General features: G+C 65.1%; 59 protein-coding genes and 1 pseudogene (1 of these 60 cut by a window edge). 30 read left to right on the top strand and 30 right to left on the bottom strand.

Translation table 11 applies throughout. The annotated features are described in order from the left end of the window. Positions 1–124: 124 nt before the first annotated feature. Together AB0P23_RS13800 and shbA are read right to left on the bottom strand one after the other, a co-directional pair. A complete protein-coding gene (locus AB0P23_RS13800; protein ID WP_363797890.1) occupies positions 125–1,771 on the bottom strand; it encodes a hypothetical protein in 1,647 nt (548 codons plus the stop codon). Between the two features lie 113 nt (positions 1,772–1,884). Further along, on the bottom strand, positions 1,885–2,466 hold the full coding sequence (gene shbA, locus AB0P23_RS13805; RefSeq protein ID WP_027495956.1) for an RNA polymerase sigma factor ShbA: 582 nt from the start codon (positions 2,464–2,466) through the stop codon (positions 1,885–1,887). A gap of 196 nt (positions 2,467–2,662) precedes the next feature. Here shbA and AB0P23_RS13810 point away from each other — a divergent pair, with 196 nt between their 5' ends. Continuing rightward, the gene (locus tag AB0P23_RS13810; RefSeq protein ID WP_363797891.1) at positions 2,663–3,610 is read left to right on the top strand and encodes an alpha/beta hydrolase; all 948 of its coding nucleotides are present in this window, start codon (positions 2,663–2,665) and stop codon (positions 3,608–3,610) included. Positions 3,611–3,677: 67 nt separating this feature from the next. Here AB0P23_RS13810 and AB0P23_RS13815 read toward each other — a convergent pair whose 3' ends face one another. The 3 genes from AB0P23_RS13815 to AB0P23_RS13825 all read right to left on the bottom strand — a co-directional run bounded on the left by AB0P23_RS13815 (position 3,678) and on the right by AB0P23_RS13825 (position 6,607). Further along, positions 3,678–4,352: a hypothetical protein gene (locus AB0P23_RS13815; RefSeq protein ID WP_027495954.1), complete on the bottom strand. Its 675-nt coding sequence runs from the start codon at positions 4,350–4,352 to the stop codon at positions 3,678–3,680. A gap of 192 nt (positions 4,353–4,544) precedes the next feature. Beyond that, entirely contained in the window at positions 4,545–5,879 is a 1,335-nt protein-coding gene (locus AB0P23_RS13820) for an ammonium transporter (protein WP_032399863.1), read from the bottom strand. Then, the gene (locus AB0P23_RS13825; protein WP_032399864.1) at positions 5,876–6,607 is read right to left on the bottom strand and encodes an enoyl-CoA hydratase; all 732 of its coding nucleotides are present in this window, start codon (positions 6,605–6,607) and stop codon (positions 5,876–5,878) included. The genes AB0P23_RS13820 and AB0P23_RS13825 overlap by 4 nt, the downstream gene beginning before the upstream one ends. Before the next feature lie 55 nt (positions 6,608–6,662). Between AB0P23_RS13825 and AB0P23_RS13830 the strand changes: the two genes are divergently transcribed. Further along, positions 6,663–7,736, top strand: coding sequence for an NAD(P)-binding domain-containing protein (locus tag AB0P23_RS13830; protein ID WP_032399906.1), 1,074 nt, complete (start codon positions 6,663–6,665; stop codon positions 7,734–7,736). Here the strand turns inward: AB0P23_RS13830 and AB0P23_RS13835 are convergent. Further along, on the bottom strand, positions 7,733–8,554 hold the full coding sequence (locus AB0P23_RS13835) for a uroporphyrinogen-III synthase (protein WP_032399865.1): 822 nt from the start codon (positions 8,552–8,554) through the stop codon (positions 7,733–7,735). The two genes, AB0P23_RS13830 and AB0P23_RS13835, sit on opposite strands and share 4 nt — an antisense overlap. A gap of 69 nt (positions 8,555–8,623) precedes the next feature. Beyond that, the gene (locus tag AB0P23_RS13840) at positions 8,624–9,472 is read right to left on the bottom strand and encodes an aldo/keto reductase (RefSeq protein ID WP_063216894.1); all 849 of its coding nucleotides are present in this window, start codon (positions 9,470–9,472) and stop codon (positions 8,624–8,626) included. Positions 9,473–9,529: 57 nt separating this feature from the next. On the opposite strand from AB0P23_RS13840, the gene AB0P23_RS13845 reads away from it, so the two are divergent. After that, the gene (locus AB0P23_RS13845) at positions 9,530–11,161 is read left to right on the top strand and encodes an ABC-F family ATP-binding cassette domain-containing protein (protein WP_363797894.1); all 1,632 of its coding nucleotides are present in this window, start codon (positions 9,530–9,532) and stop codon (positions 11,159–11,161) included. Positions 11,162–11,225: 64 nt separating this feature from the next. On the opposite strand, the gene AB0P23_RS13850 is transcribed toward AB0P23_RS13845, so the two are convergent. Continuing rightward, positions 11,226–12,068, bottom strand: coding sequence for an alpha/beta fold hydrolase (locus AB0P23_RS13850; RefSeq protein ID WP_206498752.1), 843 nt, complete (start codon positions 12,066–12,068; stop codon positions 11,226–11,228). Positions 12,069–12,136: 68 nt separating this feature from the next. Between AB0P23_RS13850 and AB0P23_RS13855 the strand changes: the two genes are divergently transcribed. From AB0P23_RS13855 to AB0P23_RS13880, 6 genes are all read left to right on the top strand, one after another. Then, positions 12,137–12,592 carry a MarR family transcriptional regulator gene (locus AB0P23_RS13855; RefSeq protein WP_032371565.1) on the top strand — a complete coding sequence of 152 codons (456 nt, stop codon included), beginning with the start codon at positions 12,137–12,139 and terminating at the stop codon, positions 12,590–12,592. A gap of 64 nt (positions 12,593–12,656) precedes the next feature. Beyond that, on the top strand, positions 12,657–12,929 hold the full coding sequence (locus tag AB0P23_RS13860) for a helix-turn-helix transcriptional regulator (RefSeq protein ID WP_363797895.1): 273 nt from the start codon (positions 12,657–12,659) through the stop codon (positions 12,927–12,929). Continuing rightward, a complete protein-coding gene (locus tag AB0P23_RS13865) occupies positions 12,926–13,480 on the top strand; it encodes a hypothetical protein (protein WP_363797897.1) in 555 nt (184 codons plus the stop codon). The genes AB0P23_RS13860 and AB0P23_RS13865 overlap by 4 nt, the downstream gene beginning before the upstream one ends. Before the next feature lie 16 nt (positions 13,481–13,496). Next, complete coding sequence (locus AB0P23_RS13870) at positions 13,497–14,390, top strand: ATP-binding cassette domain-containing protein (RefSeq protein ID WP_032365903.1); 894 nt, start codon at positions 13,497–13,499, stop codon at positions 14,388–14,390. Then, positions 14,387–15,586 (top strand): ABC transporter permease, encoded by a 1,200-nt coding sequence (locus tag AB0P23_RS13875; protein WP_363797898.1) that lies wholly within the window; start codon positions 14,387–14,389, stop codon positions 15,584–15,586. The genes AB0P23_RS13870 and AB0P23_RS13875 overlap by 4 nt, the downstream gene beginning before the upstream one ends. Positions 15,587–15,596: 10 nt before the next feature. After that, positions 15,597–17,090: a carboxyl transferase domain-containing protein gene (locus tag AB0P23_RS13880; RefSeq protein ID WP_363797899.1), complete on the top strand. Its 1,494-nt coding sequence runs from the start codon at positions 15,597–15,599 to the stop codon at positions 17,088–17,090. Between the two features lie 294 nt (positions 17,091–17,384). Here AB0P23_RS13880 and AB0P23_RS13885 read toward each other — a convergent pair. Continuing rightward, positions 17,385–17,540: pseudogene (locus AB0P23_RS13885) on the bottom strand (diaminopimelate decarboxylase); the annotation flags it as partial. Positions 17,541–17,732: 192 nt separating this feature from the next. On the opposite strand from AB0P23_RS13885, the gene AB0P23_RS13890 reads away from it, so the two are divergent. Then, complete coding sequence (locus tag AB0P23_RS13890) at positions 17,733–19,589, top strand: propionyl-CoA synthetase (protein ID WP_363797901.1); 1,857 nt, start codon at positions 17,733–17,735, stop codon at positions 19,587–19,589. Positions 19,590–19,659: 70 nt separating this feature from the next. Next, entirely contained in the window at positions 19,660–20,562 is a 903-nt protein-coding gene (locus AB0P23_RS13895) for a DMT family transporter (protein WP_032372942.1), read from the top strand. A gap of 6 nt (positions 20,563–20,568) precedes the next feature. Here the strand turns inward: AB0P23_RS13895 and AB0P23_RS13900 are convergent, their stop codons facing one another. Further along, a complete protein-coding gene (locus tag AB0P23_RS13900; protein ID WP_206498746.1) occupies positions 20,569–21,897 on the bottom strand; it encodes a deoxyribodipyrimidine photo-lyase in 1,329 nt (442 codons plus the stop codon). 151 nt (positions 21,898–22,048) lie between these two features. Between AB0P23_RS13900 and AB0P23_RS13905 the strand changes: the two genes are divergently transcribed. The 3 genes from AB0P23_RS13905 to AB0P23_RS13915 are packed head-to-tail and all read left to right on the top strand — an operon-like array spanning position 22,049 to position 24,291. Further along, on the top strand, positions 22,049–22,255 hold the full coding sequence (locus AB0P23_RS13905; protein WP_032365896.1) for a hypothetical protein: 207 nt from the start codon (positions 22,049–22,051) through the stop codon (positions 22,253–22,255). A gap of 9 nt (positions 22,256–22,264) precedes the next feature. Continuing rightward, positions 22,265–22,993 (top strand): response regulator transcription factor, encoded by a 729-nt coding sequence (locus AB0P23_RS13910; protein WP_032388603.1) that lies wholly within the window; start codon positions 22,265–22,267, stop codon positions 22,991–22,993. Beyond that, entirely contained in the window at positions 22,990–24,291 is a 1,302-nt protein-coding gene (locus AB0P23_RS13915) for a HAMP domain-containing sensor histidine kinase (protein WP_027495933.1), read from the top strand. Before AB0P23_RS13910 ends, AB0P23_RS13915 begins: the two co-directional genes overlap by 4 nt. Positions 24,292–24,302: 11 nt before the next feature. Here the strand turns inward: AB0P23_RS13915 and AB0P23_RS13920 are convergent, their stop codons facing one another. Further along, the gene (locus tag AB0P23_RS13920; protein ID WP_027495932.1) at positions 24,303–24,662 is read right to left on the bottom strand and encodes an FKBP-type peptidyl-prolyl cis-trans isomerase; all 360 of its coding nucleotides are present in this window, start codon (positions 24,660–24,662) and stop codon (positions 24,303–24,305) included. 84 nt (positions 24,663–24,746) lie between these two features. Beyond that, complete coding sequence (locus tag AB0P23_RS13925; protein WP_094666158.1) at positions 24,747–25,421, bottom strand: DUF2848 domain-containing protein; 675 nt, start codon at positions 25,419–25,421, stop codon at positions 24,747–24,749. A gap of 130 nt (positions 25,422–25,551) precedes the next feature. Between AB0P23_RS13925 and AB0P23_RS13930 the strand changes: the two genes are divergently transcribed. Next, positions 25,552–26,901: an MFS transporter gene (locus AB0P23_RS13930; protein ID WP_032372947.1), complete on the top strand. Its 1,350-nt coding sequence runs from the start codon at positions 25,552–25,554 to the stop codon at positions 26,899–26,901. On the opposite strand, the gene AB0P23_RS13935 is transcribed toward AB0P23_RS13930, so the two are convergent. Then, positions 26,873–27,514, bottom strand: a complete 642-nt coding sequence (locus tag AB0P23_RS13935; RefSeq protein WP_032365894.1) for a GntR family transcriptional regulator — start codon at positions 27,512–27,514, stop codon at positions 26,873–26,875. The two genes, AB0P23_RS13930 and AB0P23_RS13935, sit on opposite strands and share 29 nt — an antisense overlap. A gap of 46 nt (positions 27,515–27,560) precedes the next feature. Between AB0P23_RS13935 and AB0P23_RS13940 the strand changes: the two genes are divergently transcribed. After that, the gene (locus AB0P23_RS13940) at positions 27,561–28,361 is read left to right on the top strand and encodes a carbon-nitrogen hydrolase family protein (protein ID WP_027495928.1); all 801 of its coding nucleotides are present in this window, start codon (positions 27,561–27,563) and stop codon (positions 28,359–28,361) included. 61 nt (positions 28,362–28,422) lie between these two features. Here AB0P23_RS13940 and AB0P23_RS13945 read toward each other — a convergent pair whose 3' ends face one another. After that, entirely contained in the window at positions 28,423–29,259 is an 837-nt protein-coding gene (locus tag AB0P23_RS13945) for an alpha/beta hydrolase (RefSeq protein ID WP_363797905.1), read from the bottom strand. Between the two features lie 38 nt (positions 29,260–29,297). Between AB0P23_RS13945 and AB0P23_RS13950 the strand changes: the two genes are divergently transcribed. Then, positions 29,298–29,915: a TetR/AcrR family transcriptional regulator gene (locus tag AB0P23_RS13950; RefSeq protein ID WP_032372949.1), complete on the top strand. Its 618-nt coding sequence runs from the start codon at positions 29,298–29,300 to the stop codon at positions 29,913–29,915. 198 nt (positions 29,916–30,113) lie between these two features. Here AB0P23_RS13950 and AB0P23_RS13955 read toward each other — a convergent pair whose 3' ends face one another. The 5 genes from AB0P23_RS13955 to pdxH all read right to left on the bottom strand — a co-directional run bounded on the left by AB0P23_RS13955 (position 30,114) and on the right by pdxH (position 35,309). Further along, entirely contained in the window at positions 30,114–31,412 is a 1,299-nt protein-coding gene (locus AB0P23_RS13955; protein WP_027495925.1) for a citrate synthase, read from the bottom strand. A gap of 70 nt (positions 31,413–31,482) precedes the next feature. Continuing rightward, positions 31,483–32,454 carry a carbohydrate kinase gene (locus tag AB0P23_RS13960; protein WP_283550801.1) on the bottom strand — a complete coding sequence of 324 codons (972 nt, stop codon included), beginning with the start codon at positions 32,452–32,454 and terminating at the stop codon, positions 31,483–31,485. Continuing rightward, a complete protein-coding gene (locus tag AB0P23_RS13965) occupies positions 32,451–33,380 on the bottom strand; it encodes an aldose 1-epimerase family protein (protein ID WP_032385849.1) in 930 nt (309 codons plus the stop codon). The genes AB0P23_RS13960 and AB0P23_RS13965 overlap by 4 nt, the downstream gene beginning before the upstream one ends. Next, positions 33,364–34,686 (bottom strand): MFS transporter, encoded by a 1,323-nt coding sequence (locus AB0P23_RS13970; RefSeq protein ID WP_052053171.1) that lies wholly within the window; start codon positions 34,684–34,686, stop codon positions 33,364–33,366. Before AB0P23_RS13970 ends, AB0P23_RS13965 begins: the two co-directional genes overlap by 17 nt. A gap of 5 nt (positions 34,687–34,691) precedes the next feature. Continuing rightward, complete coding sequence (gene pdxH / locus AB0P23_RS13975) at positions 34,692–35,309, bottom strand: pyridoxamine 5'-phosphate oxidase (RefSeq protein WP_206498865.1); 618 nt, start codon at positions 35,307–35,309, stop codon at positions 34,692–34,694. Positions 35,310–35,443: 134 nt separating this feature from the next. Between pdxH and AB0P23_RS13980 the strand changes: the two genes are divergently transcribed. The 5 genes from AB0P23_RS13980 to AB0P23_RS14000 all read left to right on the top strand — a co-directional run bounded on the left by AB0P23_RS13980 (position 35,444) and on the right by AB0P23_RS14000 (position 40,358). Then, complete coding sequence (locus AB0P23_RS13980; protein WP_027495921.1) at positions 35,444–36,562, top strand: citrate synthase 2; 1,119 nt, start codon at positions 35,444–35,446, stop codon at positions 36,560–36,562. Between the two features lie 69 nt (positions 36,563–36,631). Further along, entirely contained in the window at positions 36,632–37,753 is a 1,122-nt protein-coding gene (gene serC / locus AB0P23_RS13985; RefSeq protein WP_094650599.1) for a phosphoserine transaminase, read from the top strand. Between the two features lie 91 nt (positions 37,754–37,844). Continuing rightward, entirely contained in the window at positions 37,845–38,516 is a 672-nt protein-coding gene (locus AB0P23_RS13990; protein ID WP_283550802.1) for a rhomboid-like protein, read from the top strand. A 111-nt stretch (positions 38,517–38,627) separates the two neighbouring features. After that, a complete protein-coding gene (sepH, locus tag AB0P23_RS13995; RefSeq protein ID WP_032399886.1) occupies positions 38,628–39,527 on the top strand; it encodes a septation protein SepH in 900 nt (299 codons plus the stop codon). 63 nt (positions 39,528–39,590) lie between these two features. After that, on the top strand, positions 39,591–40,358 hold the full coding sequence (locus AB0P23_RS14000; RefSeq protein WP_206498742.1) for a hypothetical protein: 768 nt from the start codon (positions 39,591–39,593) through the stop codon (positions 40,356–40,358). A gap of 92 nt (positions 40,359–40,450) precedes the next feature. Here the strand turns inward: AB0P23_RS14000 and AB0P23_RS14005 are convergent, their stop codons facing one another. Further along, positions 40,451–40,714, bottom strand: coding sequence for a DUF2537 domain-containing protein (locus AB0P23_RS14005; RefSeq protein WP_206498741.1), 264 nt, complete (start codon positions 40,712–40,714; stop codon positions 40,451–40,453). Beyond that, complete coding sequence (locus AB0P23_RS14010) at positions 40,711–41,514, bottom strand: RNA methyltransferase (RefSeq protein ID WP_032372954.1); 804 nt, start codon at positions 41,512–41,514, stop codon at positions 40,711–40,713. The genes AB0P23_RS14005 and AB0P23_RS14010 overlap by 4 nt, the downstream gene beginning before the upstream one ends. Positions 41,515–41,589: 75 nt before the next feature. On the opposite strand from AB0P23_RS14010, the gene AB0P23_RS14015 reads away from it, so the two are divergent. Further along, positions 41,590–42,789, top strand: a complete 1,200-nt coding sequence (locus AB0P23_RS14015; protein ID WP_032365886.1) for a GNAT family N-acetyltransferase — start codon at positions 41,590–41,592, stop codon at positions 42,787–42,789. Between the two features lie 5 nt (positions 42,790–42,794). Here AB0P23_RS14015 and AB0P23_RS14020 read toward each other — a convergent pair whose 3' ends face one another. From AB0P23_RS14020 to AB0P23_RS14030, 3 genes are read right to left on the bottom strand one after another with little or no spacing between them, the layout of a single operon-like run. Continuing rightward, complete coding sequence (locus AB0P23_RS14020; RefSeq protein ID WP_206498740.1) at positions 42,795–43,442, bottom strand: response regulator transcription factor; 648 nt, start codon at positions 43,440–43,442, stop codon at positions 42,795–42,797. 21 nt (positions 43,443–43,463) lie between these two features. Continuing rightward, positions 43,464–44,582: a histidine kinase gene (locus AB0P23_RS14025; RefSeq protein WP_206498739.1), complete on the bottom strand. Its 1,119-nt coding sequence runs from the start codon at positions 44,580–44,582 to the stop codon at positions 43,464–43,466. Continuing rightward, the gene (locus AB0P23_RS14030) at positions 44,579–45,133 is read right to left on the bottom strand and encodes a CcdC protein domain-containing protein (protein ID WP_027495911.1); all 555 of its coding nucleotides are present in this window, start codon (positions 45,131–45,133) and stop codon (positions 44,579–44,581) included. The genes AB0P23_RS14025 and AB0P23_RS14030 overlap by 4 nt, the downstream gene beginning before the upstream one ends. 167 nt (positions 45,134–45,300) lie before the next feature. Here AB0P23_RS14030 and AB0P23_RS14035 point away from each other — a divergent pair, with 167 nt between their 5' ends. From AB0P23_RS14035 to AB0P23_RS14055, 5 genes are read left to right on the top strand one after another with little or no spacing between them, the layout of a single operon-like run. Beyond that, positions 45,301–45,528: a hypothetical protein gene (locus AB0P23_RS14035; protein WP_206498738.1), complete on the top strand. Its 228-nt coding sequence runs from the start codon at positions 45,301–45,303 to the stop codon at positions 45,526–45,528. Beyond that, a complete protein-coding gene (locus tag AB0P23_RS14040; protein WP_032372957.1) occupies positions 45,525–46,475 on the top strand; it encodes an ABC transporter ATP-binding protein in 951 nt (316 codons plus the stop codon). The genes AB0P23_RS14035 and AB0P23_RS14040 overlap by 4 nt, the downstream gene beginning before the upstream one ends. Next, entirely contained in the window at positions 46,472–47,245 is a 774-nt protein-coding gene (locus tag AB0P23_RS14045) for an ABC transporter permease (protein ID WP_032372958.1), read from the top strand. Before AB0P23_RS14040 ends, AB0P23_RS14045 begins: the two co-directional genes overlap by 4 nt. 36 nt (positions 47,246–47,281) lie before the next feature. Continuing rightward, on the top strand, positions 47,282–48,418 hold the full coding sequence (locus tag AB0P23_RS14050) for a histidine kinase (protein WP_045842048.1): 1,137 nt from the start codon (positions 47,282–47,284) through the stop codon (positions 48,416–48,418). Next, a complete protein-coding gene (locus tag AB0P23_RS14055; protein WP_027495906.1) occupies positions 48,415–49,020 on the top strand; it encodes a response regulator transcription factor in 606 nt (201 codons plus the stop codon). The genes AB0P23_RS14050 and AB0P23_RS14055 overlap by 4 nt, the downstream gene beginning before the upstream one ends. A gap of 6 nt (positions 49,021–49,026) precedes the next feature. Here the strand turns inward: AB0P23_RS14055 and AB0P23_RS14060 are convergent, their stop codons facing one another. The 3 genes from AB0P23_RS14060 to AB0P23_RS14070 are packed head-to-tail and all read right to left on the bottom strand — an operon-like array spanning position 49,027 to position 52,288. Continuing rightward, positions 49,027–50,298 (bottom strand): MFS transporter, encoded by a 1,272-nt coding sequence (locus AB0P23_RS14060; protein ID WP_032365881.1) that lies wholly within the window; start codon positions 50,296–50,298, stop codon positions 49,027–49,029. Positions 50,299–50,355: 57 nt separating this feature from the next. Further along, positions 50,356–50,784, bottom strand: a complete 429-nt coding sequence (locus tag AB0P23_RS14065) for a MarR family transcriptional regulator (protein WP_027495905.1) — start codon at positions 50,782–50,784, stop codon at positions 50,356–50,358. A 52-nt stretch (positions 50,785–50,836) separates the two neighbouring features. Continuing rightward, positions 50,837–52,288 (bottom strand): NCS2 family permease, encoded by a 1,452-nt coding sequence (locus tag AB0P23_RS14070; protein ID WP_027495904.1) that lies wholly within the window; start codon positions 52,286–52,288, stop codon positions 50,837–50,839. 59 nt (positions 52,289–52,347) lie between these two features. On the opposite strand from AB0P23_RS14070, the gene AB0P23_RS14075 reads away from it, so the two are divergent. Beyond that, positions 52,348–52,587, top strand: a complete 240-nt coding sequence (locus AB0P23_RS14075) for a DUF2530 domain-containing protein (RefSeq protein ID WP_027495903.1) — start codon at positions 52,348–52,350, stop codon at positions 52,585–52,587. A 141-nt stretch (positions 52,588–52,728) separates the two neighbouring features. Next, positions 52,729–52,872 carry a hypothetical protein gene (locus tag AB0P23_RS14080; protein WP_167327272.1) on the top strand — a complete coding sequence of 48 codons (144 nt, stop codon included), beginning with the start codon at positions 52,729–52,731 and terminating at the stop codon, positions 52,870–52,872. Here AB0P23_RS14080 and AB0P23_RS14085 read toward each other — a convergent pair. The 3 genes in view from AB0P23_RS14085 to AB0P23_RS14095 are tightly spaced (each overlapping or abutting the next) and all read right to left on the bottom strand, a layout consistent with a single transcriptional unit that may run on beyond the window. Then, positions 52,841–53,392 (bottom strand): phosphatase PAP2 family protein, encoded by a 552-nt coding sequence (locus tag AB0P23_RS14085; RefSeq protein WP_027495902.1) that lies wholly within the window; start codon positions 53,390–53,392, stop codon positions 52,841–52,843. The two genes, AB0P23_RS14080 and AB0P23_RS14085, sit on opposite strands and share 32 nt — an antisense overlap. Continuing rightward, complete coding sequence (locus tag AB0P23_RS14090; RefSeq protein WP_283550811.1) at positions 53,382–56,108, bottom strand: ATP-binding protein; 2,727 nt, start codon at positions 56,106–56,108, stop codon at positions 53,382–53,384. The genes AB0P23_RS14085 and AB0P23_RS14090 overlap by 11 nt, the downstream gene beginning before the upstream one ends. After that, positions 56,105–56,218, bottom strand: the 3' end of a protein-coding gene (locus AB0P23_RS14095) for a DUF3027 domain-containing protein (RefSeq protein ID WP_230593034.1). Its footprint extends 990 nt past the window's final position; only the last 114 of its 1,104 coding nucleotides appear in the window; its start codon lies beyond the right edge, outside the window; the stop codon is at positions 56,105–56,107. Before AB0P23_RS14095 ends, AB0P23_RS14090 begins: the two co-directional genes overlap by 4 nt.

Consider the following 56,218-nt stretch of genomic DNA (forward strand, 5'->3'; position numbering starts at 1 on the left):
TACCAAGGACAACTCCACCGCCCCGCAGCCTAGAATCGTGTCTCACATGTATCGAGACACCCGTGTCCCACATGTATCAAGACAGCACACGTAGCCTGCTACGAGGTTCCACTCACATGCTGGGTCACTGAGGCGGGAGAATGTGCTCCCCCGTCTTGTCGGTGCTCAGTGACAGCGAACTGATGTACTGCTTTTCTCCGTTGGGCCCCGGCACGTTGGACGCGATCATGTCGGGTCGCTCGAATTCCATGCCGCTGACGTGGCACATCACGAGCTCGTCGGACGGATTGCCGTGCTCGTCGAACATCGGTAGATCGATGCCGTCATCGGTGCGTCGCAGGTAGTACTTGCCCTTGGTCGCCACCGCCAGGATGGGCGGAAGTACCAGTGCGAGAACGAGAGCCACGATGGGCGAATACGGTTTGATCGCAGACCCGAATGCCCCGAAGAACACCAGAATCGACAGGATCGCCGATACCGCCATCGATCCGAAGCCGACCGGGTTGATGTTGTAGAGCATCCCGCGTCGGAACTCGGGCACCTTGGGCGAAAGCTTCAGGATGTACTTGTTGAACACGATGTCCGAGGCCACTACCGCGATCCACGCGATACCGCAGTTGGCGTAGAAGCCGAGGATGCTGTTGAGGAAGTCGAACATGTTGGCTTCCATCAGGATCAGCGCGATGGCCAGGTTGAACAGCACGAACACCATGCGGCCCGGATACGTCTTGGTGAGGCGGGTGTAGGAGTTGGTCCACGCCAGCGACCCCGAATACGCGTTGGTCACGTTGATCTTGATCTGGCTGATGACGACCAGGATCACCGCGAGGGTCATCGCGAGCCAGCCTGGCATGAAGTTTTCGTAGATCTCCAGGAACTGGTGCACCGGCTCGTTGGCGATGCTGGATCCGTCGACGACGTTGGCGATCAGGTACACGGCGAGGAAGAGGCCGACGACCTGCTTGAGGGCACCGAAGATGACCCAGCCGGGGCCGGCGAGAAGCACTGCCGTCCACCAGCGTCGGGAGTTCTCGGGAGTCTTGGGCGGCATGAAACGCAGGTAGTCGATCTGCTCGGCGATCTGCGCGATGAGCGAGAGACACACACCTGCGGCGAGCATGACCGACCCGACGTTGACGCCCTTGCCGTCGGCCCCGTCCTGACCGCCGTAGGCGAAGAACTCACCCACCGAGTCGGGATTGCTGATCACCAGGTACACGAACGGCAGCACCATCAGAACGAGCCACAGCGGGGTGGTCCAGACCTGAAGTTCGGCAAGGGCTTTCATGCCGTAGATGACCAGCGGGATCACCATGATGGTCGAGACCGCGTACCCGATGGGCAACGGGATGCTCAGCCCCAGTTCGAGTCCCTGCGCCATGATCGAACCTTCGAGCGCGAAGAAGATGAACGTGAACGTCGCGAAGATGACGTTGGTGACGACCGACCCGTAGTAGCCGAAACCGCTTCCACGCGTAATCAAGTCGAGGTCGATGTTGTAACGGGCCGCATAGTAGGCAAGCGGAAGGCCGGTCAGGAAGATGACGACAGCGAACACCAGAATGCCCCACAGTGCATTGCCGGTTCCGTACGAGATTCCGATATTGGCACCGATGGCGAAATCCGCGAGATACGCGATGCCGCCGAGCGCGGACGTCGCGACAACACCGGTCCCCCATTTGCGGTAGCTACGCGGCGCGAAGCGCAGCGTGTAGTCCTCGAGCGTCTCTTTCAGCTCGGTATCTGTCGGCGCTGGCTGTACGGCGGTCATGGATCAACAACGTAGAACCGCCAGGTTGCCGACGTGTCTTGAGCCGATGTAGCTGGTGTTAATCGAACCGGCTTATCGGACATACGTCTCGGACGCCCATCCACCGGGCGGTGTCAGGCAGCTGTGCGGGCCGCCAGTAGCGAGAAGTTCGACAGTTCGGCGCGCAGCATGTTCATCGCCCGGTGCTGGGCGACCCGCACTGCACCAGCCGTCATTCCCAGAGCTTCGCCGGTCTGCGGTGCCGTCAGGCCCCACACCACTCGCATCAGGATGATCTTGCTGTACTTCGGGGGCAGGGTGTTCATCAGGGCCTGCGCATGGGAGCGGAGTTCGTCGCCGAGCGCGACCTGCTCGGGACCGTCCTCACCCGACACTTCCTCGGGCAGCTCGGCCGTCGAGAACGTCTGCCGCAGAGCCGATCGTCGGCCGGCATCGGCCAGTTTGTGAGCAGCGATGCCGTAGACGAAGGCCATGAACGGTTTGCCCATGTCGCGGTACTTGGGTATCGCGGTGACCAGAGCGAGGCAGACGTCCTGCACCACGTCGTCGGCCGCGACATCGAGATTGCCGATCCGAGAGGCGCAGTAGCGGCGAATCGGAGGCTGGATCAACACCAGTACGCGTTCGAGTGCGGCGCGGTCACCCGCGACGGCCCGCGGTACGACGTCTTCGAGCGTGTCCATGGAAGTGCTCATGGCCGATCTCCTTCTTGGCAACGCGCGCCCTCACCTGAACGCTCACCAGTACTTCGAGGCAGCCGACCGTTCGGCTTGGTCGGATCGGCTACCACAATCGAGGAGAATGTGACTCAGGTAACACGGCGTGCCGTCCGAGCGACGTACCGGACAACATCCACGTCGCGTCACGTGACCCTGACACCGCGGAGCGCACATGAGTACGAGTGAGCAGAACCACCTGGTCGGTCGCCGGAGCACCGTCGCCGCAGGGGACGGCACCACGCTCGCAGTGCGCGAGTTCGGACGGCCCGATGCGGCTCTGACCGTGGTGTTCGTCCATGGACACTGCCTGCGGATGCAGTCGTGGACCGAGCTGCGCACCCACGTCGAGGATGTCTGGGGCGAGGACACGCGAATCGTTCTGTACGACCACCGCGGCCACGGCGAATCCGGTGCCGCAACGCCCGACAGCTGCACCATCGATCAGCTCGGCGAGGACCTGGCCGACGTGATCCGCGCTGTCGTCCCGGTCGGGCCGTTCGTTCTGATCGGCCACTCGATGGGCGGCATGACGGCGCTCTCCTACGCGCGTCAGTACCCGGATGCCGTCGGCTCGCGCCTCGTCGGGGTCGGGTTGATCGCGACGTCCGCAGGCGGGATCACCGACGACGGGCTCGGTCGCTGCCTCGCGCATCCGGCCGTGTCGGCGTTTCAGGCAGCTGTTCGACGGGCCCCTCGATTGATGTCGGGTGCCAAGAGGCTCAGTCGCGGGGTGTGCGCGCCCATCGTCAGGACGGCGGGATGCGGCTCCCACAAAGTCAGCCCGCGGGTGGTCACTCTGGCGACGGCGATGCTCGGCGACACGTCCATCGTGACGATGGCCGGCTTCCTCGGCGCGTTCCGCGGACTCGACGAGGTGGCCAGTCTGGCCGCGCTGGCCTCGATTCCCACGCTGGTGCTGTGCGGTTCGGACGACCTGATGACGCCGATGCGACACTCGGAAACCCTTGCATCCCACCTGCCCGATGCACGGTTGGTACGTATCGCGCAGGCCGGACACATGGTGATTCTCGAACGAGCACACGAGGTGGCGGACGCCATCGTCGAACTCGTGACGGCAGCTCGGCGAGCTCACGTGGGGGATCTCGCCTTGGCTCGCTAGACCTTTCGACGACTGTGGCCCGCACCGGATATCCGATGCGGGCCACAGCACTGTTGTCGAGGCGGTGTTACTTCTTCACTGCGGGAGGAGCGTTGAGCAGCTGGATGAACTGTCCGGCGTTACCGATGACTGCGCCGAGGCCACCGGCAGAGGTGCCGGCGAGCGATCCGATGGCACCGAGGGCGATTGCGCCGATGACGCAGCCGCCGATGGGGCCTGCTCCGAGAAGAGTCGCGACCGGTGCGGTCACGACGACTCCCGTGATGATTCCGAGGATGCATCCGCCGACGATTCCGGTTGCAGCACCGAGGAATCCACCGACGGAGGCGGTGAGGCTGAGGTTGTCCTTGACGCCTGCGACTGCGGCGGGCAGGTCGACCTGCTGCAGGCCGGGAAGGGAGGTGGAGACCGGGGTTGCCGCGGCAGGCGAGACATCAGCGGTCAGAGTGGCGTGGTTGCCGTCGATGTCGGCAGCGACGGGGTGCGAGAATCCGTCGGCGGCGATGGCGAGCGGTACGGAGTCGACGAGTGCGCCGTTGGCGTCACGGACGACCAGGTGGTTGTCTTCGTTGCTCAGGGTGCCGGCCGTCGTGTCGACGAGGACCTGGTTGCCGGCCTGGGTGACGTTCCACCCGACGGCAGCGGCGGGAGCCGGTGCCGGATCCGCATAGGCGGTGCCCATGGCGGTCGTCATCGCTGCAATGACCAATGCGGACGTTGCCGCGAATCGAGTCAGCTTCATGTTCCTCAGTCTTTCGTCGTGTCCATCTCTCGATACCGAGCAGCGAAAAGCTATGGGCACAACGAGCGTGAAGAGCGAACCGAAGATGAACGAGAGGGGTCGAACCGAACAACGATCGATCGCATCAACGCGAAAGGGACAGAACGACTTTCAGCGACCGATCGGTTCGTAAAGGATGCGCAGGGTTTGCCCCTACTTACCGAAAAGACCAGGCTTGTTGCTGCCTCCGTGGCCCACTCCGAAGTCGTAGGCGGACTCGGCGTGCTCGTGCTCGTCCAGGCCGTCGGCCTCGTGCTGCGCGTCGGCGCGCACGCCCATGACGGCCTTGATTGCGAACGCGATAGCGGTGGTGACGACTGCCGTGTACGCGAACACCGCCACGACGGCGATGGCTTGCACCCAGAGTTGATGCAGACCGCCGCCGTACAACAAACCGTCCTTGCCCGCCGGCATCTGCGCACTGGCGACGAGTCCGATCATCAGCGTTCCGACGACACCGCCGACGAGATGCACACCGACGACGTCGAGTGAATCGTCGTAGCCGAAGCGATATTTGAGGCCGATCGCCAACGCGCACAACGCGCCCGAGACGATGCCGATCGCGGCTGCACCGATCGGTGTGACGGCAGTACACGACGGCGTGATCGCGACGAGTCCGGCCACCACTCCGGACGCCGCGCCGAACGACGTCGCGTGCCCATCCCTCCATTTCTCGACGACGAGCCACGCCGCCATCGACAGCGCGCCCGCGCCCATCGTGTTCACCAGCGCCACTGCGGCGACGCCGTCGGCCGCCAACGACGAGCCCGCGTTGAAACCGAACCAGCCGAACCAGAGCAGTCCGGCTCCGAGCATGACGGCCGGAAGATTGTGCGGACGCATGGGATCTCGCGGCCACCCGCTCCGCTTGCCGACCACGAGGGCCAGCACCAGCCCGGCCACACCCGCGTTGATCTCCACGGCCGTGCCACCGGCGAAGTCGATCGCGCCGAGCCTGTTGGTGATCCACCCGCCGAACTCACTGGTGAGCCCGTCGAGCGAGAAAACCCAGTGCGCCACAGGGAAATACACCAGCGTGGACCACAGGGCCGCGAACAGCACCCACGGCACGAAACGCATCCGGTCTGCGACGGCACCGGAGATCAGCGCGACCGTCACCATGGCAAATCCTGCCTGGAACGCTGCGAACACCAACGCCGGAACGGTCCCCACCAACGGAATCGACACCGTGCCCGCCGCCGAGGTGTACACGCCGCCGAGCAAACCCTCGAAACCGGCGTACTGCAACGGGTTTCCGATCCAGCCGCCGATCACGTGGTCGCCGAACACCATCGAGAACCCGAACACCAACCACAGCAGCCATACGACGGCGATGGCCGACAGGCTCATCATCATCATGTTCAGCACGCTCTTCGAGCGCACCATGCCGCCGTAGAAGAAGGCCAAGCCCGGCGTCATCAGCAAAACCAGCGCGGTGCTCGCCAGCAACCAGGCCGTGTCGCCCGCGTCGGGCGCTCCGTTGATCACTTGCCCACGAATTTCGGTGCGCGCTTCTCGGCTCTCGCGCGGCGCGCTTCCTTCATGTCCGCACTGCTCCACGCGGCCTCGAATGCCGCGCGCTGTGCGGGCGTCGGATCGTCGTGCGCGCCGTCGTCGTTGAACACCAGTTTGAGGTGTCGCAGCGCCAAGGGGGCAAGGGCAGTGATCGAGTGCGCCCACTGCACGGCAACATCGCGATCGCCGAGCTTGTTGGCCAGACCGCATGTATACGCCTGATCGGCGTGCACCCGTTCGCCGCCGAGCAGGATCGTGCGCGCCACGCCGCCGCCGGCCAATGCCGCCAGCCGCTTGATCGTCCAGTTGCTCACTGCGATTCCGAGACGCGTGGAGGGAATCTCGAAGAATGCCTCGGGTGCGACCACCCGCAGGTCGCAGGCAATGGCCAGTTGCGTCCCGGCTCCGACGGCAGGCCCGTTGATCGCCGCCACGACTGGAACGGACACTCTCTCGACGGCGTTGAGCATGCCTTCCAGCGTCTCGCCGAATGCGTCAGGAAACGCATCTCCGGTCAGGTCGGCACCGGCGCAGAAGCTACTGCCCTGTCCGGTGATCACCACGACCCGCGCGCCGTCGGCATCCGCCTGCTCGACTTCGCGTCGTAGGGCGACACAGAGATCCGTGCTCAGCGCATTGCGCTTGTCCGGTCGCTGCAATTCCAGGATGACGACATCGCCGTCACGAGTGTGTCCGATCACGCCGAGCAGGTTACCGGCTGGTAGCGGCGGTCACAGGGCGGGGCCTGATCTACTGATACTCGTGATCGACACTCGGGTTGCTGTCATCGGTGCCGGCCAGGCCGGGCTCTCGGCCGGGTACCACCTCCGGCGGGCCGGACTTGCCGCAGGTGCGGGCTTCGTCATGCTCGACCGCTCCCCCGGACCTGGCGGTGCCTGGCAGTTCCGGTGGCCGTCGCTGACGCTCAGCACCGTCAACGGAGTGCACGATCTGCCCGGGATGCCCTTCGCCGACACGCTGGGAGACGAGCCACCCGAATCCATCGCGGCAGCCGACGCGGTTCCCCGCTACTACCGCGCGTACGAGGAACGATTCGAACTGAATGTCCGACGCCCCGTCACGGTGACGGTCGTGTGCGACCGCGAACCACTCTTTCGGGTCGAGGCCGGCGACACGGTCGTCATAGCCGAGGGCCTCATCAATGCGACCGGAACGTGGGAGAAGCCGTTCGTTCCGCACTACGACGGAGCCGAGACCTTCACCGGTAGACAACTGCACACCAAGGACTACCGAACCGCGGACGAGTTCGTCGGCAAACACGTCGTCGTGGTCGGCGGCGGAATCTCGGCCGTGCAGCTACTCGACGAGATCTCGCAGGTCACCACAACAACATGGGTGACGCGTCGACCACCGGTGTTCCGGGACAGCCAGTTCGACCACGACGCCGGACGCAAAGCCGTCGCCATGGTCGAGGAGCGGGTGCGTGCGGGCCTGCCGCCGGGCTCGGTCGTCTCGGTGACCGGCCTGTTGCTCACCCCATCGCTGGCTGCCGCACGCGAACGTGGCGCTCTCGAACGCAAGCCGATGTTCTCCTCGATCACCGCCGATTCCGTTGTCTGGGAGGACGGTTCGACCCAGCACGCCGACGTGATCCTGTGGGCCACCGGATTCCGCAGCGCCCTCGATCACCTTGCCCCGCTGCGACTGCGCGGGCACGGCGGCGGAATCGTCATGGACGGCAGGCTGACCACCCGGGTGGCCGCGAACCATCGCGTCCACCTGCTGGGGTACGGCCCGTCCGCGAGCACGATCGGAGCGAACCGGGCCGGGCGAGCAGCGGTGACGGAGTTGCTCGAGACTCTGGGTTAACCCAGCTGCTCGACGACGAACTTGGCCAGGGAGCCGAGACGCGCACGGCCCGGCATCGACGTCGGAACGCCCAACGCATCCAACGGGGCCGACGTCACCGGCCCCACGCAGATCGCGGCGACGGGGCCTCGAAGTGCGGCGAGGAAGGCGTCGAGCATGCCGTTGTCCTTGGCCGTCGACAGCAGGGAGGCGACGGCGGGAGCGCTCGTGAACGTCACTGCGTCCACTCGATGCTCGATGATCTGTGCCAACAAGTCGATGAGCGGGGCCTGATCGACGGGGCGGATCCAGCGGTACACCGGGATCGGTCGCACATGCGCGCCGAGTTCGCTCAGAGCGTCGCTCAGGTGAATCGTCGGTTCCCATTCGGTGATGACGCCGTGCAGTTGCACGGCGATGTCGGCACCGGAAATACCCTGGGCAGCAAGATGATCGGCGACTTCCTGCGATGCTTCGGTGGCGGGCGACCATTCATCACGCAGCCCGGCACCCCGGATCGCACCACGCGCTTTGGGGCCACGCGCAATGATTCGCGTGTGCCCGAGCGCTGCCAGGAGGTCGTCGCGCACACCCCATTCGGCCGCCGCGTCGAGCCAGCCACGGAAGCCGATACCGGTGCTGATCACCACGATCTGCGGGGGACGATCGACGATGCCCTCGGTAGCCGACTTCAGCTCCGAGTCGTCGATCAGGGGCAGAACGTGAATCGCCGCGGCGTGAACGATGTTCGCGCCGCGGCGTTCGAGCATGGTGGCCAATTCGTCTGCACGCCGCTCGGCGGTGAGGGCAACGGTCTTGCCTGCGAGCGGTTCCGACATGGGTACAGACTAGGCCCCCATGTGCGCGGAACTTCGTAGTCCACTACGAAGTTCCACTCACATGGCGGGTCAGCTGCTGAACTTGTCCGGGTCCGGGCCGGTGCGGCCGTCGGCGGTGTCCAGAGCGTTGATCTGCTGAATCTCGTCGTTGCTCAGCTCGAAGCCGAACACGTCGAAGTTGCTCGCGATCCGCTCCGGGGTGACCGACTTGGGGATCACGACGTTGCCGAGCTGGATGTGCCAGCGCAGAATCACCTGCGCCGGGGTGACGCCGTGTGCCTCGGCGATGGGCGCAAAGGCCGGATCGTCCAAAACGGTGCCGGAGCCGAGCGGGCTCCACGCCTCGGTGGCGATGCCCTTCGAGGTATGGAAAGCGCGCAGTTCTTCCTGGATGAAGCGCGGATGCAGCTCGATCTGGTTGACCGACGGGACCTCACCGACGGCGTCCATCAGCTTCTCGAGCGTGGGGATGGTGAAGTTGGAGACGCCGATCGAACCGATGCGGCCGTCCGACTTCAGCTTCTGGAACGCCTTGAACGTGTCGATGTACTTGTCGCGATCGAGCTGCTGCCAGTGAATCAGGTACAGGTCGAGGTACTCGAGGCCCAGACGATCCATGCTGGCGTCGAAGGCCTTCAAGGTGGAGTCGTAGCCCTGATCGTCGTTCCACAGCTTGGTGGTGACGAACAGCTCGTCGCGCGCGATGCCGGACTCCGCGATGGCCTTGCCGGTGCCGGCCTCGTTCTCGTACACCTTGGCGGTATCGATGCTGCGGTACCCGACCTTCAGCGCCTCGGACACGGCGGCCTGGGCACCGTCGTCGGGAACCTGCCACACACCGAACCCGAGCTGGGGAATCGACGTGCCGTCGTTGAGCACGATGGTCGGGACAGTACTGGTCTCGGCTGAATACGTCATACGAATGCCAACGGACGGCGCTGTGAATCTGTTCCCGGTCCCGGGGATACTGGTCCAGTGACTGCCACGCTCCGCATCGACGATCTGGCCGCCTTTCACGGCGATCGAACCCTGTTCTCCGGACTCGATCTGACGGTGACCGAGGGTGATGTGATCGGGTTGGTCGGTGCGAACGGTGCCGGTAAATCGACGCTGTTGACGCTGCTGGCGGGCGTGGGAACGGCCGATCACGAGGGTGAGATCTACACCAGCCCGCCCGACGCAACCGTCGGTTATCTTGCGCAGGAGCCCGAGCGCATCGCCGGGGAGACGGTGTTGGATTTCCTCGGCCGGCGTACCGGGGTCACCGATGCCGAAGCCTCCATGAACGCAGCCGCCGAGGCGTTGGGTTCGAGTGACGAGGACCTCTACACCCCGGCGCTGGAGAAGTGGCTGGCTCTCGGCGGCGCGGATCTGGCGGAGCGAACGGCGAAGGTGCTCGCGGATCTGGGCCTCGATGTCGACGGCGGCGCATTCATGACGGCGCTGTCCGGTGGGCAGGCTGCCCGCGCCGGTCTCGCCGCGATTCTCCTCGCGCGTTACGACATTCTTCTGCTCGACGAGCCCACCAACGACCTGGACCTCGCGGGCCTCGAGCAACTCGAACAATTCGTCGTCGCGACGCGGGCGGCCATCGTCGTCGTCAGTCACGATCGCGAGTTTCTGGCGCGGACGGTGACCGGTGTCGTCGAGCTCGATCGAGCGCAGCGTCGCATCGATGTGTACGACGGCAGCTACCAGTCCTATCTCGCGGAACGTGAAATTGCGCGCCAGCATGCACGGGAGAAGTACGACGAGTTCGCAGACACCAAGTTGGCGTTGGAGTCTCGCGCGCAGATGCAGCGGAACTGGATGGAATCGGGCGTCCGCAATGCGCGACGCAAGGCCACCGACAACGACAAGATCGCCCGCAAGACCCGCGCCGAGTCGACCGAAAAGCAGGCCGCGAAAGCTCGGCAGACACAGCGCCGCATCGAGCGACTCGAGGTGGTCGAGGAACCCCGTAAGGAATGGGAACTGCGGATGGAGATCGCGGCGGCTCCTCGCAGCGGGACCGTTGTCGCGGTGTTGGGCGGAGCCGTCGTACGCCGATCGGACTTCACCTTCGGTCCGGTGACGACGCAGATCGACTGGGGCGATCGCATCCTCATCACCGGACCCAACGGCTCCGGCAAAACGACGCTGCTGTCGGTACTGCTGGGCCGGTTGACGCCGGACGAGGGAACGGCCTCACTGGGTTCGGGTGTGGCGATCGGCGAAATAGACCAGGCACGAGCATATTTCGTCGGCGACGGAACAGTGTCCGACGCCTTGAGTGCAGCAGTTCCCGAGTGGCCCGACGCCGAGGTCCGCACACTGTTGGCCAAGTTCGGGCTGCGCGGCGACGACGCACTGCGGCCGGCGTCGTCCCTGTCGCCGGGTGAGCGAACCCGTGCCGCACTCGCATTGCTACAGGCCCGCGGCGTGAACCTGCTGGTGCTGGACGAGCCCACCAACCACCTCGACCTGCCCGCCATCGAACAACTCGAACGCGCGATGGAAAACTTCGAGGGCACCCTGCTGCTGGTGACACACGATCGCCGCATGCTCGACACGGTTCGCAGCACTCGTCACTGGACGATGAACGATGGGCAGCTGAGAGAGAAGTAGGTCGCAGTGAAATCGGGTGCAGCTGACCGCGGTGGTGAGCGCGGCTAGCTGCACCCGATTTTCGTCAACTGAGAAGAATTTCGTTCACCTCGGCGGCGGGAAGCATCGGCAACGTGTGATGCGTGGCTCCGTCGAGTATCACGGTCCGCGCTGCAGGCAGGGCGGTTCGGACCGCCGATTCGATTCGAGCGGCATTGTGCACCTTGCCATTCCCAGCCAGCACCACGGTTGTCGCTACACCGAAGTTCGCGAACGTAGCAGGATTCGGCCGTTTCGGAACAATGGTTTTTGTGGTCGGAGCATGCGCGGCTCCCAGAGCAAGTACGTCGAGCCAATCCGGATCCAACTGCGCGTCATCGGTTTCCCATCGGACGAAAGCACGCTGCCGTTTCTCGTTGGAAGCGAGCAATATCGGCAGGGCATGCAGCAGATACCGCGGACTCATGGAGCCGAAGCATGCGTTGGGATCGAGTAGGGTCAACGCATCCACGCGGCTCTCGTTGCGCAAGGTGTACGCCAGAGCGATCATCGCGCCGTAGGAATGGCCGCACAGTGCCACAGCTCGAAGGCCCAGTTCATCCAGCACCGCCGTCACCCAGTTCAGCAGCTCGTCCACGGAGTCGATGGACTGCTCACCGGGCACGCTCCGTCCGACGTCGCCCATGAGGTCGACCGCGTACACCCGATATCGCTGCGAGAGCGCCTCGACGTTGGCGAACCACACGGTGGACGTGGCACCCGCCCCAGGGAGCAGCACCAGCGCCGGGCCGTCGACGGGTCCGCAGGCGTTGATTCGCGTGGTGCCGTACACCGTGTCCACGTCGATGGCTTGGGTATCCGCCGGCCACTTCTGCAGCACTCGGTCGTAGGCGGTGAAGAATCGGTCGAGCGTCACTGATGCCCCCATTCTCTCGATGATCGAGATAGTAGACAATAGAGAGACTTCCCGTCCAGCATCTCCCGAGGGATCAGCACATGACCGAGCCCGCCTCTACCGTCCATCAGCTACGCGCACTGACGGTCGACCTCGATCTTCTGGGCGCAGAATTCGCGCAGAGACATGCACTCCACCCGACGGACATCCGGGCGCTGATCTGTCTCCTCGACGCGGACCGAGCCGGAACGCGCGCTACGCCCGGTTGGCTAGGAACCCAGCTGGGCCTGGAATCCGCGTCGGTCACGGCCCTGATCGATCGAATGACCAAGCGTGACTTGGTGTTACGCGAGCCCGACCCGTCCGACCGCAGGCGAGTACTGCTGCGCGTGACTGCGCACGCGTCGGAACTCGGGACAACATTCTTCGGCCCCGTCATCGGCCAGGCCGTCGACGAGCTCGCCCGCTTCACGCCAGAGCAGCGGGCAACGATCGATGAGTTTCTGACCACGATGCGCGCCATCGTCGCCTCCACTCGGGAGCAGCAGACCCCGTAGACAAATCAGTAGTTTTGTTATTAACGGTTGACACATCGTTGGGTTTATACAACACTTCATTGTCATGAGCCCCGTCAAGCGCGGTACCGCGCTCCCGATCTACAACAGGGTGGGTGTTCTGCGGGCAGAACGAAAGATGAGCCGCGCGCAACTGGCCGAACTCGTCGAAGTGAATCCCCAGACGGTGGGAGCCCTGGAACGAGGCAACCACTACCCGAGCTTGGACCTCGCGATGCGCATCTGCGACGTCTTCGATCTGCCGATCGAAGCGGTGTTCTCACGAGAAGAACTCGGACCACTCTCCGCCGAACTCTTCCGAAGGGAGAAGGATCGATGACCACGCCCGGCTCCGACGTCCTCACCCGCTATCAGGCGTATCGCACCCGGCGATTCCTCGAGAACGACGCCAAGACACGGCATTGGCTACCCGCCTGGCGAACCCAGCATCGACGCCGAATCCTCGTTGTCGCTGTGGCTACGCTCCTCTTCGCATTTTTCGTCGTCAGTATCGGCAGCCTATTCTCGAAGTGGTTCGCGATCGGATGGATACCGGCCGCCCTGGTGTTCCTACCGGTGTGGACTGTTCTCCAGACGGTCTCGGGCCGGCACGGAGACGCACCGGTAGGAGCACTGGACGAATGGGAAGTACAGCAGCGCAACGAAGCTCGATCCATCGGCCTCACCGTCACGCAGGGGTTGGTGATGGCGGCGGCGTTCGCGTCCATCTTCCTGTCCACGGCGAACGACGAGATGCCGCGCCTGGCGTACGCAGGTGGCGGATGGACTCTCGCCGCACTGATGACCGGCATCTGCTCCCCCGCAATGATTCTCGCGTGGATCACCCCTGACCCCGAACCAGAAGACACCGAAGAGTTCGACCAGCAGTAACGACCGAAAGGGCACCATGAGCACCCTCACGATCGACTCCGTCTCCAAAAGATACGGCGACAAGATCGCCCTCGACAACCTGAGTTTCGACGTCCGGCCGGGCGAACTGTTCGGCTTCGTCGGCAGCAACGGCGCGGGCAAGACCACCACGATGCGCATCGCGCTGGGCGTGCTGTCGGCAGATTCCGGCCAGGTTCTGTTGGGCGGCAAGCCCGTCGACCTCGACGTTCGCCGCACCATCGGTTACATGCCGGAGGAACGCGGGCTGTACCCGAAGATGAAGGTCGGCCCGCAATTGGCGTACATGGCCGAGCTACACGGCCTCTCGTCGAGGGATGCCAAAGCCGCAGTGATTCGCTGGACCGAACGCCTCGGCATCGACGAGCGAGTGAACGACACCGTCGACGCACTGAGCCTGGGGAATCAGCAGCGCGTGCAGTTGGCAGCCGCGCTGGTGCACGACCCCGCAGTGCTCGTGCTGGACGAACCGTTCTCCGGCCTCGACCCGATCGCCGTCGATGTCATGAGCGAGGTACTGCGCGAAAAGGCCGCTGCCGGAGTGCCGGTGGTGTTCTCGAGCCACCAACTCGATCTGGTGCAACGCCTGTGCGACCGCGTCGGCATCATCGCCGCCGGCTCGATGAAAGCCGTCGGTACCGTCGACGAACTACGCGGATCAGGAGATTCGCACCTGCACGTCCACGCACCGAACGCTGCGCCCGGATGGGCGTCGGGCATCGCCGGAGTGAGCACACTCGGGCACAGCGACGGCGTCACCGTTCTCGGGCTGGCACCGGGAGCCGATGATCAAGAAGTCCTGCGGGCCGCGCTCGCGACCGGACCGGTACACGAATTCTCGATCCAGAAACCTTCCCTGAGCGACCTGTTCCGAGAGGCGGTAGTGGCATGAGCTCCCAACTGAACTCCTTCAGCGCAGTGTCCTTGATAGCCAAGCGCGAGTTCACCGTTCAGGTGATGAAGAAGAGCTTCGTCATCAGCAACGTGATCATCCTGGCCGTCATCGTCGGCGGCATCATCGCATTCTCGATCTTCTCCGGCAGCGGCGACGAAGAGCGCGACGTGATCGGCGTCGCCGGAGATCAGTCCATCGCGGCTGCATTGGAGGCGACCGGCGATGCGGTCGGTAGCCCCGTCGAAGTCCGTGACGTTGCCGACGCGGCGGCCGCGCGCAGTGGCGTCGAATCCGGGGATCTCGATGTGGCGCTGGTTCCCGACGGCACTGCGGGCGCGTACACGGCCGTCACCGAGTCCGAACTGACCGGCACGTTGCGCGCCGTCGTCGAAGGCAGTGTCGCGACGCAGGCCACGAATGCTGCACTGGCGCAACAGGGTGTCGACCAGAACGAGCTCGGGGCAGCGACGAGTGCCGCGACGGTCACCGTCGACGCGATCGATCCGCCCGACCCGGAAGCCGGTCAGCGGACAGCCCTGGCCCTGTCGGCCGTGTTCCTGTTGTACGCACAGATCATCGGCTTCGGCATGTACGTCGCGATGGGCGTCGTCGAAGAAAAGTCCTCGCGCGTGGTCGAACTGCTGCTCTCCACCGTTCGCCCCCTGCAGTTGCTCTGGGGCAAGATTCTGGGCATCGGTGCGGTCGGCATCCTGCAGCTCGCTCTGTACGGAATCGCCGGTGTGGGAGCAGGATTGGGCACAGGCGTACTCACCGTCACCGGTGCCGCGGTGAGTGTCTTCGCCGCCACACTCGCGTGGTTCATTCTCGGCTTCGCGTTCTTCGCGGTGCTCTACGCGGCCGGCGGCTCGATGGTCTCGCGGCAGGAGGACGTGAACTCGACGACCATGCCACTGCTGATCCTGATCATGGCCATGTTCTTCGCGGCCTTCTATTCCGTCAGCGATCCGGAGAGCACTCTCGCCAACACGCTGAGCTGGATCCCGCCGTTCTCGGCGATCATGATGCCGCTGCGCATCGCCGCGGGCGTGACCTCGCCGGTGCAGATCGTCGGTTCGGCAGTCCTGATGGTGATCACCACCGCGATCCTGGCGATGGGCGCAGCGAAGATCTATCAGCGCTCCATTCTTCGGATCGGCAAGACCGTCTCGTGGAAGGAAGCATTCGCTCGATAGAGTTCGCGCCATGAGCCCACGGACATCCGCCGCCGAGATTCTCGATTCCGTTCTCGACGGCGGATCGTTCGTGTCGTGGGACTCCACGCCCGTGGACGTCCATCCTGGGGAGTCCTATCTGAAGGATCTGGCCAAGGCTCGCGAGAAGAGTGGCGTCGACGAATCGGTGTTGACCGGCGAGGGCACCATCGACCGCCGACGCGTCGCGATCATCGCCTGCGAGTTCGCGTTTCTCGCCGGATCGATCGGAGTCGCGGCGGCCGAGCGCATCACCTCCGCAATCGAGCGCGCCACTGCAGAGGGCCTGCCACTCATTGCCTCCCCCACCTCCGGTGGCACGCGCATGCAGGAGGGAACGTTGGCCTTCGTGCAGATGGTCAAGATCGCCTCGGCCGTCACCGCACACAAAGCGGCGCACCTGCCGTATGTGGTGTATCTCCGCAATCCGACGACGGGAGGCGTTTTCGCATCCTGGGGTTCACTGGCCCACGTCACCGTCGCCGAACCCGAGGCCCTCATCGGGTTTCTCGGCCCGCGGGTGTATCAGGCCCTGTACGACAAGCCATTTCCCGATGGCGTCCAGACCGCCGAGAATCTGTACCAGCACGGTGTCATCGACGGTGTGGTGCCGGTCGAGCAACTGCGTCACTTGCTGATCCGCACGCTGCGAGTGATCGTCGACGCATCCGTGTGGACGGACGTTCCCGAAGTCGGACGTACGAGTATTCCCGAGCAATCGGCCTGGCACTCGGTGCAGTCGTCGCGCCGCGCCGATCGTCCAGGGATTCGGCAGATCATCGAACATACTGCGGCCGAGCACGTTCCACTCAGTGGCACCGGTCAGGGCGAGGCCGACACCTCGATCCTGTTGTCCCTCTGCCGCATTCGCGGTGTCTCCTGCGTGCTGTTCGGTAACGACCGAAGCAGCAGCACCGCCACAGCAACGATGGGCCCGGCAGCACTACGAGAAGCTCGCCGCGGCATGCGCCTGGCCGAGGAACTCCGGCTACCTCTCGTACTCGTCATCGACACATTCGGCGCAGCACTGTCCAAGGAAGCCGAGGAGGGTGGTCTCGCTCCCGAGATCGCGCGGTCGATCTCCGACCTGGTCACCGTGAACACCCCGACGGTGTCGGTACTTCTCGGCCAGGGCACCGGCGGCGGAGCACTCGCGCTGCTGCCCGCCGACCGCGTCCTGTGTGCCCAGAATGCCTGGCTCGCACCGCTTCCACCCGAGGGAGCCAGCGCAATCGTGCACCGCGACACCGCCCATGCACCGGACATGGCCGAGGCTCAAGGGATCAGGTCGGTCGACCTGCTGCGAGACGGCATCGTCGACGCCATCGTTCCCGAACTCCCCGACGCGGCCGACGAACCGGCCGCGTTCTCCGGTCGCATCGCCGATGCCATTGTCCGCGAACTACGCGAGCTGTCGACCCTCGAAGCGGCAGCTCGGACGAGTGCGAGACTCGGCCGCTACCGCACTCTCGGGGTCACCTTGTGAGTGGAAACTCGACCCCTGCTACGAGACCGGAGTGGAGCCTGCGGAACGACCGCAGGCTCCGCCGTGCACGTGCGAGGTCACGAGCGCTACCACATCGCCCGCGCGGAGGTCCGCGGGCAACTCGACCGGACTGACGCACCGGCGCCCCGGACCGTGCACGTCCACCTTGACCACCGGGCCCACCGAGTGCCGGTTGACCACTACTGCCTGCTGAAGATCACCGAACTCCGCATCGACGCCCACCTCGCCTGCAATGACCGACCGCACGCGAGTGATCAGAATCCGACCCCACTGCACCGGAGTGCCCTCGGCATCGGCCACATCCTCGAGCGCGACGCCGTCGACGGTGATGCGGCCGCACACACAGTGAGTGTTCGCCGGCCAGAGCGCTGGATCGCACCGCGACACGTAGGCGGCACCGAGAGACGGAAGAATGTCCACAAGAGTCATGAGAAGAAGTCTTGCGCCGGGCGGTGGCGTCGAACAGGGGTGTTGACGCAATCTTGACGCCCCGGCCGTGAATCTTGACGGCGTGTGGGCACCGTTGCACATTCGGACCGCCGGTCGACGGGATTCCGCCGGTCGTCGCCGGTAGTGCGCAACCCGGCCCGGACCACCCCACCTCGAACTACGCTCGCAGACATGAGTGGCGAGTATCGGCAGGCATTCGACAGCAGCATCGACAACCGCGAGGACTTCTGGCTGGCGGCCGCGTCGGGAGTCGACTGGGACACCCCTCCCACCACGGCGTTCGACGGTTCGCAATGGTTTCCCGAAGCCCGTCTCAACACCTGCGTCAACGCCCTGGATCGGCACGTCGACGCCGGCCACGGCGATCGCACCGCGCTGATCTACGACTCGGCGATGCTCGGGCTCACCCGGAGCTACACCTACGCCGAACTTCTCGACGAGACCGCGCGCTTCGCCGGGGTGCTGCGCGCGCAGGGCGTCGGGCCGGGCGACCGCGTGGTCATCTATCTGCCGATGATTCCCGAGGCCGTCATCGCGATGCTCGCGTGTGCGCGACTCGGTGCGGTGCACTCGGTGGTGTTCGGCGGATTCGCCGCCAAAGAACTCGCGGCCCGCATCGACGACGCCGAGCCGGTACTGCTGATCACCGCGAGCGGTGGGTTCGAGCCGGGTCGCGTCATCGAATACCTCCCCTTGGTGCAGCGCGCCCTGACGCTCACGACCGCGAACACACCGGCCGTGATCGTAAAATCACGAGAGGGCATTCCCGGCGAACACGAGTGGCTGGATTGGGACACCCTCATCGCCGACGCATCCGCCGCACAACCGGTTTCGATGGCGGCGACGGATCCGCTGTACATCCTCTACACGTCGGGTACGACGGGCAAGCCCAAGGGCGTGGTGCGCGACAACGGCGGTCATGCCGTCGCGTTGACGTGGTCGATGCGCAACATCTACGACGTGAATGCCGGTCAGGTGATGTGGACGGCCTCCGACGTCGGGTGGGTGGTGGGACACTCGTACATCGTCTACGGCCCGCTGTTCGCCGGTGCCACAACGGTTCTCTACGAGGGCAAGCCCGTCGGGACTCCCGATGCAGGCGCGTTCTGGCGGGTGATCCAGGACCACGGTGTGCGGGCTCTGTTCACCGCACCGACCGCGCTACGCGCTATCCGCAAGGTCGATCCGCACGCCGCCGAGCTCGAGAAGTACGACACCTCCTCACTGGAGACACTGTTCGTCGCCGGTGAACGCCTCGATCCCGATACGTACGAGTGGATTTCACGCACCCTCGATCGACCCGTCGTCGATCATTGGTGGCAGACCGAGACCGGGTGGGCTATCTGCGCCAACCTTCGGGGGCTGGAACCACTTCCGATCAAACCCGGATCGCCGACCGTACCGGTACCGGGATTCCAGGTCGGTATCCTCGACGCGTCCGGTAATCCCGTGGACGCAGGCTCGGAGGGCAACATCGTCGTGCAGCTGCCACTGCCGCCAGGTGCACTGGTCGGACTGTGGAACGACGAATCACGTTTCCAGCGTTCGTATCTCGATACGTTCCCCGGTTACTACCTCACCGGCGACTCCGGTTACATCGACGCCGACGGGTACGTCTACGTACTCGGTCGCAGCGACGACGTCATCAATGTCGCCGGCCACCGCCTGTCCACAGGGTCGATGGAGGCGGTGCTCGCGGGCCATCCGGCCGTCGCCGAGTGCGCCGTCATCGGTATTCACGACGACCTCAAAGGACAGCGTCCCAGCGGCTATGTAGTGCTCAAGGCCGGCGAGAACATCACCGAGGAACAGCTGCGCACCGAATTGGTGGCCATGGTTCGCGATCAGATCGGTGCGCTCGCAACGTTCCGCGACGTGACGATCGTCGGAGCGCTGCCGAAGACCCGATCGGGCAAGATCCTGCGGAAGACGATGCGTCAGATCGTCGCAGGCGAGGAATACGGCGTGCCGTCGACCATTGAGGATCCCGCAGTCCTCGATGCACTGGAGAAGCTACTCGGCAGATAGGCGGAAACCGAAGCAACCATGGCCGAAACCCGCGCGCCATGGGGCACTCCCGCACGATAGCGTCCTCGGCATGACAGATCTCGACACCCGCCCCGCCGTCGACTGGCTCGCACTCGGTGCGGTCACCGTCACGGTGATCTCGTGGGCCTCGGCCTTCGTCGCCATCCGCGGCGTCGGCGAGTCGTTCGGTGCCGGCCCACTCGCTCTGGGCCGGCTCCTCATCGGATCGTGCGCCCTCGGCGCGATCGTGCTGGTCAGGAGACAGTGGGTCAAGCCGAACCGCACGCAGTGGTTACAGATCGCCAGCGTCGGCGTGTTCTGGTTCGGCGTCTACAACGTCGCCCTCAACGCCGCCGAGCAACGTGTCGACGCCGGAACGACGTCGATGATCATTCAGATCGGCCCCATCCTGGTGGCGCTGTTCGCCGGTCTGCTTCTGGGCGAGGGCTTTCCGAAGTGGTTGGTGATCGGTGCCGGTATCGCGTTCGCCGGTGCCGTCATGGTCGGCGTCGTCACCGCCGTCACCACCACCTCGACCACCAGGACGGACGCCGACTTCCTCGGCATCGCACTGTGTCTCGTATCCGCAGTGACCTATGCGATCGGAGTACTCAGCCAGAAGCCGGTACTGCGCACGGTCCCCGGCCTGCAGGTCACCTGGATGGCCTGCACCATCGGGGCGGTCTGCACACTCCCGTTCGCGCCTGCTCTGCTCGACGACCTGTCCACCGCCTCGGCCGGAGCCACCGGCGGACTGCTCTACCTCGGCCTGGTTCCCACCGCGCTGGCGTTCAGCACCTGGGCCTATGCGCTGACGCGCATGAACGCAGGCAAGCTCGGCATCACCACGTATGCGGTGCCGCCGATCACCATCACTCTGGCCTGGTTGTTGCTCGGCGAGATACCGCACATTCTCGCCGTCGTCGGCGGTGTCATCTGCCTCGTGGGTGTCGGATTGTCCCGCAGGAGATAGCAGCCGTCACAGGGCCTTGAACCGAGCGATAGCAACCTCACGCTCGTGCTTGTGGTCGACGATCGGATCCACGTACTCCTTGGGTCGGCCGAACTTCAACGTGTGCACGGCTTTTCCCTCCTCACCGCGTAGCTCCGGCACCCAGCGCCGTACGTAATCGCCCGTCGGATCGAATTTCTCACCTTGGGTGATCGGGTTGAACACTCGAAAGTACGGCGAGGCGTCGGTACCGGTGCCCGCGGTCCACTGCCAGCCGTGCTGATTGTTGGCCAGATCGCCGTCGACGAGATGCTGCATGAAATAGCGGGCACCTCGCCACCACGGCAGGTGCAGGTCTTTGACGAGGAACGACGCGACGATCATACGGACTCGGTTGTGCATCCACTTCTCCGAGTTCAATTGCCGCATACCGGCATCGACGATCGGAAAGCCGGTCTCGCCCTTACACCAGGCCTCGAACAGCTCGTCGGCGTGCTTGCCCGAGTCCAGTTCGATCTTGTCGAACTTCTTGACGTAGTTCTCGCGCGCACTGTCGGGGCGCTGAAACAGGATGTCGGCGTAGAAGTCTCGCCAGCAGATCTGCCTCCGATACGCAGCGGCACCCTCGTTGCGGAGCTTGCCCAGGTCGGCCAGCATGGTTCGCGGATGAATGGTGCCGTACTTCAGATGCACCGACATCCGGCTCGTCGAATCGAGGTCGGGGCGGTTGCGTTCGTCGTCGTACTTCGAGACGTCGTCTAGAAAATCCTTCCACTGCGCCCGTGCGGCTTGCTCGCCTGCATCGGCGTCGGAGGTCTCGTTCTCGCTCGGAACTTTCGCCCTCTTCACGCCTTTCACGTGGTCGGGGTCGATCCACGTCACGGTTTTCGCGGACGTATCGGCCGGTCCGCGCCAACCGTGTTCCATCCACTGCCGTGAGTACGGCGTGAACACCTTGTACGGCTCACCGTCGTTCTTGGTGATCCGTCCGGGCGCAACGGCATACGGCGAACCGGTCTCGACCAGCGTCACCTTCTCGCCGACGCGCTGGTCCCGCGACCGGCCGTACGGACCGTAATCGGCGCTGATGTGGACCTCGTCGGCGTCGATCGCCTTCGCCACCTTCGGCACCACCGTCTCGGGGTCGCCGTGCACCACCATCAGCCTGCCGTCGAGCTGCTCGTCCAGTGCCTCGAGCGACCGGAACAGGAAGTCCTTGCGCGGACCGCCGGAGGGCTTCAGCAATCGGTCGTCCAGTACGAAGAGCCCCAGTACCGGATCCCCGGACTCGGCAGCGGCGGTGAGGGTGGGCAGATCCCCCAGTCGGAGATCACGGCGAAACCAAACGAGCGACATGCCGTCAGTCTTACCCAACCCGGCTACGAGCAACCCCCATCGCTGTTTCGGGGATTCTCAGAGAATCGCCAATCCATGCTCACCGACGCCGCAACATCGCCCCCTACCTTGGGAAATACGCCGATCAGCCGCGAGCAGAGGAGAGAACATCATGACGAACATCCGCCCCTTCCCCGGTGCCCTCTCCCTCGTCGAGAGCACCTGCACGTTCGAGAAGTACTACGAGCAGCTCTATGCCAAGGCACCCGCCCTCGCCTGGACCCTCGACGCCGACGTCGATCGCCGCACGGCCCTCGAGGAATTCTTCGCCAAGACGCCCGAGGAGCGGCGTACCACCGTAGACAGCTGGGTTGCCTAGCATTGGGAGGTGACCGAATCGCCGAGCACCCCCGCCACCGTCCTCGTCGTCGACGATGACACCGATGTGTTGTCGTCGCTGCAGCGCGGCCTGCGCCTGTCCGGCTTCACGGTCATCACGGCGTCGGACGGGGCCGAGGCGCTCGGCGTCGTGTCGCGCACCTCGCCCGATGCGATCGTGCTCGACATCAACATGCCGGTGCTCGACGGCGCAAGCGTCGTGACTGCGTTGCGCGCCATGGGGAACGACATTCCGATCTGTGTTCTCAGTGCCCGCAGCTCCGTGGACGATCGCATCGCCGGTCTCGAATCCGGTGCCGACGACTACCTCACCAAACCGTTCGTGCTCGCCGAGCTGGTGGCCCGCATCCGGGCCATGCTCCGACGGCGCGGCACCAGTCCGGTCATTCCCGCAGTCGATCCCGGTATCCCCAATTCGGCTGTCGCCGTGGGCACTTTGGTTGTCGATATCGCGGGGTACCGAGTGCACCGCGGCGGCGTCGACATCGATCTCACGAAGCGCGAGTTCGAGTTGCTGGCCATTCTTGCTCGCAACAAGGGCGTCGTACTGACGCGTGAGCGACTCCTCGAATTGGTCTGGGGCTACGACTTCGTCGCCGACACCAACGTCGTCGACGTGTTCGTCGGCTATCTACGCCGCAAACTCGAGAGCGACGGCTCGCCGCGCATCCTGCACACCGTCCGCGGTGTGGGCTTCGTCGTGCGGGAGTCGGTATGAGTTTCTCGCTTCGCGCCCGGGTCGCGGCGGCGACGGCCCTCGGTGCCACCCTTGTCGTGGCGGCCCTGGCCGTGGTGACGTCGGTGGCCATTTCCCGCAACAACGTCAACCAGCTCGACGAGCGTCTGACGACGGCATCGCAGGTGCTGGTCCCGAACTCGTCGACGCTGGAAGCCTTCATCGATCAGCTGTCCGGAGCGTTCGCTGTCACCATTCGCAGCGGAGACATCGTCGTCGCCTCGACTCCTACGCGGTTGCCGGCCCTCGACACCGGTTCTCAGACAGTGGATGTGGACGGTCAGCGGTTTCGGGTCTACACCGCGACCTCGACCGTGGTCTCGTCCGTGTCCATCTCCATCGGTGTCCCGGCCATCGAGGCGCAGCAGGTGACCGACGAGCAACAGAGACAGGTGATCCTGCTGGGGCTGGCTGCGGTCGCCGTGTCGACGGGCCTGGGTTGGCTGTTCGGAGGACGTGCCGTCAGACCGCTGGTGACGCTGACGCGGCAGGTCAGCGCTCAGCCTCCGTCGGCGCCGCAGACCCGAACCGGAGTCACCGAGGCCGACGAGCTCGCGGTCGCGATCGGGGGCATGCTCACCCGACTGAACGAGGCACAGGAACGCACCAATGCCGCCCTGGACACGGCACGCGATTTTGCGGCCGTGTCGGCCCACGAGCTGCGCACCCCGTTGACTGCGATGCGTACCGACATCGAAGTGTTGCGCACCCTCGATCTCGAGCGCGCGCAGCAACAGGAAATCCTGACCGACCTCGAACGCACTCAGGGCCGAGTCGAGACGACCCTGACCGCGCTCGAACGATTGGCATCGGGTGAATTGTCCAGCGAGGGCGACCGGGTCGAGACCGACATCATCGACATCTGCGACGTCGCCGCGCAGGACGCGCAGCGTCAGCACCCGGGTCTGGACGTTCGGGTGGAGTCGGAACCGGAGTGCGAGATCACGATTCGCGCACTCCCCACCGGAGTTCGACTCGCGGTGGACAACGCGATCGGCAACGCCGTCCGTCACGGCGGGGCGAGCACCGTCGTCATTCGCGTCGAGCGCGCGGACGCGCTGGTCCGAATCCTGATCGACGACAACGGATCCGGCGTTCCGGTGGACGAACGCGAGTCGGTGTTCGGACGCTTCGAGCGTGGAGCCGGAGCCGCGAAGGGCGGCTCCGGCCTCGGTCTCGCGCTGGTGGCCCAGCAGGCCGAATTGCACGGTGGCCGCGCATATCTGGCAGACAGCCCCCTCGGGGGTGCCCGATTGGTGCTCGAGCTACAGGACCGCTGACGAGAGATCTGCTACTTGACGTCGAGCAGATCGATGACGAAGACGAGCGTCTTGCCGGACAGACGGTGACCTGCGCCGGCGGGGCCGTATGCGAGCTCCGGCGGGATGGTGAGCTGGCGGCGTCCGCCGACCTTCATCCCGGGGATGCCGTCCTGCCAGCCCTGAATGAGGCCTCGGAGCGGGAACTGGATGGACTCGCCGCGGTTCCAGGACGAGTCGAACTCCTCGCCGGTGTCGAACTCGACGCCGACGTAGTGCACCTCTACGTTTCCGCCCGGTACTGCCTCTGCGCCGTCACCTTCGACGAGGTCGACCGTCACCAGATCCAACGGTGCCGGTCCGGCTTGAAATTCGATCACTGGCTTCGTCACTGAAGTCTCCTGCGGTTGTGCCGGCCCGCCGACGCCGACTGCGGTGTTCTGGGCATGGTCGGCACCGATTTTACGTCGTCACGGTCAGCCGATCGGAGCTGGCATCAACATCGTCTTGTATTCGCAGGTCAGCGTATTGCCGGTTGCGGGGTCGGCCATCTCGACCTTCCAGGTGTCGGCGAACTGGTTCACACCGGGGTGCATCGAGATGGTGCCGGAGATCAACACGGTTCCACGGGTGAACAGTCCACGGTCGGCGAGCACGTCGAGCCAGTAGTGCGGAGCGAGAAGATCACCGAGTGTTCCGGTCTGAATTGCGACGCCGTCCGCCCACGCGGTCAAGGTGATCTCGTCCAGCCGATCGGCGACCTCCGACAGACGCCACGCGCCGGTGCCGAGCACATCGGGAGCCGCGTTCTTGCTCCACGCGACACTGTGCACCTCCAGGTCACGGTCGGTGTGATCGCAGGCGACCGTCAGCAGCACGTCGTCGATCGTGTCGCCCAGGATCACCAGCGCCCACTCGGCCTCGCCCGACGTACGGCCGTGCTGGACGGCAACGGCGTCCGTCTGCTGCGCCAGGTACGGCGAAATGGGATACAGCGCCGGGGTCACCGTCGGAGCCGGAACGCCCAGTTCGGCCAGCTCCGCGATGTGCGACGCCACCTCCTCCTGGTTGCGTCCGGCGTACCCGGCGTTGAGCAACGCGTTCACCTCGACCGATTCGGAGGTGCCGTCGGGCAGCGTGAATGTGAGCATCAGTAAGGACCCTCTCCTCGTAAATTTTCTGTTTCCGATGCGCACAAAGGCTTGCGCATACGTCTTGTATACAGCAAGTATGGAGCACGTACAACGGATAGAGTGATCCCAGGCACACGAAGGAGTCGTCATGACCGAACCTGTTTCGGTAGATAGAAAAGGCCTGGCCAAGGCCTTTGCGGCCAGCCTCACCGGAACGGCATTGGAGTGGTACGACTTCGCGGTCTACTCGGCCGCCGCAGCTCTGGTGCTTCCGCTGGTCTTCTTCCCGGACAGCGACCCACTGACCGGGACTCTGCTGGCTTTCTCGACATACGCGGTCGGGTACGTCGCCCGTCCGGTCGGAGGGTTCGTCTTCGGCCGGCTCGGCGACGTCATCGGACGAAAACAGCTCCTCGTCATCACCCTGATGTTGATCGGCGTCACGACCTTCGCCATCGGTCTGATCCCCGGATACGACTCCATCGGCATCGCGGCACCGATCATTCTCGTCACGATGCGCTTCTGTCAGGGCGTTGCCGTCGGCGGCGAATGGGGCGGAGCCGTTCTCCTGTCGAGCGAATACGGCGATCCCCGCAAACGCGGATTCTGGTCTTCCGCAGCACAGATCGGACCACCCGCGGGCAACCTGCTCGCCAACGGTGCACTTGCCGTTCTGACGCTGACATTGACCGACCAGCAGTTCGAGTCCTGGGGATGGCGCGTGGCGTTCCTGTTCTCCGCGGTACTCGTCGGATTCGGTCTGTGGATCCGGTTGAAGCTCGAGGACACCCCGGTGTTCAAGGCGCTGCAGGAAAGCGGCGAACGTTCCGAGGCACCGATCAGCGAAGTGTTCAAGACCGAACTGCGACCCCTGGTGGCAGGCATCATGTCTCGTGTCGCGCCGGACGTCATCTACGCACTGTTCACCGTCTTCTCGATCACCTACGGCACACAGAAGTTGGGCTTCGAGCGCAGTGAGGTACTGACCGCCATTCTGATCGGGTCGGCATGCCAACTCGGCCTGATCCCGCTCGCCGGAGCAGTGTCCGACCGCATCAACCGACGCCTCGTCTACGGCGTCGCAGCCGTGGGCGGTGTCGCGTGGAGTGCGATCTTCTTCCTCGTCATCGGCGGAGGATCGCTACCGCTGCTGATCCTGGGTGTGGTGGTGGGCCTGGCGTTCCACTCGTTCATGTACGGGCCACAGGCAGCATTCGTCACCGAGCAGTTCAGCGTTCGATTGCGCTCGACCGGCAGCTCGTTGGCGTACACGATCGCCGGTGTCTTCGGTGGTGCGATGGCTCCGCTGATCTTCGTCTACCTGTTGGACAAGACGGACAGCTGGGTGCCGATCGCCGGGTACATCGTCGTTGTCGGCGCCGTGACACTCGTCGGCCTCGCCCTCGGACGCAACCCGGACCCCACCGAGGACGAGCACTACGTGCTGCTGGGCCAGCAGCACGAAAATGCTACGCGCGCAACAGAGTCTGAAGCGTGACCTCGAGGTGAGCGTCGATCTTCTCGTGCACCAGGCCCTCGTCGCCGGCACTCAGTGCGTCGATGATGGCCTGGTGCTCGGCGCACACTCGGTGTTGCCGGTTGGCGGCGGTGAACAACGCACTCAAGCCCACTCGGAGCTGACGCGCCCGCAAACCGGCATACGTGCGCGAGAGCAGATCACTGCCCGCCGAATCGATCAAACTCTGATGGAACGTCCCGTCCCAGTCGATGAATTCCTTGGGAGCGTCGGTGCTGTCGGAATTCATCAGCAGCTCCTGCTGATGCAACGCATGCTGCATCGCCGCGATCGGAGCGTCACCGGCACGCAGCGCCCGCGACGCCGCGTGCCGTTCCAGAACGCCTCGCAGATCCATCAATTCGGCGATCTGCCGTCCGGACATCGCCGGCACATGAGCACCGCGCTTGGGCACCATCTCGACCAGACCCTCGGACTGCAGCATCAGCAACGCCTCACGGACCGGCGTGCGCGATACGCCGATTCGAGTCGCAAGTTCCTGTTCGTTCAGAAAAGTGCCGGTGGCGGCCGGTGACGACAACACCTGATCACGGACGAACTGGTACGCCTTGTCCCTCCCCGACAGTGGTTGCATACGATATGTATACCTGTCTTCCCCCGACGAAACCAGGAGTCACACCGTGAGCTCGACTATCCGCATCAGCCTGGCCCAGATCACCAGTGGCGAAAACCCCACCGAGAACCTCGAACTCATCGAGACCCACACCCGCGCCGCGGCGCACGCAGGCTCGGACCTCGTCGTGTTCCCGGAGGCGATGATGCGCTGCTTCGGCGGACCCATCCGAAAGTTCGCGCAGCCACTGGACGGCGAATGGGCACAGACCGTTCGTCGGATCGCGTCCGACGCCGGCATCACCGTCGTCGCCGGAATGTTCACTCCCGCGCCCGACGACAGAGTGACCAACACACTGCTCGTCACCGGCCCGGGCGTCGAGGCGAGCTACGACAAGATTCATCTGTTCGACGCGTTCGGATTCGCCGAATCCGATACCGTCGCACCGGGTTCCGACCCGCTCGTGCTCGACATCGCGGGAGTCCGCGTCGGCTTCGCGACCTGCTACGACATTCGCTTCCCTGCCCTGTTCCAGAAACTCGGCGACCTCGGTGCCGAACTCGTCGTGGTACCGGCGTCCTGGGGATCGGGTGACGGCAAAGTGGAGCAGTGGACCCTGCTCGCCCGCGCACGCGCCCTGGACTCGACCACTTTCATCGCGGCCTGCGATCAAGCCGAACCTGCTGCCGCCGAAGGCAATGCCCCACTGGGCGTCGGCCACAGCATCGTCTGCTCCCCCACCGGCGAGATCCTCGGCCAACTCGACGCGACACCCGGCATGCTGACGATCGACATCCATACCGAGCTGGTCGACGCCGTGCGCAAGAACCTGCCAGTGCTGAAGAACCGCAAGCACTTCGACGCCTGAGCGCGCCGCGAACTCGAAGTTATGGACGAATTCTGGCCCAAATCCGTCCATAACCTCGAGTTCAGCGAGGATCTGCGCGCCTGGACCAGAACTCGTCGACCACCTCGGCCAATCGATCCGGCTGCTCCAACGCCGGTATCACCCGCGCGCCGCTGACGGTGGCCTCGCGCGCATCGACCATCGTGGCGACCACGGCGCGGGCCTCCTCCGGCGTCCATTCACCACGATCGTCGGTGGTGACGAACAGCGTCGGACACGTCAAGGCCTGTGCAGCCCAATTCAAGTCCGTTCGATTCAGAATCGCCGTTTTGATGGCCAGGATGGTCGCCCGACGGCCCGCCCGCCCGATTGTGTCGCGCAGCAACTGCACCGCCTCGGGGTCGTGAGCTCGGGAATGATCGGTGAAAATGGTTTCCTCGATGGCCGATCGCACCGGGCCACGAAGCCCGACAAGGCGATACAGCGGCAGCAGCATGCGGACCTTGCGACGCAACGCCTCGTCGATGGGATGCGTCGGCGCACTGATCGCAACGAGGGTCGAGATCAGATCCGGTCGTCGCGCGGCTACCTCCATACCGACATGACCACCCCAGGCATTTCCGACCCAATCGACGCTGCCGAATCCCCATCGGCGCTGCATCTCTTCGAGTAGTTCGACAGCGGCATCGGCACACGCCGAGATATCGGCGGCTTCGCTCAACGGGTCGCTCGAACCACAGGATGGGGCGTCGACCAGGTGCACAGTCCGAGTTGCAGCCAGCTCCGACAGGACGCGATCCCAGCTCGAGGAGTCGACGAACATGCTGTGCCACAGCACAACCGGCGGTCCCGTGCCCGTCACTCGGACGGTTAACCGACCGAGTCGAGTAGGAAAGTGGTATTCGTTCATATCTAACATTACACAGCGTAATCTCAATTATGTCTAGACTGCATCTCATGGCCAGGACTTACTCGTCGGACCTGCGCACCGAGCGCGCTCGACTCAACCGCGCCGCAGTGATCGACGCCGCACATGCGATGTTCTTGAGTCGAGGATGGGTCGCCACCACCATGGCCAACGTCGCGTCGGAGGCCGGTCTGACCCGGCAGACCGTCTACCAACAATTCGACGGCAAGCTCGCGTTACTGGACGGATGCATCGACAGTGCGCTCTCGAACGGCCTGGACTCGCCCGTCCGCCAGTTGCCGGACTACGAGAAGATGGGCACCGGAACGTTCGAGGAACGACTCGTCGCCGGCGCGGCGTGGCTCCGCGGGGCACATGAGCGATCCGCGGCCATACAACACGTGCTGGACGAGGCCGCAGTAGTGGATCCAGTTGCTGCGCAGCGGCTCTCGGTCCGAGAGAAAACGCGATGGGACGAGAACCGTTGGGCAGCAGGGCTGATTCTCGACGGTCCTCCGCCGGACATCGTCGTCGACGCCATGTGGTTGCTCACGGCTCGCTCGGTGTGGCTGAGATTGACCCGCGAGCGCGGATGGACCTCCGAGCAATGGGAGCAGTGGTTCATCGCACACGCTCGGACAGAATTGCGGCCGCGAACTCGAAGTTAGGGACGAATTCCGGCCGAATCTCGTCCATAACTTCGAGTTCGCCGGGACACCAAGCCCCGTCACGCGCCGAGTTCGCAGTTGTGTCGACGAAACAGCCCATATCGCCTGCGTAACTGCGAACTCGGCGGGATACGCAGGCCGACAACGACAACGCCGCCGGCTCCCGAGGGAGTCGGCGGCGTTGTCGTGCAGCAAGAACTAGCGGGAGCTGACGTCCTGGTAGTCGCGCTCGGTGTAGCCGGTGTAGATCTGGCGCGGACGGCCGATCTTGCCCGTGGTGTCCTCGTTCTGCTCGCGCCAGTGCGCGATCCAGCCCGGGAGACGGCCCATCGCGAACAACACCGTGAACATGCGCGGCGGGAAGCCCATCGCGCGGTAGATCAGGCCGGTGTAGAAGTCGACGTTGGGGTACAGCTTGCGCTCGACGAAGTAGTCGTCGGTGAGCGCGGTCTCTTCGAGCTTGAGTGCAATCTCGAGCAGTTCGTCGCCGTTGCCCAGCTTGCCCAGGATCGTGTGTGCGGTTTCCTTGACCAGCGTCGCGCGCGGATCGAAGTTCTTGTACACCCGGTGTCCGAAGCCCATGAGCTTGACGCCGTCTTCCTTGTTCTTCACCCGACGCAGGAAGTCCGTGGCGTCGCCGCCCTCGGCCTTGATCTTGTCGAGCATCTCGAGCACGGCCTGGTTGGCACCGCCGTGCAGCGGGCCCCACAGCGCGTTGATGCCGCCGGAGATCGAGGTGAAGAGGTTGGCCTGCGAGGATCCGACGAGGCGGACCGTCGACGTGGAGCAGTTCTGCTCGTGGTCGGCGTGCAGGATGAGCAGCATGTCGAGTGCCTTGACGATCTCGGGATCGACCTCGTACGGCTCGGCGGGGAAGCCGAACGTCATGCGCAGGAAGTTCTCGACCAGGCTCTTCGAGTTGTCCGGGTAGAGGAACGGCTGACCGACCGACTTCTTGTAGGCGTATGCCGCGATGGTCGGCAGCTTGGCCAGCAGACGGATGGTGGAGAGCTCGACCTGCTCGGGATCGTTGGGCTCGAGCGAATCCTGGTAGTACGCCGACAGTGCGTTGACCGCGCTCGACAGCACCGGCATCGGGTGGGCGTTGCGCGGGAAGCCGTCGAAGAAACGCTTGAGGTCCTCGTGCAGCAACGTGTGGCGACGGATGCGGTCGGTGAACGTCTCGAGCTCGTCCTCGGACGGCAGCTCCCCGTAGATCAACAGGTAGCTGACCTCGATGAACGACGACTTGCCCGCAAGCTGTTCGATCGGGTACCCGCGGTAGCGCAGGATCCCCGCGTCACCGTCGATGTACGTGATGGCCGACTTGGTGGACGCGGTGTTGACGAACCCGCCGTCCAACGTCGTGTAGCCGGTGGTCGCCAGCAGCTTTCCCAGCTCGATACCGTTGTTGCCTTCACTGGCCTCGGCAATCGACATGGAATATTCGCCACCGGGGTAGGTGAGGGTGGCTTTGGCATCATTCTCAGCGGGCACGAATGGTCCCTCTCGAACTCGTGTAACGGACACGTACTTAAAACGGACAGTTCTAACGTCGCTAGTGAAACTAGTCTCTCGGTGCCTCGGACGCCCAGGGAGGGTCGGCACCGGGTCGTGAAACCGTGATCGCGGCTGCCGTGGCAGCGAACGAAAGAGCTTGCCGCCAATCCTCCCCGGTCATCTCCTGTACCGCTTTCGATGTGATAATGGTCTCTTTTTCCAGGTAGCTCAACAGTGCGCCGTGCACGGTGTCACCAGCGCCGATCGTGTCGACGACGTCGACGGCAACGCCCGGTACCGACACCTCCTCGGCTGCTGTCACTCCCGTGGCCGTCGTCTCCCCGGACGCGGTGAACACCGAGATACCGTCCCCGCCGCGGGTCATCACCACCGCGGTCACACCAGCGGCGAGCCAGTCGTCGACGGTGGTGCCCTGCGTGCCCAGCCCCAGCCAGTACGAGTCGTCCTCGGACACCTTGAGAATGTCGATGCTCGGCAACCACGAGCGAAAGCGGTCGCGAAATCCGTCGGCGGTGATGTCGCCGCTGGTGCTGTCGATGGCGGCCGGGCGAATGTTGGGGTCGAGCATCGTCAGCTTGCCCGCCGCCCGAGCTCGATGCAGCAATTCGGCGTACACCGACGCGCCGGGCTCGTACAGCAACGACAACGTGCCGAAGGACAGAACGCTGATCTCGTCGGGCAGATCACCGGGATCGGCGACGAGTCGATCGGCCGTGCCATCGGCGTAGAACGAGTACTCGGCGCTGCCGTCCTCGGCGAGGGTCGTCATCGCCAACGTCGTCGGCTCGTCACCGCGCTGCACCCACGAGATGTCGACACCGGCATCGCGCAGACTCGCCAGGATCTGCTCGCCGAACGAGTCGCGAGAGATGCGGGAGAGATAGGCAACCGGCGACCCCAACCGGCCGATCGAGATGGCGACGTTGAACGGCCCGCCGCCGAGTTTCGGTGAGAGCAGCGGCCCCTCGTGCACCGGCACCAGATCCACCAATGCTTCGCCGCACACCAGAATCGTCACTTCTCGTACTCCATTCCCCAGCTGCCGGACCAGGTTTGCCCCGGGTCGAGCACGATCAGATCGATCTCGGAATTCAACGCGTCGGGCGGGCAGGTCATCGGTTCGATCGCCAACGCACGTCCCCGGTCCGGGTACGCCTGATCGTTGGCGGGATCGGCGGTGAACACCTGCACCCACCCGAAGTTGCTGTCGGTCCACAGCACCGTCGCGGTGCCGTCGGGGCCACGCAGTGTGTGCTTCGCGCGTCCGTCTACATCCGGCACCGAGGCACTGAACGGGGTGTCGAGCTGCACGCCCTCGAGGTTCCGAGGCTGCCGAAAGTCGTACTCGGTATCGGCCGTCGGCACCGAAAGCCCTACGGGCAGATTGCGTACCGGATCGAGCGGCAGCCGCGTACCCGCGGACAGTTCGAGCGTGCATTCGTCGAGGGGTACGTCCCCCACACGCACGTAGGTATGGAATCCCATTCCGTACGGCGCAGCCGATTCGCCCGTGTTCGTCGCCGACGCGGTCACCGTCAGACCGTCGTCGGACAGCTCGTGTGCCACCGTCAATCGCAACGAGAACGGCCAACCCTCGTGCGTGCCGATGTCCACGCTCTGCTCGACGCGAGACTCGGTGTGCTCGTCGAGAGTCCACTCCACCCGTCGGACGAAACCGTGGCTCGCGTTGTTGCGGGCCGGTTCGGTGATCTCCAACCGATGTTCGACGCCTTCGAACGTGAACGTTCCGTCGGCCGTTCGATTGGGCCACGGGGCCAACACCAGTCCCGCCGACAGCGGCGGCTTGGTGCCCGCCTCCCACGTTTCGGTGAGCGGTGAGCCGTCGTACTCGAGGACCCGCAGGCCCGCTCCGACAGCAGCGACGTCGGCGCGATACTTGCCGCTCGTCAACGAATACGTCTGCGCCTCAGCTGTGGGAGCCATGCGAGCCATTGTCCACGACGGTGTCGTCCACCGTCTTGCTACCGACGATTGCGCCGACCCGGTAGCGAATGAATGCCGGTAGCGCGAGGGCTGCGATCGAGACACCGATGACCACCAGCACACCACCTCCTGCGGCGGCCGCGGCCGTCCCCACCGAGGCCGCTGCCGCGCCGTGCAGAACATCGCCGATCCGGGGCCCTCCCGCGACGACGACGATGAAGACGCCTTGCAGTCGGCCGCGCATCTCGTCGGTCGCCACCGTCTGCAGCATCGTGCTGCGGAACGCCGCCGAGATCATGTCGGCACCGCCACCGAGCGCCAGAAACGCCAGTGCGAACCACAGGGCAACCGTCGTCGCTCCGTCGGTCGCCGCACCGACGGCGAGCCCGAATCCGATCATCGCCACGCCCCAGACGACGATGCAGATCAACACCGCAAGGCCTTGACGCCGCACGCGCGGTAGCCAACCGGAGAACACTCCACCGAGCACCGCTCCCGCGGACATCGCCGCGAACAGCATGCCCAGCACCGGCCCACCCGAGGCCGGGTCCCCGAAACTGTCGTGGGCGATCTGCGGGAACAGCGCCCGAGGCATCCCGAACACCATGGCGATGATGTCGACGACGAACGACGCCAGCAGCACCTTCTGGGTAGCGAGGTACGCGAAACCCTCGAACACCGAACGTAATCCGGCGCGTTGACCGGACTTGGCCGGCGGAATGCCCGGCAGCCTGATCACCGCCCACAGCGTGGCGAACAGTGCGATGGTGTCGATCAGGTAGAGCGTCTCCAGTCCGATGTAGTAGATGAGGATGCCTGCACTGAGCGGACCGGCGATGGCACCGAAGTTCATCACCGTCATGTTCAGAGAGTTCGCGGCGGGCAACTGCCCCGCGGGCAGGATTCGCGGCAGTATCGCACTGCGGGTCGGCTGATTGACGGCGAAGAAGGCCTGCTGAACTGCCAACAGCACCAACACGATCCACACGTTGTTCAGTTGCAGGAACGCCTGCAACCAGAACAGTGCCGACGTTCCGATCAGGCCGAACGTGGTGATCATCAACAAGGTTCGGCGGTCCATCACGTCGGCCAGGGCCCCGCCCCACAGCCCGAACACGATGAGGGGCACCAGAGCGAACACGCCCGTCAAGCCGACGTAGGCCGAGCTCAGGGTGATCTGATAAACCTGTTGCGGCACAGCGACGATCGAAAGCTGCGCGCCGATGACGGTGACGATGTTCGCCAGCCACAGGCGGCGATATGCGGGAGTCTTCAGCGGGGTCGTGTCGGCCAGGATGCCGCGCAGCCCGCTCACGGTTGCAGTCGCTCGATCACACCGCTCGCCGGCATCACTCGAATTCTGTTGTGCATCCGGCTGGTTCGACCCTGCCAGAATTCGACGATCTCCGGTTCGACGCGGACGCCGCCCCAATTCGGCGGTACCGGCACCTCGCGCCCGTCGAACGTCGCGGTGACCTCGGCCAGTTGCGCGGCGAGAGCGTCACGAGACACGACGGTTCGCGATTGCTCGGACGCCCATGCGCCCAGCTGCGAGCCGCGCGGTCGCGTCCGCCAGTACGCCTCGGTGGTGTCGCGGTCGACTCTGGTGACCGGTCCGCGGACGGTGAGCTGACGGGCGATGCCGATCCACGGAAAGGTGATGGACGCGTACGGCGTCGACGCCAATGCGCGGCCCTTGTCCGAGTCGTAGTTGGTGTAGAACACCACGCCCTCGGCGTCGAGGTCCTTGCACAGGACGGTGCGGGTCGCGGGCCTACCGGCAGCGTCGACCGTGCCGAGCACGATCGCGTTGGGCTCGGGCAGATTCGCGGCAACGGCGTCCGAGAGCCACTGCCGGGCCAGTGGCAACCAGCCGTCGCTCAGGGCGTCGACGTCGAGATCCTTGGGCTCGCCGTAGTCCACTCGCATGGTGGCCAGGCGCTGTTCGTCTGCAGACACGAACCCAAACGCTACTCCCGCGTAAAAGCTCGCTATGGTTTCCGCAAGCACGCCCGGATGCGGCGCAGAGCCGGGCGCAGTCGCGACGAGGGAGTCCACAGACCATGGCTGTTCAACACGTTCCCGAAGATTTCGTTCCCGGTCTCGAAGGTGTGGTCGCCTTCACCTCCGACATCGCCGAGCCCGACAAGGACGGCGGCGCACTGCGTTACCGCGGAGTCGACATCGAGGAACTGGTTGCACAGGGCGTCACCTTCGGCGATGTGTGGGCGCTGTTGGTCGACGGGGAATTCGGCCGCGGCCTGCCACCGGCCGAGCCGTTCCCCCTGCCCATCCACACCGGTGACGTCCGCGTCGACGTGCAAGCAGGCCTGGCGATGCTCGCTCCGATCTGGGGGTATCAGCCGGTACTCGACATCGACGACAGCACCGCCCGCGACAACCTGGCCCGCGCCTCGGTGATGGCGCTGTCCTACGTCGCGCAGTCCGCTCGCGGCATCTACCAGCCCGCTGTGCCCCAGAGCCGCATCGATCAGGCGGCCACCGTGACCGAGCGCTTCATGGTCCGCTGGAAGGGCGAGCCCGACCCCGCCCACGTCGCCGCCATCGACGCCTACTGGGTCTCCGCCGCCGAACACGGCATGAATGCGTCGACGTTCACCGCCCGAGTCATCGCCTCCACCGGAGCCGACGTCGCAGCATGTCTCTCCGGAGCCATCGGCGCGATGTCCGGCCCACTGCACGGCGGCGCGCCGGCCCGCGTACTGCCCATGATCGAAGAAGTCGAGAAGACCGGCGACGCCCGCGCGCTGATCACCGGAATCCTCGACCGCAAGGAAAAGCTCATGGGCTTCGGGCACCGCGTCTACCGCGCCGAGGACCCCCGAGCCCGCGTCCTGCGCGCCACCGCCAAGCGCCTGAACGCTCCGCGCTACGAGGTTGCCGCCGCGCTCGAACAAGCCGCGTTGACGGAACTGCGCGAACGCCGCCCCGATCGTGCCATCGAGACCAACGTCGAGTTCTGGGCCGCCGTGATCCTCGACTTCGCCGAGGTACCCGCGCACATGATGCCCGCAATGTTCACCTGCGGGCGTACCGCCGGCTGGTGCGCCCACATTCTCGAGCAGAAACGCCTGGGCAAGTTGGTGCGCCCGGCAGCCCTCTACACCGGCCCCGAACCGCGCACCCCCGACTCCGTCGACGGCTGGGACCTGATCCGGTAGTCGACGGTGTCATGACACCCGACTAGCCTGTGGAGGCCATATTCCATCGACGCTAGGACGCGCTACTCCATGGCCGATTTGCCGATCATTCCCGCCGATCTTCTTCCCGCCGACGGACGCTTCGGTTGCGGCCCGTCCAAGGTTCGCCCCGAGCAGCTGCAGTCCCTGGTCGACGTCGGTGCGTCCGTGTTCGGCACCAGCCACCGCCAGAAGCCCGTCAAGGACGTCGTCGGACGTGTACGCAGTGGTCTGAAAGACCTGTTCTCGCTCCCCGAGGGCTACGAGGTCGTGCTCGGCAACGGTGGTACCACCGCGTTCTGGGATGCCGCTGCGTTCGGCCTCATCCGGGAGAAGTCGCTGCACCTGACCAACGGTGAGTTCAGCTCGAAGTTCGCCTCGGTGGCCAAGAACAACCCGTTCATCGGCGATCCGATCGTCGTCAAGGCAGAGCCCGGCAGCGCGCCCGAGCCCACGTCGGATCCGTCCGTGGACCTCATCGGTTGGGCCCACAACGAGACCTCGACGGGCGTGGCCATCCCGGTCAGCCGTCCGGCCGGCTCGGAGAACGCCCTCATCGCGATCGACGCCACCTCCGGTGCCGGCGGACTGCCGGTGAACGTCGCCGATTCCGACGTCTACTACTTCGCTCCGCAGAAATGCTTCGCCGCCGACGGCGGCCTGTGGGTCGCGCTGATGAGCCCGGCCGCTCTCGCCCGCGTCGACGAGATCGCCTCCAGTGGCCGGTGGGTTCCGGACTTCCTGTCGTTGCCGATCGCCGTCGACAACAGCAGCAAGGACCAGACCTACAACACCCCCGCAGTGGCGACGCTTCTGCTCTTCGCAGACCAGATCGAGTGGCTCAACAGCAAGGGCGGCCTGGATTGGGCCACGAAGCGGACTGCGGACTCGTCCTCACGCTTGTACGACTGGGCCGAGAACAGTGACTTCGCAACGCCGTTCGTGACGAACCCGGATCACCGCAGCCAGGTCGTCGGAACCATCGATTTCGACGAGAAGGTCGACGCAGCCCAGGTTGCGAAGATCCTGCGCGCCAACGGCGTCGTCGACACCGAGCCGTACCGCAAGCTCGGTCGCAACCAGCTGCGTGTCGGAATGTTCCCGGCCATCGAGCCGGACGACATCACCGCACTGACCAAGAGCATCGACTGGGTCGTCTCCACGCTGAGCTAGTCGGCAGCCAACTCACAGCTACAGCGCTCCCTCCGAGGCCTACACTTGCTATCAATTACGCAAGCGTAACGACCTCGGAGGGAGCGTTCGTATGTCCAGGCTCCTGTCCGTCGTTCTACGACTGCGGGTGACGCTCGTGTTCTGCCTGCTCACAGCCGCAGGAACCGTCACTCTCGGGCAGATCGGGCCGCACGATCGTTGGCATGTGCTGCACGCCGCGAGCACCAACCTGCACAATCTCACCGACGGTCATCTCGCCACGCTCGTCACCAGCGCCTTCCTCACCGAAGGCCGGCCCGATTGGTGGTGGCTCGCCTCGGTCGCCATCCTGTTCGCCGTCGCCGAGTGGGTCTCGGGGTGGCGCCGGTTTCTGCTCACGTTCTCCGCCGGGCACATCGGCGCGACGGCACTGGTGGCTGTCGGGTTGTTCGTCGGCATCCACGTCGACTGGTTTGCCGACTCGTTGGCCGTAGCCGTCGACGTCGGGGTCAGTTATGCCGCAGCTGCGGTGGCGGGCTCCTTGATTCGATACCTGACGATGCCGTGGCGCGCAGTGTGGGGCGCATTGTGGATCGCCGTTGTCGCCGTCGGAGCCATCACCGATCCCTCGTTCACCGCTGCCGGCCACGCACTGGCGCTGACCATCGGGCTCGGACTCGGCGTATTCTTTCTTCGTCGAGATTCAATGCCGTTGTCGCGCAATCGAATCGACTCGACTTCGGCCGATCGGGTGCAACCGAGCGCGCAGCTGTCTACTCTCTGAGAAAGAAACCGACGCCACCGCCGCGAGGCGTGTCGGACACCCGCCGAATACGGTAGGTGAACTAGGCTCGAATTCGACGGTATCGCGAGCCGGCGCGATGAGGAGGTCAAGGTGCGAGACTTACGTGTGGTGGGTCTCGAGGCCGACGGAAAGTTCGTCGTGTGCGCAGATCCCAAAACCGGCGACAGATTCCGGCTTCCAGCCGACGACAAACTCCGCGCAGCCTCACGCGGAGACATCGCTCGACTAGGACAGATTGAGATCGAAATGGACAGCTTGCTCCGGCCGAAGGAAATCCAGGCCCGTATCCGCAGCGGCGCGACCATCGAACAGGTCGCCGCAGATTCCGGAATGGCCATCAGCCGAGTCGAGGTGTTCGCGCACCCCGTACTGCTCGAGCGTTCGCAGGCAGCGTCCATGGCCCAGGCCGGACATCCGCTGCGGCACGACGGCCCGGCTGTGCAGACCCTGCTCGACATCGTCACCCTCGCCTTCCGCGCGCGCGGACACAACCTCGACGACGCGGCGTGGGACGCCTGGCGCGACGAGGACAACAAGTGGGTCGCCCAGCTGAAGTGGCAGGCAGGGCGCACCACCAACAAAGCGCACTGGCAGTTCTTGCCCGACGGTCACGGCGGCACCATCGCTCCGCTCGACGACACCGCACGCGAACTGATCGACCCGGACTTCGGACGTCAACTCCGCGGCCTGGCCCCGGTACGTGCACTTGCCTCCGCCGAGGACTCCGACGACGAGACCTCGCAGCAGAGTTTCGACGAGTACTACGGCACCACCGCCGACAGCGAGATCGACGCCGAGACCATCGACGTCGAGGTGGACGATGCGCCGACTCCCGAGCCCGAGCAGCCACGCGAACCGGCGGCCAGGGAGCCCAGGCCCGCACCCAAGCCTGCCGCCGGTCACACCAGCGGCAAGGACAAGCGTGGCAAGCCGGCCATGCCATCGTGGGAAGACGTCCTGCTCGGTGTGCGCAGCAGCGGTCACAACTGAGTTCTTCGTGTGACCGATGTGCCGCGCGATGTCGGAGTGCCGACACCCACACCGTAGGCTTCGATGGAAGTCACGGAGAGAGAGGTGCCGGTAGTGGGGGCCAAAGCATCAACGATCTGGTACGTGGACGCACCGGATCCCATATCGGTACTGCGAGAAGCCACCACCTCCGACTGGAACGCCGCCAGTGCGCTCGTCGGACGGCTCTACCCCCATCTCACGGCCGTCCCCCTCGAGCAGGGACCCATCTCGACTTCGGCGGGTGTGGACGACGATCACGTGTTCATCGGGTGCTACCCCGGCGTCACCGTCGTCTGCGGATCCAACTTGTCGGTGCCCACGCCGTCGACCCTTCCCGAATCCGTCACCCGCCCACTGGCCTCCGAGCACACCTACCTCGTCGCCTCGGACCCCGAGCATGCCTGGGGTGCGTTCGCCTACTGGGAGCGCGGTGAGTTCCGACGCTCGTTCAGCGCCACCCCCGTCTACATCTACGAGGACGTGGGGCTGCCTCTGGTGTGGGAGCGTCCGTTCTGGGCCGGTGACCACCCGCTGATCTATCCGCCCGGAGTGATGCCGGATCCGCAGTCACTGCCGTTCCACCCCCAGGAATTCGCCGAAGCCGCCAACGCCGAATGGCTCGGCTTCCGCTACACCGGTGCCCCGAAGCCCGGCGAGCTCGACCCGAATGCGCTGCCTGTCTGCGGTTTCACCATGTACGTACCGGGCCAAGAGCCGCAGCCCCAGAACGTTCCGGTCCAGAATGCACCCGCAGCGGAATCGGCCGAGCCCGCACCGCGACCGAAGAAGCGCTGGTTCTCCCGCAAATAGTGGCTCGGGTGGGCACCGTTGCCCACAACGACCGGCAATCGACGGGATTCCGCCGATCGTCGCCGGTAGTGCGCAACCCTGCCCGGGCCGGCTCAGAACGCCAGAGCCGCCAGCGCAACGAAGCTCAGTACCGCCCCCGCGCTCGCTCCGTACACGGCCCAACGCCATACCGGAACGCCGAACCACCGCATTACCGTCGGGGCTGCGCCTGCCACGACGACGAGGTTGAGGCCGATCGCGAGCAGCGGATGAACTCTGGCCAGTTCCAGGCCGAACGCCGTCAGTGCCACCGCGACGAGGATTGCCGCGATCACGGCAACCGGGACACCGGTCCAGCGAACGTCCGGATCCTTCACGTCAGACGCACCCGTTCGTAGAAGCCCATCGCCGCGGCCGTCGCGACATTGAGTGAATCGGTACCGGGCGCCATCGGAATACGAGCGCGAATGTCGGTGGCGCGCATGGCGTGTTCGGTCAGACCCGGCCCCTCGGCACCGAGCAGCAACGCGACCTTCTCCCCCGTCATCGCCGTCGCCAGAGACACCGCCTCCGGGTTCGGCGTCAGCGAGATCAGCTGAAAACCGTGCCGCCGCACCCGATCGAGGCCACGAGGCCACTCGGGCACCTTCGCGAACGGCACTCGGAGCACATGCCCCATCGACACCCGGACAGACCGTCGGTACAGGGGATCGGCGCAGGCGGCCCCGAACAACACCGCGTCCACCCCGAGACCGGCCGCATTGCGGAACATCGACCCGAGATTCTCGTGATCGTTGACGCCTTCCAGAATCGCGACCGTGCTCGCGCCCGCCAGCACCTCGTCCAGATCGAGGGCCGGCGGCCTGTTCGCCGCCGCCAACACACCACGGTTGAGGTGGAAGCCGACGACCTCGGCCATCACCTCGGCCGACGTCCGATAGAACGGAACGTCCGAATCGGCGAGGTCCTCGCGCAACGCGTCGAGCCGTCGATCCACACCCAGCAGGCTGATCATCGGAAAACGCGAGCTCAGCAGGCGCTGCGCGACGAGCACGCCCTCCGCGATCACCAACCCTTTGCCCTCGGGTAGATCGGGGCGCCTGTCCGAGGAATTGAGGTCGCGGAAGTCGTCGAGCCGCGGGTCGAGGGGATCGTCGATGTCGATTACATGCACCACCTGCTCATCTTCTCACCCGGCATTTCTGGCAGTCCCTCGGCGAACCACCACCCCGGTATGGAAAAGTTGTGAGCGATGACTACCGACGAATCGATCACCATCCGTACCGCCACCGACGACGACTGGGATGCCGTCGCGCTGCTCGACGCCCATGCGTTCGGCGAGCACCAGAACGCCGAGGACCTGGCCGAGACGCAGATCCTGACGAAGTCCGAGCACGTCTACCTGGCGTGGGACGGCGAGACCCCGGTCGGTGTGGCCATGCACTTCCCGATGTCGGTGACCGTTCCCGGCGGAGCTCAGGTCGAGGCATCGGGAGTGTCCTGGGTGTCCGTCGCGCCGACACATCGCCGACGCGGCATTCTGCGATCGATGTTCACCCAGCAGCACCGCGCTCTGAACGACGCGGGTGCGCCGCTGTCTCTGCTGACGGCCAGCGAGGCGACGATCTACGGACGCTTCGGGTACGGGCCGGTGACCGAGGAGATCAGCGTCTCGATCGACCGTCGGTTCGCTCAGTTCCGCAAGGACGCTCCCCCGGCGACGGGTGTGCGGCTGATCGAATCGGCCGAGGCCACCGAACTGCTCCCGGACATCTACCACCGGTGGCAGCAGCAGACCGCAGGCGCGCAGCCCAAGCCGCCGATCCGCTGGGAGCGCTTCTTCGCCGATCGCGAGAACCGACGCGGCGGACTGACCGCACTGTTCTTCGTCGTACATCCCGACGGCTACGTCGCTTACCGACGCGGACGCAACCCGAGCCGGGTCGTGGTGGAGGAATTCATCGCGGTGACCGACGACGCCTACGCCGCGCTGTGGCAGATCCTCGTCGGCGTGGACCTGGTCGACACCATCGAGGTACGGCAGGCACGGGACGAGGCATTGCCGTTCCTGCTGACCAACAACCGGCTGCCGAAGGTCACGGCTCACCACGACGCTCTGTGGGCCCGGATCATGCATGTCGAGGCTGCCCTCGAGGCGCGCACCTATGCCCTCGACACATCACTGATCATCGCCGTCCGCGACCCCTTCCTCGACGCAGGCGGTACCTATTCGCTGACCGTCACGGACGGCAGAGCCACCTGCACACGGGTGGAATCCGAGCCGGACATCGAACTCGACATCGACGTACTCGCCAGCATCTACTTCGGTACCCACCGAGCCCGATTGTTCGCCGCGGCCAATCGCCTCACCGCCCGCAACGAAGAATCACTGCACGCACTCGATCTGACGTTCGGAACAGCGCGTCCCGCCGTCATGGGTTGGGGTTTCTGACGCGACTATCCCGCCAGCCCGTGCGTGAAGGCGAAGTGCACGGCCTGCGCTCGATCTCGCAGTCGGGCTTTGGCGAACAGATGGTTGATATGTGTCTTGACCGTTGCCTCGCTGACGAACATCTGCTGAGCGATCTCGCGGTTCGACAGACCGGCCGCGATCGCGCGTAGGACCTCGACCTCACGCGGGGTCAAACCAGCTGGGATCTCGGGCGGACGGGAGTGCTCGACGGCTCCGAGCAGCCGAGCCTGTACCTCCGGGTTCAGTACGGACTGCCCGGCTGCCGCCGCCCGCAATGCCGCCGCTATCTCGACCCTTCCGGCGTCCTTGGTGAGATATCCGCGTGCGCCCGCACCGAGTGCATCGAGTATCGAGCGTTCGTCGGAGAAGGTCGTCAACACCACCACGGGTAGATCGGGGAAGAGCCCCTTCAGTATTCGGGTCGCCTCTATCCCGTCGGTGCCCGGCATCCGCAGGTCCATCAGCACGACATCGAGGCATTCGGTACTCATCGCGGCCTGCACTGCGGCGACCGCGCCATCGCCGTCCGTCGCGGTCGAGACGACGGTGATGTCGTCGATCAGATCGAGCATCGTCGCCAGCGCCTCGCGCACCGACGCCTGATCGTCGGCGATCACTATCCGAATGCTCATACCCTCACCTTCGTGTCGTCTTCAGTGTGGTTGCGGCACAGCAACTGTGGCACGGACAGTCCAACCCCGCCCGTCCGGACCCGCCGCGATCGATCCGCCGACCAGTGCGGCGCGCTCGCGCATGCCGACCAACCCCATTCCGGTACTGTCGACCGGTTTCGGCGGCGACTGGGCCGGGCCGTTGGTCACGGAGAGCTCCACCTGTTCTGCCGCGAAGCGAAGCACTACGTCGACTGCCGCTCCGGGAGCATGAGAACGGGCATTGGTCAGCGCCTCCTGCGCGCACCGAACCAGGAACTGCGACTGCGGCGTATCGAGATCGACAGCCTCGCCCTCGACCCGGAAGTTCCCGTCCGCGTCCACCAGAGCGGCCATCGTCGGCACCAGGGGCAGCACGTCCTGACGCAAAGTCTGCACGGCCCTGCGGGTTTCGGTGAGGCCCTCGCGAGCGAGGCTCTGCGCCTTGCTCACCGCGGCTCTGGCCTCGTCGGCGCGACCGGCGTCGAGCAACGCGTCGGCGACTTCGAGCTGCATATTGACCCCGGACAGCGAATGCGCGAGAACGTCGTGGATGTCGCGTGCGATACGGGCCCGCTCGGCCAGGGCATGCTCGCGCAATTCGGCGTCGGTGGCGCGCCGGGCATTGCGCAGTGCGTCCAGACGACTGCGTCGTGAATACCCGATCAGTACCGGCCACCCGGCGAAAAGACCGGCGGCCCATGGCCACCCGTCGACACCATGGTGATCGGCGATCCACAGCGCGCACGCGCACGCCACGCTGAGCGACACCGCATACGGAAACGCAATCGACGGCTTGAACCGCCACCCGGCATGTCCGGCGAACAGGAACGGAAACGCTGCTGCGACCCCGGTTCCGCCCAGAGGAAGAATCGCGGCGGAGGCGACCAGTGCGATGCCGGCCCCGGCGAGCGAGAGCCGGAGACCGGTCGACCGTCGCGACACCGTCGAGGCCGCCAGTACGAGACTGTTGACGACGAGCAGCGTGAGCACGAGCGGATCGTGCAGATCCGACGTCGCGAACGCCGCCACGACGACGACGGCCGTGACATACGGCCGACTCGACAGCCGGAAGCTGTCGAGTGCGGGTAACCGTACGTCCGGCGTGGGTGCCGACGTCACCGAATCTTCGCCCGTCCTTCGCGAACCCGACTGTGCATGTCGGCCAGCGTAGGCGACAACGTGTGGTTGCCGGACTTGTCGGCTCGCCACACGATGGTGGCCTCGGAATGCATGGCTCGGTAGAGCACCACGACCGACTCGGCGAGGAATCCGACCCCCACGGCCAACATGGTGGCCTGCCCGGCGACCGACGCTGCTGCCGGATCCACGACATTCTCCACCGGCACGAGGAGGAGGCGCACCGCGATCGCGGCCACCCATAGGCCGACCGACGCCAACGAGTAACGCATCCATGCCGCTCCGTCCCGCTCGGCGATCCGGACGGTGTAGCCGCGGACCACCCCGAACACGGCTCCGACGACACAGCCGAGGAGCAAGAACCCGATCGCCGTGGCCGAGAGCGCCGTCGAATTCAGTGACGCCAGTCCGGCGACGGCGAGGATCGCCGGAAGCACCAGCATGCGCCGAGCTTCCATGAGCTGGCCGGTCATGCGCCGCACCAGCAGGTATCCGACCAGAAGGACTACGAGAGCAATCGTTGCAATGTTCATGGCAGCAACGCTACGAAGATCGCGGTGGGGGCACATCGACCCACGGGTGGAGATCGGGTGGAGACACGCGCGCATGACGTTTGTCATGGCTGGACCGTGACGGTGTCACCTCAGGTCATGATGCGCTGCACTGTTTTCGGTGCTCGACGCGCAGCAGGATCGTAGTCATGAAGCAACCAGACGAAGGAAATCTGTTCACCGATCTGATGGAGCTCGGGCCGGCTCCGACGTTGGCGCGTGAGATCGTCGTCATCGTCATCAGCATCGCGATCATCGCCGTGCTGTTCGCGATTGTCGGCCCGTCCCTTCCGGCGTTCGTCGCACTGGGCGTCATCGTCGCCTTCATGGGTGTCCGGTTCGTCATCGGACTGCGCCATTGGGGGACGCAATCATGACCATCATCGACGTCGACGGGATGACTCGCCGCTACGGATCGGGCAAGAACGCGTACGAGGCCGTCCAGGCTCTCGATCTCCATGTCGCGGAGGGTGAGCTGTTCGGCCTACTGGGCACCAACGGTGCGGGCAAGACATCCACTCTCGAAGTGATTCAGGGCCTTTCGCGACCCAGCAAGGGCACGGTGCGGATCATGGGTATGGATCCGGTGGCCGATCGCCGCAAGGTTCGGCCTGCTCTGGGAATCATGCTGCAGAAGGGCGGACTGCCTCAGGATCTGACCACCGCCGAGAGTCTTCGGATGTGGGCGGGCACCTGCAGCCATCCACTGCCGGTGGCGGAGGTACTCGGTCGCGTGGACCTGGCCGACCGTGCCGATACGCGGGTCAAATTCCTGTCCGGCGGCGAGCAGCGCAGGCTGGACCTGGCATGCGCGATCATCAGCCGTCCGCGCGTCTTGTTCCTGGACGAGCCGACCACCGGTCTCGATCCCGAAAGTCGCCGCAACACATGGCGGTTGATCCAGGAACTGAAGAACTCCGGCGTCACGATCATGTTGACGACGCACTACCTCGACGAGGCCGAGTCACTGTGCGATCGACTCGCGATCATGCACCGCGGCAGAGTCGTTCGGAGCGGCACGGTGGACGAGGTGGTCGCCGACCATCCGGCGAAGATCGAACTGAAGGCCCCTGGAACGGCACTGCCGTCGCTGCCGGGCACATCCATGGACGTCTCGGGAGAGACGGTCTCGATCCAGACGTCCTCGGTTCAGGAGACGTTGACCGATCTGCTGCTGTGGGCTCGGAACAACGGGGTGACCCTGCACGGACTGGACGCCCGCGCGGCATCGCTCGAAACCGTGTTCCTCTCCATCGCAGACGAATTCGACAATTCCCCTATCGACGAACCAGCCGATGACAAGACCGAGGTGATGAGCGCATGAGCACAATGACCGCCCTGTCGCGAGCAGAATTCACACTGCTCGGACGCAACCGAGTACTACTGTTCAACGCGACCGTCATACCTCTCGTGCTACCGGTGGTCATGCTGATCATCAGCAGTCGGGGCGACGACGGATTGACCGACGTGGGCGTGGGAGCGGCACTCGAGTTCTTCGCGCTGTTCCTGCTGGTGTTCATGGTCTACTACAACATGCTCTCGATCTACGCCACACGTCGAGACGAGTTGGTACTCAAGCGACTTCGCACCGGCGAAAGCTCGGACATTCAGATTCTGCTGGGGCCGGCGGTCCCCTCGTTCGTCCTCACCGTCGTACTGGGCTTGATCGTCGGAGCTGTAGTGCTGGCCTTCGGTGGGCCCATTCCCACCAACGTCCTGCTCGTCGCTGTTGCCCTCCTCGGCGGCGCGGCACTGTTCGCCGCACTGGCGTTGATCACGTCTGCCTTCACCCGTAATGCGGAAGCAGCGCAGATCACCAGTCTGCCGGTCATTCTGATCGCCATGGCCGGCTCGGCCATGCTGCGCGACGTTCTCCCGGATTCACTGAGCCGAGTCGTCGAGCTGACTCCCATGGCCGCGGTGTCGGACCTGTTGAATCTGGGCTGGTTCGGTACCACCACCCCCGGCGACGCGTCGGTCGGGTTCGCCGCCACCTTCGGCGAGGCCGCCATGCCGGTGGCGGTGATGCTGGCCTGGATTCTCGGCAGCCTGCTGATCGCCCGCACCCACTTCCGCTGGGAACCGCGGTCCTGATCACACTGTCGTCGTCCGTCTGCAAGGCTGGAGATCATGAAGCTGTACGAGTACCTCAATCCACTGCACGGCTGGAACGACAGCAGTGCAGTGGAGAAGGTACGCGTCTACACCCGCCAATCGTTCCTGCTGATCACCGTCGGTGTCGCTGTCGGCGCGATGCTGACGACGCTTCAGTACGACGACTATCGATCGACGGTGGCGGCAGCGGTGTGTGCCGCCGCCGCTTTCGTGGTCGTTCAGCGCACCCCGGCACTCGGCGGCGAGTCGACGGCCAACCCTCGAATCCCGTTGGCGATCATGTCCGTCGCCGCTGTGGTGCTGGTTGCCGGAGGGACGACGAGCAACGCGCTCTGGGCCGCCGTACTCGTGACCACCGCGGTCGCGACCCTGATTCGATTGCGCTGGTCTCTCGCGGCAGCCGTGGCCGCCGCCGCGATTGCCGCGGCCGTGGGAACCCCGGCGCTGGAAACGGTAATACTCGGCGTCTTCATCGCTTTCATGGCCTTCACCGTGCAACTGTCGGCGTGGCTGCTGCGCATCGTGACCGAACTCGACGCCACCCGCGACGCAGCCGCAGCTCTCTCCGTCGCAGAGGAGCGCCTGAGGTTCTCGCGCGATCTGCACGACGTCGTCGGGCGCGCACTCTCGGCCATCGCGGTCAAGAGCGAACTTGCCGCGACGCTGGCCCGCAGGGGTGACGACCGCGCCGCGACGCAGATGGACGAGGTGCGCGCGTTGGCGCAGGAATCGATGACCGACGCCCGAAAGCTGGTGCGCGGCTATCGATCGGTGGATGTCGCAGGCGAACTCGACGGTGCCCGCTCGCTCCTGTCGGCGGCCGGGATATCCACCGAGCTCACCGGTGAGACCTCGGCACTGTCCGAGCGGGGGGCCGAGGCGGCCGCCTGGGTGGTTCGTGAAGGCGTGACGAACATACTGCGTCACTCCGCGGCCACCTATTGCCGAATCGAACTGACCGACAGCAGTATTCGACTGACCAACGACCACCCCGGTGCGCCGAACGGCCGCAACGACGGCACGGGTCTGAGCGGCCTACGGGAACGCTTGGTCGCGGTCGGAGGGGAACTGCGCACGGAGCAGACAACCGAGAAATTCACCCTCATCGCAGTGTTGCCCACATCGCCCCAGAACCCGAGGACCACACCATGATTCGAGTTCTACTGGCCGACGACGAGAACCTCATTCGATCTGCGCTGGCGACCATGCTCGATCTGGAGGACGACATCGAGATCGTCGGACAGGCCGATTCGGGCGAGAAGGCCCTGACGGTTGCCGCGGCCCTGGCACCCGATGTGGCAGTGCTGGACCTGCAGATGGGCGGGATCGACGGCATCGAGACGGCGCAGAAAATTGCCGAGACACTGCCCACCTGCGCGTCGATCATCGTCACCAGCCACGGTCGGCCGGGCTACCTGAAGAAGGCGCTCGAGGCCGGCGTGCGCGGGTTCCTCCCCAAGACCACCTCGGCCGCCACCCTGGCCGAGGTGGTGCGCACCGTGCACGGCGGCGGGCGGTACGTCGACCCGACGCTCGCCGCGGAAGCCATCGGGGCCGGGGACTCACCGCTCACACCGCGGGAAGCCGATGTGCTCGAGTTCGCCGCCGACGGCGCATCGATCGCGGAGATCGCGCAGCGCGCGCATCTGTCACCCGGGACCACCCGCAACTATCTGTCTGCGGCGGCCGCGAAACTCGGGGCGGCGAACCGGCACGAGGCCTGCGCACTGGCCCGACGCCACGGGTGGATCTGAGGAGCGTCAGACCTTGGCGGCTGCGGCCACCGTGTCGAGGGTGGGCAGCCGGTGACCGTCGGCGGGCGGTACCACGGTGATCCGCAAGTTGTTGTGCCGCAGCAGATACACGGCAGCGAAGAGTCCCGTCGCCAATGAGATGACACCGCCGAACAACAGCGGTGCGCGTGGATCGAGGGCGTCGGCGAGCCAGCCGAGCACCGGGCTGCCCAGCGGAGTTCCGCCCAGGAAGCACAGCATGTAGATGCCCATCACGCGGCCGCGCATGTCGGACGGCACCGACATCTGCAGAATGTTCATCGCCGACGTCGTGAACGTCAGCGTCAATGCGCCGGTGGGCACCAACAGCACTGCCACGAGAACGTAATTGGGCATCAATCCCACGAGTAACTCGAACAGACCGAACGCGATGACCGCACCGATGAAGAGCCGCAATCGAGGGGCGGTGGCGCGCCGGGCCGCCAGGGTCGCTCCCGCGAGCGTGCCGACCGCGAGGGTGGTCGACAGCAACCCGTATGCGTCGGCTCCGCTGCCGAACGTGTTGCGCGCCAGCACCGACAGACTCAGCGGAAAATTGAGACCGAACGTCGAGACCATGAACACCGTCGCCAGCAACACTCGTAGGTCTCCCCGCCCCCAGACGTAGCGAAAGCCCTCCCGTACCTGCCCTTTGGCGCGCGGTGCCGGTTCGACACGGAAGAGTTGACCGACGTTCATCGCCAAGAGGGCACCGAACACCGCGGCGAACGACACCGCGTTGATCAGGAACACCCAGCCGGTACCGACGAGGGTGATGAGCACTCCCGACACCGCAGGCCCGACGATCCGCGCCATGTTGAACGTCATCGAGTTCAACGCGATCGCGTTGGACAGAGTTTCCTTGCCCACCATCTCGATGGTGAACGATTGCCGCACCGGCGCGTCGATGGCAGACGAGCAGCCGAGGATGAAGGCGATGACATAGACGTGCCAGAGCTCGACCATGTTGCCGACATCGAGCACACCCAGCACCAGACCGCAGACTGCGGCGAACACCTGGGTGATCATGAGGAGTTTGCGCTTGTCGTACCGGTCTGCGAGTACTCCGCCCCACACCGACAGAAACAGCGTCGGCCCGAATTGCAGGGCCATGACGATTCCGACGGCAAAGCCGTTGCCGCCGGAGAGCGTCAGCACGAGCCAGTCCTGGGCCACCCGCTGCATCCACGTTCCGACCAGCGAGACGATCTGCCCCGACGCCCACAATCGGTAGTTGCGAGTCTTCAGAGCAGCGAACATCGTCGCGCCGGACGTACGTGAAACTGGAGCCACAGGTCAAATAATAAACCTAGGTAACTACTCGGAGTCGCTGACCAATGCGCTGATGATGCTCACCGCATCTCGCAGCGTCGCGAGCTGCTCGGGTCCGAGGCCTGCCAGCTGTGCGGTCATCCACGCCTCGCGAGCACTCGCCTCGTCCGCGATCAGTTCCTTGCCGGCCGCCGACAACGACACGATCACCTGACGGCCATCGGTGGGATGCGGCGTGCGCTCCACCAGACCCAGCTCGGCCAACGACGCGATCACCCGCGTCATCGACGGGGGTTGAACCCGCTCCCGAGCCGCCAACGCGCCAGGCGTCATGTCGCCCTCCCTACTCAGCGTGGCCAGAGCCGACAGCTGAGTGAGCGACACTTGCGAGTCCACTCGCCTACCTCGAAGGTGGCGAGTCAACCTCACCACCGCAAGCGACAGGTCGCTTGCCAATTCCCGATTGTCTTTCACACTGTTTCCCGACGTCACAGCGCAGAGAATACGCCCTGGTACCGACCCAGCATCAGGTAACCGCATCCGTGATGGGACCGACTGCGAAAAACGCCACGAACAGCAACGCGACGACCCATAACAGGGGATGTACCGTCTTCGCTCGGCCCGAACCGACGGCGAGCACGACCCACGTGATGAAACCGACGCCGATACCGTTCGCGATGGAGTAAGTGAACGGCATCACCAGGATGGTGAGGAAGGCCGGCAGCGCGTAATCGAAGCGCTTGAAGTCGATGTGGAGAACCTGACCGATCATCAGGGCACCCACCACCACCAGCGCCGGAGCAGCCGCCTCGATGGGCACGACAGCCGTGAGCGGGGTGAAGAACATCGCCAGCAGGAACAGCAGGCCGGTGACGACGTTGGCCAGTCCGGTGCGTGCGCCTTCCGCGATTCCCGAGGCCGACTCGACGAACACCGTGTTCGACGATGCGGACGCGCCGCCGCCCGCAATGGCTCCGGCACCTTCGACGACCAACGCCTTGCCGATGTTGGGCAGCGTGCCGTCCTTGTCGAGATTCGCTTCTTTACCCAGACCCGTCATCGTTCCCATCGCGTCGAAGAAGTTCGCGAGGACGAGCGTGAACACCAACAGACTCGCGGCCAGCACACCGATGCGGGTGAACGCACCGAACAGGTCGACGTTGCCCACCAGCGACAGGTCCGGCGACTGTACGAGAACGCTGGGCAGCTGCGGCACGGACAGGTTCCAGCCCTTGGGGTCGACGCCGTTCGACGGCCCCACGTCGGTGACCGCCTCGATGATGGCCGCCAACACCGTCGTGACCACGATGCCGATCAGCAGACCGCCGCGGACCTTGCGCACCACGAGCACACCCATCAGCAACAACCCGAACACGAAGATTACCGTCGGCCACGACGCGATGGACCCGTCGATGCCGAGGCCGACGGGAACCGTCGTGCCTGCGGCGTCGGGGATCCGGCGTACGAAGCCGGAATCGACCAAGCCGATGAACGCGATGAAGGCACCGATGCCTGCGGCGATCGCAGCCTTCAGTTCGGGCGGAATCGCGTTGAACACCGCCGTCCGGAAGCCGGTGACGGCCAACAGAACGATGATGATGCCGTCGATGACGACCAGGCCCATGGCCTCGGGCCAACTGACCTGAGGAGCGATGGTGACGGCCAGGAGAGTGTTGATGCCGAGGCCGGCCGCGATACCGAAGGGGTAGTTGGCGATGATGCCGAACGCGATGCTCATGAAGCCGGCGACCAGTGCCGTCACGGCGGCAACCTGGGCGACGGGCAGGATGTTGCCGAGCACGTCGGTCTTGGCAGCTGCGTCGTCGGCGGAGAAACTACCGAGGATCAGCGGGTTGAGCACGACGATGTAGGCCATCGCCACGAAAGTGACGACACCGCCGCGAACCTCGGAACCCACAGTCGAGCCGCGCTCGGTGATCTTGAAGTAGTTGTCGAGTAATCGCGACGACATAGGCATGAGTGAAAGATAAAGCACACCGCGAGGGTTGGCGAAATATGGTGGCGTAGCGTGAATTCGTGGCCGACGTCCCGCAGATCCCGCCCCGCCTCACCGATCCGGTGCCGGTGTTGACGATCGGCATCCTCGGTTGGATCGTTGCGCTGGTCGTGTTCACCGCCACCGGCGACCGCAGCGACGACGCGGTGGCGACGTGTTGGTCCGGCATCGCGGTCGGCGCTGTCGGGTTCGCTCTGTTCCTGGCGCAGAGAGCCGCGTCACGACGCGGCAGCAGAACCGCCCAACGCGGCCTCGATTGAGATCAGGATCACGTTAGCCCGATCACGAAAACCGTTCTGACGTGGGCAAACTAACCCCTCAGCCGGTTGAGTAACACAGAGTTAACGTGGAGCATAGGTTATGTCAGTTTCGATAACCTTTGATCCACGAAAGCACAGGCCATGAAGTTCGTCGCTCAGTACCGCAACCGCCGCAACCACGTCCGCTCGCTCCGCGCCCTCTACGCACGCGCCAACGCTGTCTCCAGCCCGGCCATGCGTGACGAGCTCCTCGTTATCGCGCAGCGCTCGGATTTCTCGCGCTGATCGCTTTTTCGGCGTAGATCCAACCCAGCCCCCACAGGGCACCGAACACCCAGCCGGCCAGCACGTCCGTCGTCCAGTGCGCACCCAGATAGATCCGAGAGAATCCGATCAGCAGGGCCGCGACCACAGGCAACGTCAGTAGCACCGGCCGATGCAGCCACGGAGTGGACGATCGCAGCATCACCGCGATCGCCACCGTGGCAAGCAACATCGACATCGTCGCGTGGCCGGACGGAAACGAATGGCTCGAAATCTCCACCAGGCGTTCAGGAATCGGTGGACGTTCCCGCGCGAACGCGAACTTCAGCGCATTCATCAGCCCCCACCCGGTGAGCATCGAACCCGCGACCATCCACGCGTCGACAGTCCTCTTGGACGTCAGCAACGCGCCCCACACCCCCGCGGACAACACGAACATCATGAAGGTGTTCCCCACCGTGGTGATGATCCAGAACATCGTCGTGACCCAGCCGACTCGATGCTCGACCATCCACTCCAACACGGCATGGTCAGGCCCCACGAGGTCGCTCCCAACTTTCCACACAATGCACTGTTCCGTCCGCGGTCACCCACCACGGCACAGCACGGTCACCGCTGACAGCCCCCGACAACCGCACCACGAGTTCGCGGTGCACCACCACCGAACCTGTCGGCAGCGGTAGACCCAGCACCGCACAGGCCAGCACGGCCCCGGGCTCTCGATCCCACGAGCTGACGCGTCCGACTCCGCGAACCTCGCCGGTGATGGCCTCCGACGCCCGCCTGATGTCGAGGACATCGGCCAACGCGGCTGCCGTGGTCATGTCCGAGAGCACCGCCACCTCCGGTGGCACGACCGGTGCCAGCCATGGCGCATCGACGACCAACCCGTCCGACGCATCGGCCACGGTGCCGCCGAGAGTGCGCACGCGATCCGGTGGATCGAGATCCGCCACGTCGATGCGTCGATCCAGGACGGCACTGGCGATCAGCGTGTGCGTGCGCGCGATCACCGCCGCCGTCGGATGTCGCTGCGGGTCCTCGAGTGCACGCAACAACACCCGCGCGCTCTCGACGCTCTCACACGTCGACGCGGCGAGCACCGCGTGCAGTTCGTCGGCGCGCGGATGATCGAACGGATCGAGCAGACCGGCGAACGTCTCGTCCGACGGCGCCCGGAACGTGGTCGGCGAGCGGTTGTCGATCAGCGCATGACGTCGCAGCCACCATGCCGTGTAGCCGTCCCGGTCGGTCATGGCTGCACGGGTACTCGGTTCGTCGAGCAGAATCGTCAGAGCTTCGGCCCAGGCATCCGACCGGACCAGGTCGAGATCACGAACCGCAACAAGGGTTTCCGGCTCCGTGGCCAGACTCGACCACCAGGCGGGCTCGTCGTCCAGGTCGTGATCCGGCCCCGTCGGACACTCGTCGCGCACCACCGAGAACCCCCAGCCGACGCCCACCGCGCGCAGGGCCCGCTCACCGAACCTGGCCACCGAGGCCGCCGACAGAACACCGAACGGCGAATCCCGAACCAACAGCCTCGCCAACGGTGCACCGGGCAGCAACAGTTCGTCCGCACTGCGCAATTCGCCCTCGTCGTCTTCGAGTGGCAGACTCCCGAGCCACCCCGGAAGCTCTCCCGCCTCCCCCGCCAGCGCCAGCACTGCCGACACCAGGCTATCCACCTCGTCGCCGTCCCAATCGAGATCGTCGAGGGCCGCTTCGAGGGCGGGATCCGACAACAGCTCGGCCGCAGTGGCCTCCCGCGCACCCAGCCGAATCAACAACGGACTCACCGCATCCGGATGCACCAGGCGTACCCACGTGACCTCGGCCGACGCGTCCGACCCGACGACGGTAGTCCGTGGACCGGTGACCGTACGACCGTCCGCAAGCGGAACCGGCAGCGCAGCAAGTTCTTCCGCTGCCAACCCGTCGACGACGAGCGGAGTCAACGCGTCGTACAGCCGCCGCCACCAGGCCGGCTCACGGGCCTGCCCGCCGAGCATCTCGGCCAACCGCGCCAACCCGATGCGGTGCACTCCCACCGCCGACAACGCCGACGCGTGCCGCGCGCCCGACAGAGCGGCGTCCACCAGATTCGGGACCACATCGAGCAACACCGCGGCGAGTTCCTCGGTGGCATCGGCAAGAACATGCGCACGTTCTGGTACGAGATCGGGTCCGTCGGCAGCGGGAAGCCATGGTGCGGTGGACAATCGGCGGAAGATCAGCTCACGTAGCGCACCGTCGATCGCACTGCGCGCGAACCCGACCTCGGGTACGAACGACACTCGCGCGGACGCAGGCAACGACGCCACGAAATCGGGATAACCGTGGGCCACCTCGGCGACAGAGACGCCGGGCAACACCCGTCGACGATCCGGCTGCATGGGTACATCGGCAACGACCAACGCGGGCAACGACAACAGCTCGTCCGACCGCGTCGGGGCCCGCAACACATCCGGCGCTGCGGGAACGGGTAGACCGTCGACCATCGGAACGATCCACCGCGCAGCCGAGGTGGTGTACTGCAGCCACGTTCGCGAACCGATGGCGATCTCGACGCGTGCATCGTCGAGTTCCGTTCTCACACAGTCGACGACGACGCCATCGATCTCGATGGAATCCAACGCGTCGAGCTCGAGCAACAATTCGACGGCCTCGTCGAGGAACCCCCCGGCAAAGGATTCCGCTTGCACATCGGGTCGCGGCGTCAACACGATCTCGGTATCGAACCCGGCAGCGGGAGGTGTGGAAGTAGGCCACGCCAACCGAAGCACCGGCACACCCGACTCCGGCACTGTCATGTCCCGCTCGCGCAACGCGCTCAGAGTGCGCTCGGCACTGAAGATCACCCCGCCACCGCGCGAGCGGACCTCGATCTCGTCGGACGCCGATCGCACCGCGGTGAAGCCGACCCCGAACTGTCCGACACCCGGATCGGCCGCAGCTTTCGCCGACGCCCGCAGCGCGGTGAGAGCGTGCACACCCGACACGTCCAGTGCGGCACCGGTGTTGGCGACATGCAGTGCACCCGCCTCGTCGGTCCACACCGAGAGCCGACCCGGGACGCCGGCTCGCTGCGCAGCATCAGCCGCGTTCTGTGCCAACTCGGTCAACAAACGATCGCGGTATCCCCCGCGCACCAGATCTGCCTCGGATGCCGAATCTTCCCGCAGCCGCGTGGGCGAGGAACCCCAGGACGCGAGAATCGACTCGCGAAGCGACCCGGTACCGAAAGGATCGATCAGCTCGGCGATGCCGAATCCTCCTGCTGCACAACATCGTCGACACTGGAATCGGCGACGAGATCGACACCGGCATCGGCATCGACTGCGGGAGACGCGTCGTCAGTAGAAGA

The sequence above is a fragment of the Rhodococcus sp. NPDC077669 genome (genome assembly GCF_040686915.1).
Taxonomy (GTDB): domain Bacteria; phylum Actinomycetota; class Actinomycetes; order Mycobacteriales; family Mycobacteriaceae; genus Rhodococcoides; species Rhodococcoides fascians.

Bases quoted from the DNA above. Each gene is read 5' to 3' on its own strand.
- AB0P23_RS13800 (WP_363797890.1), bottom strand. From the start codon at position 1,771: ATGACCGCCGTACAGCCAGCGCCGACAGATACCGAGCTGAAAGAGACG.
- shbA (WP_027495956.1), bottom strand. From the start codon at position 2,466: ATGAGCACTTCCATGGACACGCTCGAAGACGTCGTACCGCGGGCCGTC.
- AB0P23_RS13810 (WP_363797891.1), top strand. From the start codon at position 2,663: ATGAGTACGAGTGAGCAGAACCACCTGGTCGGTCGCCGGAGCACCGTC.
- AB0P23_RS13815 (WP_027495954.1), bottom strand. From the start codon at position 4,352: ATGAAGCTGACTCGATTCGCGGCAACGTCCGCATTGGTCATTGCAGCG.
- AB0P23_RS13835 (WP_032399865.1), bottom strand. From the start codon at position 8,554: ATGTCGGAACCGCTCGCAGGCAAGACCGTTGCCCTCACCGCCGAGCGG.
- AB0P23_RS13840 (WP_063216894.1), bottom strand. From the start codon at position 9,472: ATGACGTATTCAGCCGAGACCAGTACTGTCCCGACCATCGTGCTCAAC.
- AB0P23_RS13850 (WP_206498752.1), bottom strand. From the start codon at position 12,068: ATGGGGGCATCAGTGACGCTCGACCGATTCTTCACCGCCTACGACCGA.
- AB0P23_RS13855 (WP_032371565.1), top strand. From the start codon at position 12,137: ATGACCGAGCCCGCCTCTACCGTCCATCAGCTACGCGCACTGACGGTC.
- AB0P23_RS13860 (WP_363797895.1), top strand. From the start codon at position 12,657: ATGAGCCCCGTCAAGCGCGGTACCGCGCTCCCGATCTACAACAGGGTG.
- AB0P23_RS13865 (WP_363797897.1), top strand. From the start codon at position 12,926: ATGACCACGCCCGGCTCCGACGTCCTCACCCGCTATCAGGCGTATCGC.
- AB0P23_RS13870 (WP_032365903.1), top strand. From the start codon at position 13,497: ATGAGCACCCTCACGATCGACTCCGTCTCCAAAAGATACGGCGACAAG.
- AB0P23_RS13875 (WP_363797898.1), top strand. From the start codon at position 14,387: ATGAGCTCCCAACTGAACTCCTTCAGCGCAGTGTCCTTGATAGCCAAG.
- AB0P23_RS13880 (WP_363797899.1), top strand. From the start codon at position 15,597: ATGAGCCCACGGACATCCGCCGCCGAGATTCTCGATTCCGTTCTCGAC.
- AB0P23_RS13890 (WP_363797901.1), top strand. From the start codon at position 17,733: ATGAGTGGCGAGTATCGGCAGGCATTCGACAGCAGCATCGACAACCGC.
- AB0P23_RS13895 (WP_032372942.1), top strand. From the start codon at position 19,660: ATGACAGATCTCGACACCCGCCCCGCCGTCGACTGGCTCGCACTCGGT.
- AB0P23_RS13900 (WP_206498746.1), bottom strand. From the start codon at position 21,897: ATGTCGCTCGTTTGGTTTCGCCGTGATCTCCGACTGGGGGATCTGCCC.
- AB0P23_RS13905 (WP_032365896.1), top strand. From the start codon at position 22,049: ATGACGAACATCCGCCCCTTCCCCGGTGCCCTCTCCCTCGTCGAGAGC.
- AB0P23_RS13915 (WP_027495933.1), top strand. From the start codon at position 22,990: ATGAGTTTCTCGCTTCGCGCCCGGGTCGCGGCGGCGACGGCCCTCGGT.
- AB0P23_RS13925 (WP_094666158.1), bottom strand. From the start codon at position 25,421: ATGCTCACATTCACGCTGCCCGACGGCACCTCCGAATCGGTCGAGGTG.
- AB0P23_RS13930 (WP_032372947.1), top strand. From the start codon at position 25,552: ATGACCGAACCTGTTTCGGTAGATAGAAAAGGCCTGGCCAAGGCCTTT.
- AB0P23_RS13935 (WP_032365894.1), bottom strand. From the start codon at position 27,514: ATGCAACCACTGTCGGGGAGGGACAAGGCGTACCAGTTCGTCCGTGAT.
- AB0P23_RS13945 (WP_363797905.1), bottom strand. From the start codon at position 29,259: ATGTTAGATATGAACGAATACCACTTTCCTACTCGACTCGGTCGGTTA.
- AB0P23_RS13950 (WP_032372949.1), top strand. From the start codon at position 29,298: ATGGCCAGGACTTACTCGTCGGACCTGCGCACCGAGCGCGCTCGACTC.
- AB0P23_RS13965 (WP_032385849.1), bottom strand. From the start codon at position 33,380: ATGGCTCCCACAGCTGAGGCGCAGACGTATTCGTTGACGAGCGGCAAG.
- pdxH (WP_206498865.1), bottom strand. From the start codon at position 35,309: ATGCGAGTGGACTACGGCGAGCCCAAGGATCTCGACGTCGACGCCCTG.
- AB0P23_RS13980 (WP_027495921.1), top strand. From the start codon at position 35,444: ATGGCTGTTCAACACGTTCCCGAAGATTTCGTTCCCGGTCTCGAAGGT.
- serC (WP_094650599.1), top strand. From the start codon at position 36,632: ATGGCCGATTTGCCGATCATTCCCGCCGATCTTCTTCCCGCCGACGGA.
- AB0P23_RS13990 (WP_283550802.1), top strand. From the start codon at position 37,845: ATGTCCAGGCTCCTGTCCGTCGTTCTACGACTGCGGGTGACGCTCGTG.
- AB0P23_RS14000 (WP_206498742.1), top strand. From the start codon at position 39,591: ATGGAAGTCACGGAGAGAGAGGTGCCGGTAGTGGGGGCCAAAGCATCA.
- AB0P23_RS14015 (WP_032365886.1), top strand. From the start codon at position 41,590: ATGACTACCGACGAATCGATCACCATCCGTACCGCCACCGACGACGAC.
- AB0P23_RS14020 (WP_206498740.1), bottom strand. From the start codon at position 43,442: ATGAGCATTCGGATAGTGATCGCCGACGATCAGGCGTCGGTGCGCGAG.
- AB0P23_RS14030 (WP_027495911.1), bottom strand. From the start codon at position 45,133: ATGAACATTGCAACGATTGCTCTCGTAGTCCTTCTGGTCGGATACCTG.
- AB0P23_RS14035 (WP_206498738.1), top strand. From the start codon at position 45,301: ATGAAGCAACCAGACGAAGGAAATCTGTTCACCGATCTGATGGAGCTC.
- AB0P23_RS14040 (WP_032372957.1), top strand. From the start codon at position 45,525: ATGACCATCATCGACGTCGACGGGATGACTCGCCGCTACGGATCGGGC.
- AB0P23_RS14045 (WP_032372958.1), top strand. From the start codon at position 46,472: ATGAGCACAATGACCGCCCTGTCGCGAGCAGAATTCACACTGCTCGGA.
- AB0P23_RS14050 (WP_045842048.1), top strand. From the start codon at position 47,282: ATGAAGCTGTACGAGTACCTCAATCCACTGCACGGCTGGAACGACAGC.
- AB0P23_RS14055 (WP_027495906.1), top strand. From the start codon at position 48,415: ATGATTCGAGTTCTACTGGCCGACGACGAGAACCTCATTCGATCTGCG.
- AB0P23_RS14060 (WP_032365881.1), bottom strand. From the start codon at position 50,298: ATGTTCGCTGCTCTGAAGACTCGCAACTACCGATTGTGGGCGTCGGGG.
- AB0P23_RS14070 (WP_027495904.1), bottom strand. From the start codon at position 52,288: ATGCCTATGTCGTCGCGATTACTCGACAACTACTTCAAGATCACCGAG.
- AB0P23_RS14080 (WP_167327272.1), top strand. From the start codon at position 52,729: ATGAAGTTCGTCGCTCAGTACCGCAACCGCCGCAACCACGTCCGCTCG.